This window comes from Rhizobium lusitanum, assembly GCF_014189535.1.
Classification (GTDB): domain Bacteria; phylum Pseudomonadota; class Alphaproteobacteria; order Rhizobiales; family Rhizobiaceae; genus Rhizobium; species Rhizobium lusitanum_C.
In genome coordinates, this window is record NZ_CP050307.1 from 1086456 (window position 1) to 1143385 (window position 56930).

The window sequence follows — 56930 nt, forward strand, 5'->3', positions numbered from 1 at the left end:
GAATAACAAGCAGAATGGCACCGCAAAGCGCGGTGACGCCGATCCAGAAATGGAACAGGAAGCACAGGGCCAGGTAAAACGGCATCCAGGGCAGATCAAACAGCGCCGCGCAGCCTGCTCCGGACAGGAACGAGCGGACCTGCTCCAGATCGCGAACGGACTGGAGCCCATCGTCGGACGTTTGCATTTTGGTCGGCAGAAGAACGAGCGAGCCGAAAACCTTCCGGTTCATCCGTTCATCAAGGGATGCGCCGACACGCGCAAGCAGCATCGAGCGTAGCAGCTCCAGCGCTCCCTGAAATATGAAGAGGGTCGCGGCGATAATCGCGAGGCCCGCCAGCGTCGGAAGACTACGGCCGGGAATGACCCGATCGTAGACCTGCAGCATGAAGAACGAGCCGGTAAGCGCCAGCACATTGATCGCCGCACTGGCGACCGCGATGCTGAAGAATGCCTTTCGAAGCGACGAAAGCATCAGGAAGACAAATGTTTGCGGTGGTTCTTTCGCAACAGCAAGCACGTTGCTTCTATCCTTAAGTTAGCCGTTGGACGGCAACAAAGGATCCGCATCATTGTCCCATCGTCCCCTGTCAAGCCGGGAGACCGGAATGACGCAAAAAGCCAACGACATTCCGATTGTAACGATGGAAACTGCCTGCGGCCCCTTGCCTGATCCGCAGCCTGAGAGCGGCTGCGCTATCTACAAGTATCGAATATTATTTGCATTTTATGAAGTCGAAATTTATGCCGAATCCAATTTCGGTGAACCCTACCTTAGGATTTCGGGCCATGTTCCATCATGGCACATTGTCCGGTTGCGACACACGATCGATCAAACATGTCATGGTGGAAATCATGATGGTCGGCTTGCTAGCACCCGATTTCAAGGCAACGTCGCCCCTCCGCTCCGTCATGCAAAAATCCCCCGGCAGATGGCCGGAGGATCAAATAGGCTTTCTTTGAGAAAACGCCGAAGCCTTGCTACTCGCCTGCCCGTAACCTGACCTCAGGCCGCCCGCACGGTTGCACTCAATGGGATCTCAACGTCGATTTCCAGCGTCGAGACATGCTCGTTGCAATCCATCGTCACCCGTACCTTGTCCCTGTCGAGCTGCACATGCTTTTCGATCACGGCAAGAATTTCCTCGCGCAGCAGAAACACCAGATCCGATCCCACTGAAGAGCGTTCGTGGGCCAGAAGCAGTTGCAAACGTTCTCGCGCTGCCGGCGCAGTCCTTTGCTTTCCAAAAAGACGAAAAATGTTCATGCCGCCCTCCGTCCGAAGATCTTGCCGAAAATGTTCCGCTTTTCGCCGGGAATCGTGATCGGTACAATCTCGCCGGCAAGCCGACGAGCAGCATCGAAATAAGCCATGGCAGGCGCGCTGCGGCTATCGGCAAGCGTGACGGGGGCGCCGATATTGGAGGCACGCAGAACGTCCATGCTTTCCGGAATGATGCCGAGAAGTGGGATGGACAGGATTTCGAGAACGTCGTCGACCTTGAGCATATCGCCGCGCTCGGCGCGATTGGCATCGTAGCGGGTGAGCAGCAGATGTTTTTCCATGCGCTCGCCGCGCTCGGCCTTGAGTGTCTTCGAGTCGAGCAGCCCGATGATGCGATCCGAATCGCGCACCGAGGAGACTTCCGGATTAGTGACGACCACCGCAGTATCGGCGTGACGCATTGCAAGCGTAGCGCCGCGCTCGATCCCAGCCGGGCTGTCGCAGATGATCCAGTCGAAATGCTGCCTCAGCTCGTTTATCACGCGCTCCACACCCTCGGGCGTCAGATTGTCCTTGTCGCGGGTCTGCGATGCGGGCAGCAGAAACAGAGTTTCCAGCCGCTTGTCGCGGATCAGCGCCTGCGGAAGCTTGGCATCGCCCTGAATGACATTGACGAGATCGTAGACGACCCTGCGTTCCGCGCCCATGACCAGATCGAGATTGCGCAGCCCGACGTCGAAATCGACGACGACCACTTTCTCATTTCTTTGCGCCAGGGCCGCTCCGAGCGCGGCAGTCGAGGTCGTCTTGCCAACCCCGCCCTTGCCTGACGTCACTACGATGACTTTCCCCATCTTGCTCTCCTGTTTCCTGACCGGTTTCCGGCTCAGATAAGTTTCTCTGCTTTGATCGCATCGTCTTCCAGCCAGAGCTGGACGGCCTGCCCGCGAAGGTTTGCGGGCATGTCTTCCGCCATCTTGTAGATGCCGTCGATGGCAACCAGCTCGGCCTCGAGCTTGCGGCAGAAGATATGCGCTGATGCCTTGCCCAACGATCCCGCCATGGCCCGGCCGCGCAAGGTTCCATAGATATGGATCGAACCGCCGGCGACGATCTCCGCTCCCGAAGCAACGGATCCGACGATAGTGACGTCACCTTCCGGGAAGATGATCGACTGACCAGAGCGCACGGGCTCCCTGATCGTGAGGGACTGAACCGACTGAACTGCCGGACGAGCCTCGGCTGACACCGGCCTCGCCTGAACTTCGACGGCCGGCTCCTTCTCGGGAACCTCGAAGTCGGAACCTGCCCGGCCACCCTTGAGAGCGGCAGGCATGCCTGGACCCAGGATCGACGGACGCGCACCCTCGATTCCCATGATACTGACGTTGCGCTGGCCAAGCTCCGCGATGAGCTCCTTTAGCTGCGAACGGTCGATCGGCAGATCCGTCACGTCGAGAACGACCGGTCTTCCAAGGAAAAATCCGGCCGAGCGCGCAGCAAGATCATCCAGTCTTATCAGCCAGTTATCGAACGGAAGGTCCGGAGAAAGCATGACCGCCAGAAAGGAGCGGCCCTTGATGCGAATGGAGCGAGGGTCTGTTATCACTTTGGTCATCTATGTAAATAAATCGTTGATATTGTGTACCAATGCCATGGTTAACAAATAGTTAATTTCGCACCATAAACCGTAAAGCGCAGCAGCCTCAAAACCCTAAAATGGCGCCTCGCCTACAGTCCATATTTTGGGCGATATGGCGACCTCCGCCATTGCATTTGCCATCGTGGAAAGGCACCAAGGCGGAACCGGTTCGGCTTCAGAGGGTTCCTTGGCCGTGACCATCAATGGCCTGAAAGGTATGAGTAGAATGGAAAATCAAGCCACCAACGCATTCATTGCCACGCAGACGGCGCTCAGTCAGGCAAGCGCCCTGATCGTTCACTACGGCTTTTCGACTTTGGGAGCGATTGTGCTGCTTGCCGGTGGCTGGATTCTTGCCAGGGTCATCAGTCGATGGGCTTACAAAGGCATCTCGAAAATTCACGGAATCGACGAAACACTGGCCCGATTCTTCGAGAAGGCGCTCCACTACGGGCTGCTGATTCTCGTCTTCGTCACGGTCCTTGGACAGTTCGGCGTCCAGACCACCTCGATCGTTGCGACATTGGGCGCCGCCGGCCTAGCCATCGGGCTCGCCCTTCAAGGGACGCTACAAAACATCGCGGCCGGAATCATGCTGCTCGCACTGCGTCCCTTTCGCGTCGGCGAGTACATAGAAGCCTCCGCCGTTAGCGGCAAAATCGTCGAAGTCGGGTTGTTCGCTACCCAACTGCGTACCGCCGATGGCCTCTATCTGCTGGCACCTAATTCGACGCTGTGGAATACGCCGATCATCAATCATAGCCGCGAACCCAATCGCCGGCAGGAATTGTCGGTCGCCATCAGTGACGATGCCAACCTAAGGCTCGCCTCGAAAACCATTCTTGACGTCATCACCGATGATCGCCGCGTGAGGAGCAGCCCTGCTGCCCGTGTCTATTCCGACGAACTGACGGCCGAAAAGACGACATTGAAGATAGAGTACTGGGTCAAGACCAGCGACTGGACAGAGACCCGCCACGATCTGATCGAGCGGATGAGAACCGCGCTTGCGGATAAGGAAATTACCGTCGCATAGGCTCGCGAGTCGCCACCTGTCATTGCAGGCAAATTCCGCTTAGATGCACGGCAACGGTTGAGTCGGAAGCAAGCGCCGGAACGGAAGAAGAAGGTATCCAGAAATGTCGCCAAGCAAATCAGTCTATCATTTCAATTCCGCCATTGTTCGCGAACCATCACGCTCGGTCGTTGACGGTCTGCGCGCCGAGGAGCGCGGCAGCCCGACCTATGAGGCCGTGAAGGCTGAGCATGATGCCTATATCGCGGTGTTGCGCACTGCTGGCGTTGAGGTGACCGTCCTGCCGGCGCTCGAATCCTTCCCCGACTCCATCTTCGTTGAAGACCCAGCACTCGTCTTTACCGAAGGCGCGATCCTGCTGCGTCCCGGCGCGGCTAGCCGCTCCGGTGAAGCAGCTGAGCTCGCCCCCACCTTGCGCGACATGTTTGGAACCGTGCTTGATCTGCCAGTGGGGTTTGCTGACGGCGGCGATATTCTGCCAACGCCGAAGGGCGTCATGATCGGCCTTTCGGCACGAACAGACAGAGCCGGCGCCGAAGCACTCATCGGCTGCCTCGACAAGCTTGGCCACAAGGCGGAATTGGTTGCCACGCCGGAAGGCGTGCTTCATTTCAAGACCGCCTGCTCGCTGCTCGACGACGAAACCATGCTTTCGACCGCCCGCCTCGCCCGCTCCGGCGTCTTCAAGGATTACAAGCAGATCATCATCCCGGAGGGCGAAGAGCCGGCGGCCAACGCGCTGCGGATCAACGACATCCTCATGGTCCCTTCCGCATATCCGCGCAGCCTCGAGTTTCTCGACAAGCACGGTTACAAGGTCATACCGGTGGCGACGACGCAGATCGAAATGATCGACGCAGGCCTTTCCTGCATGTCGCTCCGCTGGTATCGCGACGGCAACTAACGCCGGACGGAGCCCGCCAGGGTTAGGGACGGTCGCCGAAGGCCTGGGAGATCCGTTCGACCGGGCTTCGTGCGGCAATGAGCGTTGCGAGCAGGATGCGAGCTTGGCCGGGCCGAAGTGTGCGCGAGTGAATTGCGCCGGCAACGGCAAGATCATGCCCGCCTCCGCCGCCGCCATAACTCGACACCAGAAGACCTTCCGGCACCCGGCTCGAGACGACGACCGGAACGTCACTGTCCGTGCAGCGCCTTACGGCCTCGATGATGTCTGGATTGGCATTGCCGGAACCGAGTGCGGCAAGCACAATTCCATTGGCGCCCGCATTGAGACTAGCCTGGATATGGGTGGCGTCGCAGCCGGGATAGACCGCGACTATATCGACGCGGATGCCTGCGACCGACTTGGACAGATGCGGGCTTCCAACATGTCCGATCGGTCGCGCCGAGCGAAATGCGTCGGGCTCATCCGCGCTGCGCTTGTAAACACCCCATGCGGGTAGAAGCCTGCCGCCGAAGGATACGAGAGCGCCTTGACCGGCGTTGTCTTGCTCCGTGGCGGCTTTGATCGCCAATGCGAGATTAGCCGGCCCGTCTGCCTGCGGATGATCGGCGGTGAATTGCGCGCCGGTGAAAACGACAGGCTTGGTGATTGCGTGCTGCAGGTGCACAAGCAGCGCGGTCTCCTCCATCGCATCGGTACCATGGAGGATGACGACGCCGGCAATGGCCGGGTCATCAAGCTGCTGTCTTACGGCTTCGCTGATCTTCTGCATATCGACCAGCGTTAGACTGGCCGAGTCTTTCGACATCAGATCAATGGGTTGCAGCCGGGCGTTGACCTCCGGAACAAGCGCTAGAAGATCCTCGCCCGTCAAGCTGGGGGTGCTGGCGCCATCGGCGCCACGCTTGCTCGCGATGGTGCCACCGGTGGCGATGACTGCCACCAGTGGATTGATTTGTTGCCCGTTCAACGCGGCGCTTCCGCGCTGACTGTGCGTTCGCCGGCCAAGCGATGGATACGCTCGCGCAGCAGATACCATCCGGCAATCAGCGCCGGAATGATGACTATAAGCGAAGCGATGGTCCAGGTGCCGACCGGATAGTCGAAGGCCATGAGCACGAGCACGCCGAAGAGGAAGACGAGCGTGAGAATGCCGGTATAGGGCGCACCGAACATGCGGAAGTCAGGCCGGACCAGCTCGCCGCGACGCGACAGGTGCCATAGCTTGAGTTGGCAAAGCACGATGACGCCCCATGCGCAGATGATTCCGAGAGCGGACAGGCTGAGCGCGATCTCGAAGGCTGCGGCGGGCACGACAGCATTCAGTGCCACGCCAAGAACGGTTACGGCCGCGGTCACCGCAATGCCGCCATAAGGCACGCCAGCCTTGTTCATCTTCGCGAGTGCGGCGGGAGCGGAGCCCGACACGGCCATCGAGTGAAGAATGCGGCCCGTCGAATAAAGACCTGCATTGAGCGAGGAAAGCACAGCGGTCAAAACCACGAGGTTCATGATGACGTCGGCACCCTCTACCCCGATGGAGCCGAAGAAGGTCACGAAGGGGCTCTCGCCGGCTTTATAGGCCGTGTAGGGCAGGAGAAGCGAGAGCAGCAGTACCGAGCCGACATAGAAAATCAGAAGACGTGCGACAACGGTACGGATGGCGCCCGGGATGACCTTACGAGGATCGGCGGTTTCGCCTGCCGTGGTGCCGATCAGTTCGACCGAGGCGTATGCAAACACAACCCCCTGAATGATGACGAAGGCAGGCAAGATACCGTTGGGGAAGAAGCCGCCATTGTCAGTGATGATGCTGAAACCGACGGTGTGGCCCTCCAAAGGGGTTCCGAACACGACGAAGTAGATACCGACGACCAGGAAGGTCACAAGGGCCACAACCTTGATCAGGCTGAACCAGAATTCAAGCTCGCCAAACACCTTAACCGACAGCATGTTCATCGCCAGGACGACCAGAAGTGCCGTCAGGGCGAATACCCACTGATCCACCCCCGCCAGCCACGGAACGTAATGCTTGAAGAAGTTCATGTAGAGCGCGACGGCGGTCACGTCGGCAACCGACGTCATCGCCCAGTTCAGCCAGTACATCCAACCTGCTGCAAATGCCATCTTCTCGCCGTAGAACTCACGGGCATAGGAGACGAAGGAACCAGAACTCGGGCGGTACATGATCAACTCGCCGAGGGCGCGCAGCACCAGGAACGCGAAGAAGCCGCAGAGCGCGTAGACGAAGACCAGCGCGGGGCCGGCTTGGGCAAGTCGCCCGCCTGCGCCCAGGAACAGTCCAGTGCCGATCGCGCCTCCGATGGCGATCATCTGGATCTGCCTCGGCTTGAGGGCCTTATGGTATCCGAGGTCTTCCTCGACAAATACCTCGCGTTCGGCCGATGTGGTTTTCATTGATTCCATTGATATCTCTCCTCCCAATGAACTCGTTCTTCTGCTGGCGACCTCTGGCCGCATCGGGAGCAAAAGCGCACCCGGTTTGTCCGTTCGCTGCCCGGCGACTACAAATGCAGATCACCGACCTCAAGGCAGCACTGTAAACTGTAAAGCTGCATGACAGATTTTATTCCCTCATAGTCGCTTAGAAAGTCGCGCGTCAAGTGGCATCTACCCTTATTGACCTTAGGACATTGATTGATTACGGTCACAATATCTGTCAGACAGCTTGACAGATATAAGCGTCTCGCGCCATTGGAGGATAATGTGGTCATGACTCGCAGGGAGCACGATTTGCTGGGAACCAAAGAGATCCCGGCAGATGTCTATTGGGGCGTGCATACGGCACGGGCGGTGGAAAATTTTCAGGTCACCGGCATGACGATCGGGCGCAATCCCTATCTCGTCCGGGGTTTGACCTTCGTGAAAGAGGCTGCGGCAATCGCGAACCACGAGCTCGGGCTGCTCGATCGCGTGCGGATGGACGCAATCGTCCGGGCCTGCCGCGAAATCCGCGCCGGCGCGCTTCACGACCAGTTCGTCGTGGACGAAATCCAGGGCGGAGCCGGCACCTCGACGAACATGAACGCAAACGAGGTCATCGCCAATCGCGCTCTTGAACTGCTCGGCCATAGCAAGGGCGACTATGCCCACCTGCACCCGAACGACCACGTCAATCTCAGCCAATCGACCAACGACGCCTACCCGACGGCAATCAACATCGCGCTGATCGAGGCGATCGACGACCTCGCGGCCTCGATGACGATGCTGAAGACCGCCTTCGACCGCAAAACGCAGGAATTCGCCCGGTTCATCAAAATGGGGCGGACGCAGCTGCAGGATGCTGTCCCGATGACGCTCGGACAGGAGTTCCGGACTTTCGTCGTGATGCTCGGCGAGGACAAGGCTCGCCTTCTCGAGTCCGCCGCGCTGCTGCACGAGATCAATCTCGGCGCCACCGCCATTGGCACGGGGCTGAACGCCCCTCGCGGATATGCGGCACTGGCATGCGAGCATCTGTCGCGACTGACGGGCCGACCGCTCGTCACGGCGGAGGACCTGATCGAGGCGACGCAGGATCCAGGCGCATTCGTGCATTTGTCAGGAGTGCTCAAGCGCGTCGCCGTCAAACTGTCGAAGACCTGCAACGACCTTCGGCTGCTCTCCTCCGGCCCTCGCGCCGGCATCGGCGAAATCACCCTGCCCGCCGTGCAGGCTGGATCGAGCATCATGCCCGGCAAGATCAATCCGGTCATCCCGGAAATGGTCAATCAGGTCGCCTACGCGGTGATCGGTAACGACATCACCATCACCATGGCCGCCGAAGCCGGCCAGCTCCAGCTCAACGCCTTCGAGCCCATCATGGTGCGCGCCCTCTCCCAAAGCATCAGCCAGTTGAGCGCCGCCTGCCGCATCTTGGCGGAGCGTTGTGTCGATGGCATCCAGGCCAATCCCGCCATCATGGCCGAACGGGTGGAGCAATCGATCGGGCTTGCCACAGCACTCAATCCGCTGATCGGCTACTATGCAGCCACCGAAGTCGCGCAGGAAGCGCTCGCCAGCGGCCGTACCGTGTCACAAGTCGTCCTCGAACGCGGGCATCTTACCGTCGAGCAGCTGCAAAAGGCGCTAAGCCCAGAGCACCTCGCCAACCTGCCCGCTATCGTCAACGCGGAGCCTGATCTTCTCCAATGATGGTGGCAACCACCTGCTTCACCTGGCCCAGGTGAAGCTCCATTGCCTCTCGCGCCTCCTGCCCTGAGCCCGCCTTGATCGCGTCCACGATCCGGCGGTGCTCGAGGTTCGATGCCGAGCGTCGTCCGGCCATCATGTTCACCATCTCAGATTGCAGAGACAGGGCTTCACGGGCATCGGCCACGATTTTTGCAAACAGCGCGTTGCCCGAGGCATCAGCGATCACGCCGTGAAACTGCGAGTCGAGCAGCACCCACGGGTACGGCTCCTCTTCCCTCTCCATCTTGTCGCACAGCTCCAGCAATGCTGCCAGTTGCTGCTCCGTCCGGCGCAGCGCCGCCCAGCCGGCGGCGGGAACCTCGATGAACGGGCGGGCCTCGATCAGATCGCGAGCCGAGTAGGCGCCATAGTTGAGTTCCGGGCTCGGTACCGCAGTCATGACATAAGTACCGCTGCCGGTGCGCGTTTGCGTCAGACCGAGCGTTTGAAGAGAGCGCAGAGCCTCGCGGATGATGGGCCGACTCACGCCATACCTTTCCGCCAGTTGAGCCTCCGATGGCAGGCGTGTGCCGATGGTCAGCTGGCCCGAGCTGATAGCCGAACGCAAATCTTCAAAGACCGCCTCGGCGGCGTTCTTCCGACTGATCGGCTTTGTCTCGGATAACCAGTCAGCCAATTCGCTTATACTCCCGCTTGATAGACACCTCGGATCTGTCAAACAGCTAAGCTGAATCCCGGCGGGCATCAAGCGCTGACACGCGAGAGTTGCTCTTAGAGCCCAGATTTACGGAAGCCTATCGGTGTGTTCGCGGGTAAGGATTGCGCTCCGGGAAGCTCCAGCCGGCGATGATCTCGGGATCGGCCTGCCACACTTCCACCTTCAGCGGATAGCATGCAGCCTCGTCGCTCGAATGGCCGCTGCCGCAATCACCCCCGGGGCATGCGGAAAGTGCGCCTAGAAGATCGATCTCGGCGAAGAATTCGAGGAAATCACCGGGCCGCACGGGGCTGGCCTTCATGAAATACTGGTGGGTGTCGCGCGTGAAGCCGGTGCACATGAAGACGTTCAGGACGTCGTGCACATGCGTTTCCGCCGCCTCAAGCGATATGTTCTTTTCCTCGGCGAGCGCGCGCGTCAGGTTCGAATGGCAGCAATGATGATAGTCGTTCCCCTTCAGCAACCGGTTGGTATAGGGATCGCAGCGTGTACCGATAACGTCGTGGATGCCGGCGCCGTCATCATCCCAGCCATACCAGCCGAGCGTGTCATGGGTAATCGTCGCCATCGGCCGCAGAGATGGCAAGCTGCTCCACAATCGATCGCCGACGCCGACATGCGTGGCATGCAAGGCGCGCGTCTTGCCGCTGAAGAAGCGCTCCGAAAGATCGTGCGCATTCCAGAGATTTAGGTCACCGACCTGCGACCCCTCTATGCTGACGATCCGGAAAAAATGCCCCTTGGGAACATGAAAGCTGCGGGCCTCCCTCGGCGGGACGATAGTTTCGCTGACCTTCGTCAGACTTTGTCTCGCTCCATTCAAAAGACCGATATCCGCAGCCGGAAGCGTCTCGATCGGATAGACCACGACCGGCGGCTTGCTGCGGCGGTCGTGCGCGTCGGAAGGGATCGGCGGCATGGGTGAATTCTGCATTACGATCAATATCCCCTGGCGACTTGTGTGATGGATACCTGAGCGCTTGTCGAACGCGCATAGCCAGCACCGATTTCGGCGGCACTTTAGCGAAGTTGCACGGCCTGACAACGCAGTTTGTTCTTGCTCTTTGGCTAAGTCTTACTTAGTCATTCTCCATGAGAAACCTACCCCTCGCCTCCCTACGCGCCTTCGAGGCAGCAGCGCGTCACGAGAGCTTCGTCAAGGCCGCTACCGAGCTCAATCTGACTGCGGCCGGCGTCAGCCAGCATGTGCGAACGGTGGAAAATTGGCTAAACGTCCCGCTCTTCGTGCGACAGACGCGTGGCGTCGCGCTGACCGCTGCTGGCCGCGAGTTCGGCGGGGCTGTGACACAGGGGCTCGGACATATCGAAACCGCCGCCAGTCAACTGCGGCTTGAGATCCACAGCCGCCCGATCGGCATTGCCTGCATCGCGTCGATGGCAACGCGATGGCTCATTCCGCAATTGCCGAGGTTCCGGGCGGCTTATCCAGACATTCGCATCAACATCGTCTATGCGCTTGAGGCAAAGACGCCCGAGGCAGCCGGTGTCGATCTGCTGATACGCCACGGACCGCGTCCAAGCCCAAGCGCAGTGGAGCTTCTGCGTGCAGAAACGCGCCCCACCTGCTCGGCGGAATTCCGGGCTCGCCACGGCGAGCTTGAAATGCCGCATGATCTGGCCAACGTCGAACTCCTTCATGACGAGACCACCGATGCCTGGGCACGCTGGTTCGCCATCGCCGGCCTCCAGAAGACGCCCAAGGCCGGCCCCATCTTCGCCGATTTCAACTTGATGATTGGATCGATCATCGGCGGCCAGGGCATCGGCCTTTGCCCTACCGCGCTGATCGTAGATGAGCTGGCGCAAGGATCATTGGTGACGCTGTCCGACACAGCCTCGGATAAGGACAAAGCCTATTGGCTCATCGAGGCAAAGAGCCTTTCCAATGAGGCCAAAACGTTTCGTGACTGGCTGGTTGTGGCAAGCCGGGAACGTTCCATCCACGGCTAGTGAGGACTGGCGGTCGGTCGAATGATGATTTCGCTGACATCGACATCTTCGGGCTGGCTGAGTGCGTAAAGGATCGAATTCGCCACGGCTTCCGGACTGATGGCGGTCGCCCGCCAGATTCGCATCGCCTCTCGCGCGCTGTCGTCACTGATGGTGTCGGCAAGTTCCGACGTGGTGACACCGGGCGATATGATCGTGACGCGGATGCGGTCTTCCTCCTGCCGAAGGCCATCGGAGATTGCCCGAACCGCGAACTTTGTGGCGCAATAAACGGCGGCTGTAGGCGAGACGCTGTGGCCGCCGATCGACGAGACGTTGACGATGTGGCCCGTGCCCTGCGCCTTCATGATCGGTAGGGCAGCGGCAATTCCGTAAAGCACACCTTTGATATTGACATCCACCATCCGGTCCCATTCATCGACCTTCAGTGCCTCCATCGGCGATAGCGGCATGACGCCCGCATTGTTGACGATGGCGTCGAGCCGGCCGAATTCCGCGACGGCATAGTTCGCGAAGGCCCTAACGTCTTCTACCGATGTCACATCAAGCCTCCGCGTCCGGACCAAACCACCGGCCGCGCCAATCTCATCAGCCAGTTCTTCCAGACGATCCTCGCGGCGCGCACCGATGACAACGCGGGCTCCTGCTGCAACCAAAACCCGCGCGGTCGCTGCGCCGATGCCGCTGCTTGCGCCAGTTATGGCGACGACTCTACCATCTATATTGGACATGTTTGCTCCTTGCATATTTGGCTGTTAGGCGGGGAAATCGGCGCTGAGCGTGGTTTCCGCCCAGGCGTCAAAGTTGGCCCTGAGGGCATCAAGGCGTTCACGCGCGATCTTCAGCGCGGGAGCGCCGAGCAGAAGCCGTAACGGCGGCTCTTTCGCCTCATAGGCGGTGATGATCGCGGCTGCGGCCCGGACGGGATCGCCCGGCTGGTTGCCGGAGACGGCCCGAGTCGCCTGGCGGCGCTTGCCGGCCGTTTCCGCGTAATCGTCAATCACCGTCCCGGATTCGATCATCGAGCGGCCTGCCCAATTGGTACGGAAGGCCCCGGGTTCCACGATGGTCAGCTTGATCCCGAGCAGGGCAACCTCATGGGAGAGCGATTCCGACAAGGCTTCGACCGCAAACTTCGTGGCGTGGTAGTAGCCGGTCGCTGCGAAGGCGACGAGGCCACCGAGCGACGATATGTTGAAGATGTGACCATGGCGTTGGGCCCGCATACCCGGCAAAACTCGCTTCGTAACGGAGATTAGGCCAAAAACATTTGTCTCGAACTGATCGCGGATTTCCCTATCGTCGCCTTCCTCAATCGCAGCGAGATAGCCGTAGCCCGCATTGTTGACGAGGACGTCAATCGTTCCGAAATGTCCTTGCGCAGCCGCAACAGCCGTGTCGATCGAGGCCTTGTCGGTCACGTCGAGCCGCAGTGCCAGCGCGCGGTCGCCATAGCGCGAAGTCAGTTCCGCCAGCGCCTCGGTATTGCGCGCCGTGATGGCCGCGCGCCAGCCGCGTTCGAGAACAGCTTCGGCCAAAGCACGGCCGAGCCCGGAAGAAGCACCTGTGATGAACCAGGCGGGATTTGTCGTTGTCATGTCTCATCCTTTCGGCCGGAAACCGGCCTGTCTTTTTCTGCGCAGCAAGATCCGGCGTCACTGACGACGAAGGATCATGCCCGCATGATGGAGGGTATTGTCGTCAACGAAGTCGCCGTCGGCGGTAAATCCGGTGTCGTCCCAATAGTCGATATGGGTGCCGGCAACCTCGTATCGTCCACGATAGGCACTCCCGCGATTGCCGCGTGCCTCGTCGTAACGGCCATTGGCAAGAAGTTCATGCCGGATATGGCCGTCGTCGGTAATCCACATGCCGACATAAGAATGGTCTGCCATGTCTTTCTCCTTCGTACCACGTGCGTCGTTGAGCGATGCGTGGAACATAAGACGATGCTTTGGCGTGATCCAGTTGCCAATCGAATGCAAGCTGGTTAGTGTAACTAACCAATGACCGACGACTTTGAAGGTATTTCTGTATTCCTGGCGATCGCGGAAGCACGCAATTTTCGCGTGGCTGGCGAGCGCCTTGGCGTCACCCGATCGGCGATCAGCCAATCGCTGCAGCGACTTGAGGACAGAATTGGAGCAGCCCTTGTTCAAAGGACGACCCGTAGCGTCCGCCTCACCGAGGCCGGGGAGCTGTTCCATGATCTCGTCCGCCCGTCAGCCGATCAGGTGTCTCACGCCATCCAGGCAATCCGAGAAGTGCAGGCGCGACCGAGCGGCCTTCTGAGGATCGCCACATCGTCGATCGCTGAGCGTTTCATATCGGGGTCGTTGCTCGCAGGCTTTCTCGAAGCCTACCCGAACGTCAAACTCGATATCACCGTCACCGATGACGAATTCGACATTGTTGCGGCCGGATTTGACGCCGGTGTCCGACTTGGGGAGGTGATCGCGCAGGATATGATCGCCGTGCCTGTCTCAGCGCCACAGCGGCAATGCGCCGTGGCATCGCCAGCCTATCTTGAACGCCGCGGGGCGCCTCGAAACCCGCGCGAACTCGTCGAACATATCTGCATCGGCTGGCGTCCAAGACCGGATGCCGCCCCCTATCGCTGGGAGTTCACGGAAGGAGGACGGGATTACGATGTCGCCGTCAATCCAGCGCTCACGACCAACGACATGGGAATGATGATCCGCATGGCCCGCGCCGGCGCCGGTCTCACCTTCGGCATGATCGAGACGTTCGAGCCCTATTTTGCCCGCAACGAACTCGTGCCTCTCTTGGAAGACTACTGCCCTGCCTTTGCAGGCTTCTACCTCTACTACCCAAAGAGGCACCGGCAGCCGCTCAAACTGCGCGCGCTGGTGGAGCATGTCCGCACGTTTGAAGCTCGGGCTGCGGACTAGTCGTTTCCATATCGACTGCCCGCGCAAACGACCGGCCCGATTTCCTGAAATAGCTGGTTCAGAAGCCCATGAAGCCCGGTTGCTCAGCAAGCTTGGGCGCCTTTTCCAAAGCCGTCAGATCAACCCTGGGAACACCGAATTCGGTGTCGCCGGCGAGAATTTCCTCGATCTCGGCCGCCACCTGCAATACGCCGGCGTCATCGTTCCGCCGGCCGACGATCTGCAGGCCGAAGGGCATGCCGAGTGTGTCGCGGCCGACCGGAATGGTGATCGAGGGATGGCCGGCAAGGGTCGAGGCATAGGCCATGGCCAGCCAGTGATAGTAGCTTTTGGTCGGTTTTCCGTCGATTTCTTCCGGATAGAGTTCGTGCCAGTCACGCGGGCTGATCGTTACCGCCGGGCAAAGCACATAGTCATGGGTCTCAAAGAACGTCTGCCAGTCGCGATAGAAGCGACCCTGCTTGACCAGCGCATCGGCGATATCGAGCGGACCATAGCTCAGGCCCTCCTCGACATTGGCGCGGACGAGTGCCCCGACCTTGTCCGGATGGGACAGAATCAGCTTGTGATGTGTGCCCAAGAACATCACGCCGCGCAGAACCGAAAAGATGCGATCCGCATCGGCGCAATCCGGATGTGTCTCCTCGACCATGCCAAGATGGCTCGACAGTCGCTTTGTCACCCGCCTGAAACTATCACGAATAATCCGTTCGGTCGGCGCAAAGCCGAAATCCTCGGTAACGGCGATGCGCAAGGAGGCGAGGTCGGGGCGGCGACCGGCTCCAAACCGATCCGCCTGCCAGGCGGTCTTGCCATCGACGACAACCGTGTAGGGATCGAGCCTGTCCGGCCGCGCCAATACGGACAGCATCAGAGCGACATCGGCAACGTTGCGGCCCATCGGCCCACTGGTCGGCAGTGGCATCAGAGCCATAGCGCGGGTATCACCCGGAACGACGCCCGGCGACGGGCGAAAGCCGACGACACCGCAAAAGGCTGCGGGATTGCGCAGGCTGCCACCCGTATCCGATCCGGTCGCCAGTGGCGCCATTCGGGTCGCCAGGAGCACAGCCGAGCCACCGGAAGAGCCGGCGGCACTCTTCGTCGTGTCATGCGGATTGGCGGTGGCGCCATAGACGGCGTTACGGGTATTGCCGCCGGCGCTCCATTCCGGATTATTGGTCTTGCCGAACGGGATCGCCCCTGCTTCCCGCATGGCAGCCACGATAGCATCATCCTTGGCGGCGATATTGTCGCGATAAATTTCCGAACCAAAGGTGGTGGGCAAGCCGGCAACGTCGATCATGTCCTTGACGCCGAAAGGCAGGCCATGCAGCGGGCCGAGCGCTTCGTTGCGCGACACCTTTTCTTCGGCCAGTCTCGCCTCTTCCAGAACCCTGTCGAAATTATACGCCACTAGAGCGTTCACCGCTGGGTTGAGCGCCTCGACCCGCTCGATACAGGCCTCCGCCAGTTCAACCGGCGAAAGGCTCTTGCGTCCGATCAGCCGGCGTGCCTCCAGCGCACCGAGATCCGCGGGGTTGGACTTGCTCATGACAACACCTTTCTGAAGGATAGAATGAAATGTCAGCAAGCCGTCAGGCATTTGCCCTCAGGCTGGCTGCATTGTCGGCGATATCGAGGAACAGCGCCGTCATCACCTGCATGCCTTCGCGCGCGATCGGGATCAGAACATGCTCGTTCGGCCCGTGCTGGCCGCACTCGGCATGGGAATGGGGAATCCAGATCGTCGGTAGCCCGAGAATTTCGGTAAAGGCATCGTTCGGCAGCGATCCGGCGAGATTGGGCAAGACATGTGGGCGGCGACCCGCACTGCGCGTAAGGGAGTCCTCGACGAACCGCACCCATGGATGGTCCGGTGAAAAGCGCGTCGCCCGGAATGCCTCGCCGCGAGCGGCGCGCACCTCGACCATCGGAAAGCCATTGGCGTCGAGATGGCGGCGCAGAGCCGGAATGATATTGTCGATGTCCGTGCCGACCACGAAGCGCAGCTGACAGGCGGCCCGCGCCGAACCCGATATGGCGTTCTGCGGCGCATCGATATTGCCGGAGGACAAGGCGAGAACGGCGAAGGAGTTCCAGCCGAAGACCCGTTCGCTCGGCGTCAGATCGCGCTCGCCCCAATCGGCATCGTGTCTCCGTGGCGGCAGGTCGCGAAGGACGGCGCGGATATCGGGCGTGAGGCTCGTCGGTCGCCATTCGGCAATCTTGATCTGGCCGCGCGCATCGGTGATCGTCGCGATTGCCTGGGCGAGAATAATGGCCGGATCGGCAAGCAGGCCGCCGAAATTGCCGGAATGATGATCTCCGTCGCGCAGGTTGACGATGAGATTGATGGACATGCCGCCACGCGATCCCATGAACATGGTCGGCGTGTCCACCGCCAAACGCGGACCGTCGGAGGCGATCAGCACATCCGCCGCAAGGCGTTCCCGGTTGGCTTTGAAGAATTCTCGCAGGCCGAAGGAGCCGGTTTCCTCGGCCATCTCCAGAATGATCTTCGCGTTGAAACCGAGACGGCCGGTCTTTCGGATCAGCAGTTCAAGCGCCTTGATGTTGATGAGATGTTGGATCTTGTTGTCCGCCGTGCCCCGGCCGTAAAGCTTGTCGTCTTCGCGAGTAAGCTTGAACGGCTCAAGGCCCTCGCGCCAGCGATGCGCTTCGCCATTGCACACATCGCCATGGCCATAGACCAGCACGGTCGGCAATTCCTCGCCCTCGATGCGGCTGGCGATCAAGAGCGGCGCTCCCCCCTCCCGCGGATTATCGAAGATCTCGACGGAAAAACCCATGGAAAGCAGCAGCGGCTGCATTTCCTTCTCCAGATAGGCCTGAAGCTCCTCACGTCGACCTTCGGACTGGCTGACGGAACGTCGCGCCACGAGCCTCGCGAGGTCCGCCTCGAGCCCGCCGCTGTCGACATAATTGCGGGCGGCCTCGATCACTTGCACTCTGTCCATGGAACTGCCTACCTCGTTGCGTCGGCAGCGGACAACGCTGCCATATTGGGCGCTTCCCAGCCGCGACCGGGCATGGCCGCAAGCAGTTGGCGCGTATAGGAATGTTGGGGATTACCGAAGATGTCGTTGACGGCACCGTACTCGACCACCTCCCCCTTCGACATGACAAGAATATGGTCCGAAATCTCGGCGGCAACCCTAAGATCATGGGTGATGAAAATCACCGTCAGGCCGACGCTCTTCCGGATGTCGTCGAGGAGTTTCAGCACATCTTTCTGCACCGAAACGTCGAGGGCCGAGACCGCTTCATCGGCAATCAGGATCTTCGGCTCGACCATGAGCGCGCGGGCAATCGAGATGCGCTGGCGCTGCCCTCCGGAAAACTGCACCGGATAGCGGTCAAGCGCATCCTCTTCGAGACGGACGATCTTCATCAGTTCCCGCGCCTTTTCCATCGCCTGCTTGCGCGGCACGCCGAAATTGACGGGGCCTTCGACGAGGAGATCGCCGATGGTCCGGCGTGGATTGAGCGAGCCGTAGGGATCCTGGAAGACGATCTGGATATGCTTGCGGAAATTGCGCCGTCCAGCCGCTGTTCTCATATCCAGCCGGTTATTGCCAATCCAAATAGAACCCTCGTCTGGCTCTACGAGACCCATCAGGCAGCGCACCAGCGTCGTCTTGCCGGAACCCGATTCACCGACGATACCGAGCGTCTGGCCCTCGAGCACGGTGAAATCTGTCGGCTTAACGGCTTGAACCTTGCGGGCCGGTCTGAACAATGTGCGGGCGGTTGAAAACGTCTTCTCGATGCCGGCGACACGCAGCGCGATCGGTGCGGACATCTCGGGATTTCCCTTACCGCCGTGGCGTTTCGGGACGGCATCAATCAGCATGCGCGTATAGGGATGACTGGGGCTGTTGAGCACCTGCTCGACGGTTCCCTGCTCGACCACCACGCCTTTCTGCATGACGACAACGCGGTCGGCGATCTCCGCCACCACGTCGAAGTCATGGGTGACGAACAGGATACCGGCCCTGCGGCTTTCCTTCAGCACCTTGAACATGTCGAGGATCTGCGCCTGCGTCGTCACGTCGAGCGCCGTGGTCGGCTCGTCTGCGATCAGCAGGCGTGGCTCCATGGCAAGCGCGATGGCGATGACGATCCGCTGGCGCTGGCCGCCGGACAATTGGTGCGGATAGGCATGGTAGAGCCGCTCCGGTTCGGGAAGCCGCACTTCCGTGAGAAGCGCCATGGTGCGCTCGCGCCGCTCAGCCTTCGAGAGCTTGGTATGAGCCTTGAAAACCTCTTCGATCTGATCGCCGACCGTGTAGCATGGGTTGAGAGCGCTCATCGGCTCCTGGAAGATCATGCCCATGCGGTTGCCGCGCAGGCCGAAATGTTCGGTCTCGGAGAGTTTGAGCACGTCACGCCCCTCGAACAGGATTTCTCCGGCGGACGGCTTCAGCACCTTCGGTAGGAGACCCATCGCGGCAAAGGAAGTGATCGACTTTCCGGAGCCGGATTCCCCGACGATGCAGAGGATTTCCTTCTCGCGGATATCGAGCGACAGATTGCTGACGGCGTGCGGACGATCGCCTCCCCTTGGGAGATCGATGGTCAGGTTACGGATCGAAAGGACGGGTTCGACGGCGTTCGTCATCAGTTTCTGCCCTCCGGCGCGGTGATGTCGCGGATGCCATCCCCCAGCATGTTGATCGCAAAGACCAGTACGAACAGCGCGATACCTGGAATGGTGATCAACCAGCTCTCGAACAGCAGCATTTCCTTGCCCTCGGAAATCATCAGGCCCCAGGATGGGGTCGGCGGCTGCACGCCAAGGCCGAGGAAGGACAGGGCTGCTTCCAGAATAATGGCGTGCGCCATTTCCAGCGTGACGATCACGATCAGTGCATTCATGACATTGGGCAGCACATCCTTGAAGAGGATGCGCGGAAGGCTTGCCCCGAGCACTTCCGCCGCCGCGATGTAGTCCGCCTGGCGTACCTGCATGGTCGCGCTTCGCAGCACCACCGCGAACCGATCCCAGAGCAGCAGGCCCAATATCGAAACCACGACCGTCAGCGAACCGCCGAAAAGTGCAACGACCGCGAGAGAGACCAGCGTCGCCGGCAGGGCAAGCCGCACCGACACAATGAACATCACGACGGCGTCCACCTTGCCGCCGAAATAGCCGCCGAGAATGCCGAGCGTGGTGCCGATTACAGCGGAGATCATCGCCGCCGGTAAAGCCGATCATCAGGGAGACGCGGGCGCCATAGATCAGTCGCGAAAGATAGTCGCGACCAAGCGCATCCGTTCCGAGCAAATGCTTCCAATCCCCCCAAGGAAGACCGGCGGAGCAAGCCGTGCCAGAAGATCCTGCTTGTAGGGATTATGAGGTGCGATCAACGGTGCGAAAAGCGCAATCAGGGCGATGATCAGCAGGATGCCAAATCCCACCAAGAAGCCCCGATGCTTCAGCGCCCTGCGCGCGAACACCCTCGATGGTGCCGGAGTGGCTACTGCCTGGATGACGGTTGCGGTCTGGGACATGTCGTTCATCTCAGGCGGTCCTCAATCGGGGATCGAGCCATGCGTTCAAGACGTCGGCCAGAAAGGTGAAGACGATGTAGAACATCGCGAAAATCAGGATCAGTGCCTGCATGGTCGGCAGGTCGTTGCGTGAGATCGATTCCCAGGCAAGGAATCCCGCACCATGCAGCGCGAAGATCGTCTCCACCACGACCGAGCCGCCGAACATGAAGCCCAACTGCACGGCGCTCAGGCTGACGACCGGGATAATGGCGTTGCGCAAGGCATGCTTGAACAGTACCTGCCGTGGCTTCAGGCCCTTGGCCCGGGCGGTCCGAATATAGTCGGAAGACAGGACTTCCAGCATGCCGGCGCGGGTAAGCCGCATGATGGCGGGCGTCGCGTAGTAGCCAAGAACAATCGTGGGCAGGATATAGCCAGTCCAGCTGCCGGTTCCCGAAGCCGGCACCAGGCCGAGATTGACAGAGAAGATCACGATCAGGATCAAGCCGAACCAGAAGCTCGGGATCGCCTGCCCGACGACCGCGATGCCAAGTGCCAGCCGGTCGATGATGGTATTGGGAAAGGCGGCGGCAAGGACTCCCATCGGGATCGCCAGCAGCAGCGCGAAACTCATGCCGAGAAAGCCGATCATCATGGTCACCGGGAGCCTGTCGGCAATCATTCCGGAGACCGGCTGCTTGAAATAGTAGCTCATGCCGAAATCGCCGGAAAGCGCCCGCATCAGCCACTCGACATATTGGAGCATCAATGGCTGATCGAAGCCGTATTGGCTGCGGATAGCGGCGATTGTCTCCGCCGGGGCGCCCTCGCCGGCAATCGCGATAGCCGGATCGCCCGCCATGAACAGAAGAATGAAGCTGATGAAGGACACAGTCAGCGCCACCAGCGCCGCCATACCGATTTTGGTCAGGACAAATTTCAGCATCGTGTACCCTTAAGCGGGAGGCGCGACCGGACTAGTCGCCCTTGTCTTCTGGAACACGCCATTCGCTGGATCCAAGGATACAGCGAGTGGCGGATGCGCATGTCATTTCCAGCCTATTTCGTAGAAGCGAACCAGCTCATCGGGCGTCGGCGTGAAGGAGACGTCCTTGCTCATGATGTAGTTGGTGGAATAATTCCACAGCGGCACCCAATAGGCCTTGTCGGCAATCGTCGAGAGCGCCTGTTTGTAGAGCGTCTTGCGCTCGGCCGGATCGACGGAGGAATCGGCTTTCTCCAGAAGATCCGACAGGCTCTTGTCGCGCGCATCGTCTTCACCGCCCATCGTGAAGAACTCGCTGGTGATGGCCGAGGCATCGGCGATCGAGTTGGAGCCCCATGTCAGAAAGGACATGGGCACGCCTTCCTTGATACGCTTTTCGCGCAGCGCCGCATATTGCAGGTATTTGAGATTAGCCTTGATTCCGACTTCGGCCAGCATGCCGATCATAGCTTCCGCCAACGGACGATCGCGATAGGCGTAGAAATCGATCTCGAAGCCATTGGGATAACCGGCCTCCGCCAGAAGCGCCTTGGCCTTGTCCGGATCGTAGGAATAGGAAGCAACATCGGTGGCGCAGCCGAACTGGCTTGGCGAGCAGGCGCTGTTGATCACCTCGGTCGTGCCCTTCATCAGCGCCTTGACGATGCCGTCGCGGTTGATAGCGTGATAGACTGCCTGCCGGACCCGCACATCGGTCATCGGATTTTTCGTGCCGCTTCGGCCGGCTGCATCGAGCGACAGATAGCCGACGCGCATCGTCGGCGCATTGAGGACCTGGAAATTGCCGCGACCAGCCATCTTGTCGGCCTGATCGGAAGGCACTTGCCAGACGAGATCGATCGTCCCGTTGAAGAGTTCGGCCATCTGGGTGTTGATATCGGGGATCGTGCGGATATCGATCGTCTCGACCTTTGCCTTCGGCTTTGCGGCAGCAAAATAATCGTCGTTGCGCTTCAACACATAATGCTTGCCGGGCTCGACGCTGACGACCTTGTATGGGCCGGTTCCGATCGGCTTGGTTGCCACACCGGCCGGTCCGACCGCTGCGTAATATTCGTTCGGCTGTATGATGACAGGCCCCGCGAGATATTCGAGCGCTGCCGGAAAAGGCCCGTTGGTGATGATGCGGACCTTGAACTGATCGATCTTCACCGCCTGCTTGATCCAGCTGGTCGCCACCGTGTTCTTGGCGCCATTCTTCGGATCGATCATATAGTTCAGCGTATAGACTACGTCGTCCGCGTCGAAGGGCTCGCCATTGTGGAATTTGACCCCCTGGCGCAGGGTCAATTCCAGCGTTGTCGAATCCACCCACGACCAGCTGGTTGCGAGATTGCCGACATATTGTCCCGTCTTCGGATCACGATAGAGAAGACCATCCCAGACCGCGTTTCCAAGCAGGACGCCCTCGCGCGCGGTGTTGAAATAGGGATCGATATGCTCGAGCTCCTTTGAGAAGGCGATCGAGATGGTGTCGTCCGCTTTCCCGGCATTGGCGACCGGCGCCAGCAGGAGCGGCAAAAACAGGGCAGCGGCAATAACAGCTAGTCTCATTGAAGTCCCCTTTATTGCCTAGTTTCTAGGCGTTTTTATTTATGCCCACACGATATCCCATTTTTACTAATTGTATACAAAAAATAAGAACTGAACTACTAATTATATTTATGCATACAATCTCTTGTTATCATCACCTTTAGGCGGAATAATCGCAGCAGGAGAAACCATCATGATTCACAACAAACCATCCGCGGCGGACGCGCTTTACGAACGCATCGAAACCCTGATTGCCGAGGGGGTCTTCAAGGATGGCGAGCGCCTGGACGAGGTGCGCCTCGCCGGCGATTTCGGTGTGTCGCGCACGCCGCTTCGCGAAGCCCTGCGCCTGCTCTCGTCGACCGGACTGGTCGAGCTTATTCCCAACCGCGGCGCTTTCGTGCGGCAGCCGAGCTTCACGCGTCTCGTGGAAATGTTCGAGGTAATGGCGGAAGTCGAGGCCTGGTGCGCGCGGCTTGCTGCCAGCCGTATCACCAAGGCGCAGGTGTTGCTCCTGCGCCAGACGGCATCCGCCTGCGAGGCAGCCCTGCAGGTACAAGACTACCATCGCTACTACGCCGAGAACGCCGCGTTTCACAACATGATCTACGAAGCCTCCGGAAATGGTTTTCTCGCCGAAGAGGCGCGCAATCTGCAACGGCGCCTGAAGCCGTTTCGCAGGGCGCAACTGTCGTTTGGCGACCGGCTTTCCCAATCGATGAGCGAGCATCGCGAAATCCTGGTGGCGCTCGAGGCGGGCGATGTCGCACGGGCCGAAACAGTGATGCGCGACCATATCCAGGTGCAAAGCAGCACCTATGAGGAGTACCGCCTGTCGATAACCGACGCTTCGACGGCCGAGCGTTCCGCCTCCTAGATAAACAAGGACTGACGCAGAGACAGCAGCGGCCCGGACATCATCGCCCTCTCGCGAGGCCAAGATCCGTTCTGATGATGCTCGTCTCGTTGATCCCATGATGCCCATATGGGTCCTGAACCACCCTTGCCCGGTTACGCGATCCGGCAGGTATCTGCTCCGCCAGATCGCGCAATTGAACTTTAGCCGTTGCGGAACGTGTAGGCGTAGCCGTTGATCGCCGGAGCCCCGCCGAGATGCGCGTAGAGAACCTTCGACCCCACCGGGAAATACCCCTTCTTCACGAGGTCGATCATGCCCTGCATGGACTTACCCTCGTAGACCGGATCGGTGATCATGCCTTCCAGGCGCGCGCAGAGCCGGATGGCCTCCTTAGTCTCGTCCGACGGCACGCCGTAGACCGGATAGGCATAGTCCTCGATCAGGACGATATCGTCGGAAGAGAGTTCCCGGCCGAGTTCGACCAATTCGGCGGTGCGCTGGGCAATTTCCAGCACCTGCGCCTTGGTCTGCTCGGGCGTAAAGGATGCGTCGATGCCGATGACCTGGCGCTCGCGGCCATCCTTGGCAAAGCCGACGGTCATCCCCGCATGGGTGGAGCCCGTCACCGTGCAGACGACGATGTAATCGAACTTGAAACCAAGCTCTTCCTCCTGGACACGAACCTCCTCGGCAAAGCCGACATAGCCAAGCCCGCCATATTTGTGCACGGATGCACCGGCCGGGATCGGATAGGGCTTGCCGCCCTTGGCCTTGACGTCTTCGATGGCGTCTTCCCAGCTCTGCCGAATGCCGATGTCGAAGCCTTCGTCGACGATCTGCACATCCGCGCCCATGATGCGGCTGAGCAAAATGTTGCCGACGCGGTCATAGACCGCATCCTCATGCGGAACCCAGCTTTCCTGCACGAGCCGGCACTTGAAGCCGATCTTGGCGGCAACGGCGGCGATCATGCGCGTATGGTTGGATTGAACCCCGCCAATCGACACCAGTGTGTCCGCGTTCGAGGCAATCGCATCGGGAATGATATATTCCAGCTTGCGCAGCTTGTTGCCCCCGAATGCCAGTCCGGAATTGCAGTCCTCCCGCTTGGCATAGAGCTCTACCTTGCCGCCGAGATGTTCGGAAAGCCGTGCCAGCTTCTCGATATGGGTCGGACCAAATGTGAGCGGATAGCGCTCGAATTTCTCCAGCATGAATTCCCCTTCAGCTTGTCGTGCTACGGGGAAGACGCTAGCATCACTTCAATGAAAGGTGCTCTCGAAGATGAAGCTCAGATTTCTTCTTTAAAACGTCGAATTCTAAATTAAAGTTCTTTTCATCCATAGTATCCAATCTTTTCGGAAGATTCTTTCATGGCCTCTGAACTGGACCGTATCGACCTTAAAATGCTCCGCCTGCTGCAGAAGAACGGGCGGCTCAGCAATGCCGAACTCGCGCAATCGGTCGATGTCAGCCCGGCAACCTGCCATCGCCGCACGCAGCGTCTGTTCGAGGAGGGCTACATCAAGACCGTGCGGGCGATGATAGAGCCACAAAAGGTTGGCCGTGGTGCCCTGGTCATGGTTGGCGTGGTGCTTGACCGGTCGACGCCCGAGAGCTTTGGCGCATTCGAAAAAGCCGTTGCCAAATTGAGCTTCGTTCTCGACTGCAATCTCGTTGCCGGCGATTTCGATTATTTCCTGAAGATCCGCGTCGGCGACATGGCCGATTTCAACCGCATTCACGGCACACAATTGATTGCCCTGCCCGGCGTGCGCCAGACCCGCACCTTCTTCGTCATGAAGGAAGTCGTCGATAATGCATTGCTGGAGTTCTAGCTGGCCGCATATCGCACGCGACCAGCGTAAACCTCAGAAAGCCCCTCGCCTCACACAAGTCCCGGCACGATCAGGACAAGCCAGGCAACGATCGGGCCGATGATGGCAATCAGGGCGCTGTAGATCAGCAAGGTTTTCAGCACGCTCTCGCGCTCGCTTTCCTGTGCATTGGCGACGACCAGCGCGCCATTGGTCGAGAACGGGCTGGTATCGACGATGGTGGTGGAGATCGCGATGGCCGCGACGACGCCGACGGCGCTGATCTGCCCCTGCAACAGGAAAGGCACGGCAAGCGGGATGATGGCGCCGAGAAGCGCGGTCGATGAGGCGAAAGCGGAGACGATGGCGCCCGTGAAGCACAGAAGCAGCGCCACCAGCAGCGGCATCCCGAGGCTTGAAATGCCGTGCGCGACATAGTCGATCGTTCCGATCTTCTCCATGACGCCGACATAGGTGATGATGCCGGCGATCAGGAGCACAGTCGACCAGCTGACCTTATCGATCGCCGCCTTCTGGGTCTTCGGCGACAAGAGAGCAAGCACAACGGCGACGGTGATCGCCACCAGACCGACATTGAATTTGAAGACCAGCGCACCAAGCGCCAGTGCGGTCAGGCCGACCAGCGTCGTCAGCCGCTCCGCCGTCAGACCGGCAAGCGCCTTCTCTTCCTTCGTTTCTACCTCAAAGACATGATGGCTGATGGGGGCCGCGCGCGTGCCGCCATGGCCGACGATGGCTCGCGTCACGCCTTGAGGATGCAGGTCCGGCAAGGGACCGGACGCCGCCGGCTGCTTGCGCAGAATCTTCGGGCCACCGAAGATGAAGAAGACCAAGACCGCGATGGCGAGGTTGAAGAAGAAGCTCGACAGGAACAGCGATGTCGGCGCGTAAGGCAGCTCCGCCTTCTGGACGATCTGGTTGGTGATGCCGCCATAGACGCTTATGGGCGAGAAGCCGCCGGCCTGCGCGCCATGGATCACCATCAGCCCCATCATCACCGGGCTGATGCGATATTGGAATGCGAACCCAAGCGCGACCGGCGCAAGGATGGCGACGGCTGCCGGGCCAAGCGCGCCAAAGCCGGTGATGATCGCGGCAACGAGAAACATGACCCAAGGAATCCAGGCAACATGTCCGCGCACCAGCTTGACCGCGCCTTCGATTAGCCAATCGATCGTGCCGTTGATCTGCGCGATGGCAAAGAGATAGGTGACGCCGACCAGTGTCAGGAACAGGTCGCTTGGAAAGCCCGCGAAGATATCGGCGGCCTTCATGCTCATGACGAGCGATCCGATCAGGAAGGCGCAGGCGAAAGCGAGTGCGCCCATATTGATCGGCTGGATCGTGGCAATGACGAACATGCCGGCAAGCAGCACGATCGACAGGATCTGGATATTCATAGCTTCCTCCCTTCGGCAACCTCCTCAGGCGCCGGTCCCCATTTTCATGAATGCATGATCAACCCCGCCTCGGTGCTACTCCCAAGCACCAAGGCGGGGTAGGCGCCTCTCAGGAGGCCTTCTCGTAAAGATCCTTGAGCTGGTCGCGCAGCAAGTTCTTCTGGACCTTGCCCATCGTGTTGCGCGGCAGTTCCTCGGCAAAGATAACCCGCTTCGGCTGCTTGTAGCGCGCAAGGCGATCCTGCAGCGCGGCAAGCACGGCCTTCTCGTCTAGTGTCGCATCACGTTGCAACACCACCACCGCCGTCACGCCTTCGCCGAAATCCGGATGGGCGACACCGATCACCGCGCTTTCGACGACGCCGTCGAGCTGGTCGATCTCGTTTTCGACCTCTTTCGGATAGATGTTGTAGCCGCCGGAAATCACCAGGTCCTTGCCGCGACCGACGATATGGACATAGCCGTCCCTGTCGATCTTGCCGAGGTCGCCGCTGATGAAATAGCGATCTTGAGTGAATTCGGCCGCCGTCTTTTCCGGCATGCGCCAATAGCCCTTGAAAACATTCGGACCCTTGATCTCAATCATGCCGGTCTCGTCAGGCGACAGCGTCGCGCCTGTGGCCGGATCGGCAATCCTCACCGTGACACCTGGCAGCGGAAAGCCGACCGTCCCGGCCCGGCGCTCGCCATCATAGGGGTTGGAGGTGTTCATATTGGTCTCGGTCATGCCGTAGCGTTCGAGAATGGCGTGACCGGTGCGCTGCTGGAATGAGATATGCGTTTCCGTCAAAAGTGGCGCAGAGCCCGAGATGAAGAGCCGCATGCTGGCGACAGCGTCCCGGTTCAATCCCTCGTGCTGAAGCAATCTGACATAGAATGTCGGCACGCCCATCATCAGCGTTGCCTTAGGCATCAGCGACAGGATCTCGCCCGGCTCGAACTTCGGCAGCAGGAACATCGATGCGCCGGAAACCAGCGTGACATTGGTCGCGACGAAGAGGCCATGCGTGTGGAAGATCGGCAATGCGTGGATCAGCCGGTCCGCCGCCGTCACGCGCCAATATTCGCGCAGCGCAAGTGCATTCGACAGCAGATTGTCATGCGTGAGCATGGCGCCCTTGGAACGGCCGGTGGTGCCGGATGTGTAGAGGATCGCGGCGAGATCATCTGGAGCACGGGCGGCGTCGATAAAATCGGCGGGCTCCTCCCGGGCGAGATCCGTCAACGATCCCACGCCGTCCGCATCCAGCGTCTCGACGATCGCGCCATAGCGCTGCGCCAGCTTCTCGACCTCAGTCCGAGCCTTCGGGGAGACGACGACGAGCCTCGGCTCGGCATCGCCGATGAAATAGTCAAGTTCAACAAGCGTATAAGCGGTGTTCAGCGGCAGATAGACCGCTCCTGATCGAACGCAGGCGAGATAGAGCATCAAAGCCATCGGGCTCTTCTCGACCTGAACCGCAACGCGGTCACCGGGGCGAACGCCAAGCGCGTCGATGGCGCTGGCAAGCTGCCCCGAGAGGCGCAGCGCATCCCCATAGGTCCAGCGCTCACCGCTGGCGGTCTCGATGAAAATGGCATCCTCGGACGTAGCGGACGCCCTGATGGCGTCGAACAGATGATTGCCCATAACTCCCCCTCCTAAATCTGCTGCTCAGGTCTTTTGCATTTCGCCATGACGCCGACGGATCGGGCCGCCAGGACCAGCATCGGTCACGGCGGCCTCTGCCAATTTCTTCACTTCCGGCGAGGCCGCGACCTCGCCGTGTTGCGCAAGAGCCTCGTGGTTTTTCTCGATATCATCCAGCTTGTAAAGATAGTTGACCATCAGGCCGTGGGACTGGCGCATTGCCTTCTGGGAACGATCGGCAAGGAAGTTCAGCCGCTCCAGGCGGGCGCCGTTGCCCAGATGAAAACGAGCGACCGGATCGACCGGCCGCTTGCCGTGACCCTGCTCCTTGACGAAATAGCGCGCCGCGAGCGGCAAGAGCACAGCCTTGACGGCCTGCGATCGCTCGGGATCATCTGTCCAGTCCGGCTCATCGAGCAGGTCCAAGGTTTCCAGCGTCTGCTCGCTGAGGCCAGCATCCTCAGCCTTGCGCAACCGTGCCAGCCAGCCGGCAAACCCCGGAACGGGTGACAAAGTCACGAAAGTCTTCAGGCCGGGCAGATCCCGACGCAAATCTTCCACCACCTGCTTGATCAGGAAATTGCCGAACGAGATGCCGCGCAGCCCCTCCTGGCAATTGGAGATGGAGTAGAAGACCGCCGTCGTCGCATTCTGGGCAGCGATCGGAGACCGGCTTTCGTCAAGCACGTCCGTAATCGTGGAAGGGATCGCCGTGGTCAGCGCCACCTCGACGAAGATCAGCGGATCGTCGGCAAGACGCGGATGGAAGAAGGCGAAGCAGCGGCGATCAGGCGGCACCAGCCGTCGTCGCAGTTCATCCCAGCCGGCAATCTCGTGCACGGCCTCGTATTTGATAATCTTCTCCAGAAGATCGGCCGGCGTCGACCAGTCGATCGGACGAAGCGTCAGGAAGCCGCGATTGAACCAGGATCCGAAGAGATGAGCGAAATCGGCGTCCACGGCACGCATCTGCTCCGTCGCATCCTTCATGCCAAGCAGCCGTTCGCGCATCTCCACCAGCTTTGCCGTCCCCTTGGGCGCAAGATTGAGCCTGCGCACCAACTCCTGACGACGTGGCTCGGCCGCTTGGTGTAACTCAATGAGCGTGTTCGAATTCCTGTCGCTGCGGTAGCGATCGATCGCCTTGTCCAGTTTGCCGACATCGGGGCCGAATTGCTCATGCAGCATCAGCATGAAATCTCGCTGGCCAGTGGGACCGAGTTCAGCCCAGCGCTGAAGGATTTCGGCGGCCAGCGCCATGCCCGAGGCTTCGCCCCGGCTCGACAGAAGCATATTGCACAGGGTTTCGAGCGTCGTCTCCGCTTGAACCGGCTCGGCGCGTGTGCCCACCGCGAGCAGTCTGCGACCGCGATCCGTGATGCTTTGCATCATGTCGCTGAAGAAGGAGATGCCTGCCATGTCAGTATCCTCCGGACGAGACGGGATTGGATGGAAACAGCCCTCCCAAGCGTTTCCTGTCCGTCATGATGGCGCCGATAGGCCGCGCTCATTTGTGTGCGACATATCTATTGTGGTATCGTTGTTAAGTCATCTTGTGCGCAAAGTAAATAATATTGCATACAAGAATTTGATTTTTGCATTGGAGAACGTGATAAGCATGTCCGAGAATGTCGTTCAACGCCTGCGCGATGAGATCGAAAACGGCATCATTTCAAACGATTTCGCCCCGGGCGAGCGGTTGGACGAGGTGCAACTGGCCACGCGCTTCGGCGTATCGCGAACGCCGATACGCGAGGCGTTGATGCAGCTGAATGCGATCGGACTGGTGGAAATCCGTCCACGACGCGGCGCAATCGTCATCGATCCGGGGCCGCATCGCATTTTCGAGATGTTCGAGGTGATGGCCGAGATCGAGGGCATGGCCGGCTCGCTGGCGGCGCGGCGGCTGACGGACGCCGATCGCACGGCAATCCTGGCCGCTCATGCCGACTGCAAGCGCTCGTCTTCCGCCGGCGACAGCGACGCCTATTATTACGACAATGAGCGCTTTCACAGGGCGATCTATGCCGCCAGCCACAATGATTTCCTCTCGGAGCAATGCGTGGCGCTACACCGCCGCCTGCAGCCCTATCGGCGACTTCAACTGCGGGTCCGCAATCGTGTCGCCACGTCCTTTTCCGAACATGACACAGTCGTGGAAGCGCTCTTTGCCGGCGACGCGGAGCGTGCGCGCACGCTTCTGCGCCAGCATGTCAGTATCCAGGGCGAGCGCTTCAGCGATCTCGTATCGACCTTGTCGCGCAGGTAGTCACTCGCGGCGGATGCATCACTTCTTTGGCAGCGACACGGTGCCGGCTGTATCCTTAACTCGAACTGTGCCATGAAATGCAAAACCTACATGCAACATCTTTGAGTGGTACGGTCATGAAGAAAATCGGATTCCTCTCGTTCGGGCACTGGACGCCCTCGCCCCAATCACAGACGCGGTCGGCATCCGACGCGCTTCTGCAATCCATCGACCTTGCCGTCGCGGCTGAGGAACTGGGGGCGGACGGGGCCTATTTTCGCGTCCATCATTTCGCCCGACAGCTCGCTTCACCCTTCCCGCTGCTGGCAGCCGTCGGCGCCAAGACCAGCCGCATCGAGATCGGCACGGCTGTCATCGACATGCGCTATGAAAACCCGCTCTACATGGCAGAAGATGCAGGCTCGGCCGATCTCATCGCCGGCGGGCGTCTGCAGCTCGGCATCAGCCGTGGTTCTCCCGAGCAGGTCATCGACGGATGGCGCCACTTCGGCTATGCACCGCCCGAAGGCGAGAGCGAAGCCGACATGGCCCGGCGTCATGCGGAAGTCCTGCTCGATGTGCTGCAAGGCGAAGGCTTTGCCCAACCGAACCCACGGCCGATGTTCCCCAATCCTCCGGGCCCCCTGCGCCTCGAGCCACACTCAGAAGGTCTGCGCGAGCGGATCTGGTGGGGCGCAAGCTCGAATGCCACAGCGCTCTGGGCAGCCAAGCTCGGGATGAACCTGCAAAGCTCCACGCTCAAGGACGACGAGAGCGGGCTTCCGTTCCACGTCCAGCAAGCCGACCAGATCAGGGTGTATCGCGAAGCATGGAAGGCGGCCGGCCACAAGCGCGAGCCGCGCGTGTCGGTCAGCCGCAGCATCTTCGCGCTGGTGACGGATCGAGACCGCGCCTACTTCGGAAATGGCAACCAGGGTGAAGACAAAATCGGCTTCATCGACGACAAGACCCGGGCGATCTTCGGCCGCAGCTATGCGGCCGAACCCGAAGCTCTGATCAAGGAACTGGCAGAGGACGAAGCCATAGCGGAAGCCGACACGCTGCTCCTAACCGTCCCGAACCAGCTCGGCGTGGATTACAACGTGCATGTGATCGAGGCGATCCTGGCTCACGTCGCCCCCGCCCTCGGCTGGCGCTAGCGCCAGCCACGGACTGAGGCTCGCCGGCCGGCGCATCTCATTGGTCGAGATAACGCTCCGTCAGGCGAGCCCACATGGCGGCCCCAACCGTCAGGCTTTCGTCGGCAAAATCATATTTGGCACTGTGCAGGATTGCCGAATTGACGCCATTGCCGAGGCGGAGAAAACTACCCGGTCTGTGCTCGAGATAATGCGAAAAATCCTCGCTGCCGGGAATGAGCGCGCAGGTGCCGACCTTCTCGGCGCCGACAAGCTCCTCGGCGACAGCGCGGGCAAATTCCGTTTCCTTTTCGGAGTTCACGACGACGGGATGGCCATGCGCGTAGTCGATGGCAACCTGGGCTCCGTATCCTTCCGCCACCGCTTCCGACAATTTCCGGATCCGCGCCTCAAGGAGCTGGCGCACCTTCGGATCGAAGGAACGGATGCTGAGCAGCATCTTCGCGCTTTCCGGAATGACGTTTGCCGCTTCGCCCGCATGGATAGAACCAACGGTGATCACGGCCGTCTGCGTCGGGTCGATGCTGCGGGAAACGACCGACTGCAAGGCAACGACGAGATTGCAGGCAACGACGACCGGATCGATGGTCAGATGCGGACGCGAGGCATGCCCGCCCTTACCCGTAATCGTGATCTCCGCCGTGTCGGCCGCAGCCATTAGCGGGCCGGAGCGCATCAGCCATGTGCCCTCGGGAGCGCCCGGATGATTATGCAGGCCGAAGATCGCGTCACACGGAAAGCGCGCGAAAAGACCATCATCGATCATCGCCTGGGCGCCGCTCCTCGCACCGGCCTCTTCGGCGGGCTGGAAGATAAAGTTCACCGTGCCGTTGAAGCGGCGGGTGCGCGCCAGATATTCGGCCGCGCCAAGCAACATCGTCGTGTGGCCATCATGACCGCAGGCATGCATCTTTCCCGGAACGCGGCTAGCATAGGGCTTGCCGGTCTGCTCGTTGATCGGCAGCGCATCCATGTCGGCGCGGATGGCGATGCTCTTCGTCCCTGCACCGGCCTTCAGGCGGGCGACGACGCCGTGCCCTCCGACATTGCGGTGAACTTCGTAGCCCCAGGCCTCCAGCTTCTCAGCCACGAAACGGGCGGTCTCGGCTTCCTCGAAAGACAGTTCGGGATTGGCGTGAAGATGCTGCCGGATACCGGTGAGCTCAGCTTTCATCGGTTCGAAATCCGAGAGGCGGGCGAAGTCGTTGTCGAGGGTCATGGCTGTTCCAGTGGTTTGCATGAGCGCTACGCCAGCCCCAATGAGGCCGACGGTCTTGCATCTGATCGAGAGCCGCCGCGCTAGATGAAGCGCGACAGGAAGCTTCTGGTTCGTGGATGCTGAGGGTTGCCGAGCACATCGTCCGGCTTGCCTTGCTCGACGACCTTGCCGCCATCCATGAAGACGACGCGGTCGGCCGCTTCGCGGGCAAAGCCGATCTCATGGGTGACGACGATCATCGTCAGCCCCTGCTTGGCGAGATCCCGCATGGTGGCAAGCACCTCGCCGACGAGTTCCGGATCGAGCGCGGATGTCGGCTCATCGAAGAGCATCAGCGTCGGCTTGATTGCCAGCGCCCGGGCAATCGCCACCCGCTGCTGCTGGCCGCCTGAGAGCTGGCGCGGGTAATTATCGGCCTTGGCGGAAAGTCCGACCCGCTCCAGGAGGACGCGCGCGTTCTCGATCGCCTTGGCGCGGCTTTCTCCGTGGATGCCGACCGGCGCCTCGATGATGTTCTGCAGCACCGTCATGTGCGGATAGAGATTGAACTGCTGGAACACCATACCGATCTTGCGCCGCTGCAGGGTGATCGCATGGTTGGACAGGCGCTCCAGCCGGCCCTTTCGAAAGCGATAGCCGATCTGCTCCCCATCCACCTCGATCGATCCGCGATCGATGGCTTCCAGATGGTTGATGCAACGCAGGAATGTCGACTTTCCGGATCCGGACGGTCCGAGAATAACCACCACTTCCCCCGGCGCGACATCGAGATCGATGCCTTTCAGCACTTCGAGATGATCGAAAGACTTGTGGACGTTGCGCGCGCGGACAAGCGGCGCCCCGGTCGCGATCGCACTCATTGGCCTGCCTCCTGCGCTACAATCTGGGACGGGGTCGGTGCAGCCAGCGCGATTTCCTTCACAGGCTTGGCACCGCCGGAACGGCGCTCACCACGGCCGTAATAACGCTCGATATAACTCTGGCCGACATTCAGCACCGAGGTGATCAGCAGATACCAGATGACGGCGACCAGCAGCATCGGCACGACTTCGAACGTGCGATTATAGATCGACTGGACCGAATAGAGCAGATCCGCCATGGCGATGACGCTGACGAGCGAGGTCGCCTTGATCATGCTGATCAGCTGATTGCCAGTGGGAGGCACGATCGAACGCATGGCCTGCGGGATGATGATGCGGCTCAGCGCTCGGGCGCGTGTCATTCCGAAGGCCTCCGCAGTCTCGAATTGCCCCCTGTCGACGGAGAGCAGGCCGCCGCGAATGATCTCCGCCATATAGGCCGCCTCATTCAGGGCCAAACCGGCGATTGCCGCGGTCATCGGGCTGATGACCGAGTTCGTATCCCAGCTCACGAAGGTGGGGCCGAAGGGAATGCCGATCGAAAGCGTCGGGAACAGCGTTGAAAGATTGTACCAGAAGATCAGCTGCACAAGCAGCGGCGTGCCCCGGAAGAACCAGATAAAGAGGGAGGCCAGCGTATTTGCCAGCCGGTCCTTCGATAGTCTGGCGATTGCCAGCAGCAGGCCAAGCACGATGCCGAACGCCATGGCAACGACCGTCAGGCCAAGCGACACATAGAGGCCACTGATGACGGTCGGATCGAAGAAATAATGCGCCACGACCGGCCAGCCGAAATTCTCGTTGCCGGCAACCGACCAGGCGAAATAGGCCGCTATCGCCAGCGTGACGACCCAGGCCGCCAGACGGCCCAACGGAAAAGGGCTATGGGCGTTGGCCACATCCAGGGCATTCGCATCACCCACTGATGATGCGATCTTGTCGGTCGCCGTGCTCATTTCGGTAACGTCCCGCCGAGGTTGATACCCGGCTCCTTGATCATATTGTTCTCAAGGCCCCACTTCTTCATGATCGCGGCATAGGCGCCATTGTCCATCAGAAGCTTGACGGCATCCCGCAGGACTGGACCGAGCGGCGAACCCTTCGGTACGACAGCGCCTTGGTAGAGATCCTCGAAGCCATTCTTCTGGCCGACGCCCGTCAGTTCAAGCTGGCCATTTGCCTGCGAGACGAAATAGGTGAGCGGCGCCTGCGACGAGAAGAAGGCATCCGACCGCTTGGAGCGTACCGCAAGGATGGAGCTGGGCTGATCGGTAAAGGACTGAACCTCGATCGCATCCTTGCCGTCGGTCTTGCACTTCTCGGCCTGGACCTGGATGACCCTCTCGGCGGAACCGCCCGCCATGACGGCGATACGCTTGCCGCAGGCCGTATCGAGCGAGGTGATGCCTTTCGGATTGCCCTTCTGGACAGAGAAAACGACGAATTCCTGAACCCAGTCGACAAAATCATTCGCCTCTTCGCGGCTCTTGAAATCGCCCACCGGGCCGAAGGCAAACTGATAGCGGCCGGAATTGATGCCGGCGAGCAAAGCGGGCAAACCGCCGACCGTCTCATGCGCGATCTTCAAGCCGAGCACTTCGCCGATGGCATCGGTCAGATCGGCGCTTGCGCCGGTCAATTCAGTGCCGGTGACGATCTCATAGGGAGGAAACGAGCCGTTGTTGACGGAAATCATCTTGCCGGCGGTACGGATGCTCTCGGGCAGCTTGGCCCGCAGCTCCTCGTTCACCGATAGCTTTGGAAGGCCGGCATCCTGCGCGAACGCAGAGCCCGAGATCATCAGGCTTGCCAGGGCAAGGTAAGTTACTTTCTTCAACGACATGCTCGTTCCCCTTTTTTGGTTTGTATTCCTTAAGCGTCAGCCGGCAGCCTTGGCGTCGATGCGGCTGCCATCGGTGTCGAACTGAAAGAGCTCCTCCGGCGTCAATCGCCGGGGCAGGATACCCTGCACATGCAGCTCATTGGCAAAATCATGGATCATGGTGCGATTGACCGCAAAGCCGCTCGCATCCCAGCCCTGCGGCAGCTCGACCGACGACTTCAGAAGTTCATCGAACATCCAGGGCGTTGTCTCGGCATACTTGCGCCGTTTGCTGAGCCAGACGCGCTGGGATTCGTCGATCAGCGCGCTGAGCTCAGCGATCACCCAGGGATGCTCGGCAACGAAGCCAGCCTTCAGGCCAATGAGATGCATGCCGGGGACATAGCCCACGTCGTCGAAATATCGACGTTCGGCACCGCGAAAGTCGGAAAGAACCTGCCGGAAGGGCGAGTCCTCTGCAAAATAGCCGTCCGGCATGAATGGCGTAAAAATCGCGTCCAGTTCGCCATCCCTCAGAAGGTCGATCATGGGCCGCTCGCCGGGTGCGGCCTCGATGCGGCCGGGACGGCCGAAGCCATCGAGACGATCGACTATCGGATGCGCCTCGGTCAGCCGGCCCGCATACCACATCGCATCCTCGACACCGACGCCCTCGCGGCGAAGTGCTGCCCGGGTCCAGGTATTACCGGAATCGCGCCAGCCGGTAACGCCGATACGCTTGCCCGCCAGATGACCCAGCTCGGTGATCGGGCTGTCCTTGGTCGTGATGACACAACGGTGGCGAAAGCCGCGCATGATGAAATTCGGAATACCCACGACGCTCTCGTCGCCATCGATGCAAAGCTGCGTATAGCGGCTGAACGACATTTCCGCCGCATCATAGGCATCGCTCTTTCCGACGTGCGAAACCAGGGTACCGATCCTGTCCACCTTGATGTCGAGCTTTGGAGAGGAGACGTCGCCGAGGACGAGCGGCGTCATGTAGTCCCAGTCACGAAGGGCAAGGCGGAGAGTCAGAGGCATGGACATTCACTCGCTGAAATCTTGTTTTCGAAGTGAATAAATGTTCAAATTAAGCTGATCAAATGTTATTACGTTATTGAACATTAAATATGGCGCGAAAATGAGCGAAGACAAAACCGCAGGCTGGTTTGCCGAAAAATTGAGCGACAGAACCATTCGGGGAATCGCCATTGGAACCAGTGCCTTGATCCGAGCAGGCGCCCTGCCGGTCGGCACGAAGCTGCCACCCATCCGCGATCTCGCCTTCGCGCTCGGCATCAGCCCCGCCACCATCTCGGAAGCCTGGAGCGAACTCAGGCGCCAGAAGATCATCAGCGGACGGGGTCGCAACGGCACCTGGGTCAGCGGCGATCGCTTCGTTGCCAAACCAGCACGACTGGCAAGCAACGGACATTACGGCGAGGATGTCCTCGACCTCACCGCTGCCGTACCGGACGTCAGGCTGCTCCCGAAGCTGGCGGAGGCAATGGCCTACGGCGCCTCGGCGGAAAACCTCAACAGCTATGAGCGCAACCGCATCCTGCCGGAGCTGGAAGCGGCGATGCGCAAGACCTGGCCCTATGAGCCTGAGGCGTTTCTCGCGACGAATGGCGGCTACAACGCCGTCTATACGCTGGCGCACGCTCTGATCGCGCCGGGAGAAACGGTCGCGATCGAAGACCCGACAGGCATGCGCCTTCTGGACATTTTCGAAGATCGCGGCGCGCGCATCATCCCGGTACAATGCGATGCCGAGGGGCCCCTGCCTTCATCATTACAAGCGGCGATGGAACATCGGCCTGTAGCCTTCATCTTCCAGCCGCGCCTGCATTCAGTCACCGGTCAGACCGTCAGCCGGCAGCGCATGGACGCTCTGGAGAACATCCTCAGAGACACCGATACGCTGATCGTCGAGGATGACGGCATGGGCGACATCTCCGCCGCACCGCGCCATTCGCTCGGGCACCGTTTTCCCGAACGGGTAATCCACATATTCTCGTTTTCGAAGACGCATGGGCCGGATTTGCGTCTCGCCGTACTCTCAAGCTCGCGGGCAATCGTCGAGCAGATCCAGTCCTACCGAAGCTTCAGCGCCGGCTGGACGAGCCGCATCCTGCAAGCCGCGACCGCCTGGCTGCTACGTGACGAGGCAACGCAGGATACGCTGCAGCACGCACGCGCCATCTATCAGACCCGACGCGACAATCTCATCGACGCGCTCCGGGACAAGGGCATCGATGCGGTGCATGGACACGGTCTTTGCGCCTGGATTCCCGTCTCCTCCGAACCCTTCGCAATGGTAACCTTGGCTGCGCGCGGCATTGCCGTTCATCCCGGCGCGAAATTCTCCAACCTGCCGAGCAATCATCTGCGGGTCGCGACCGCCACCCTCACAGACCGCTGCGAGGAGGTTGCAAACTCGATTGCGCTGTCCGCTGTTTATGACTGAGGCAATTTATCAGTGCGCTTAGCATCGCTATTTTGCACATCGGATACTTCATGAGGCCGCTTGCAACAAAGAACGAAACGCCGATAAAGCAGGGTCCGCAACCGGTTCCTCAGATCGGCGGTCTGCCGCTGGGCAGCGGCGATCGACTGATGGGAGCCGATCTCTATACTCTCGAAACCTGCGGCTTCGATCAGTGGCGCAAGCCTTTCCACGGTGAGGCCGGCGCCAAACGGCAGCCGTCCCATGATGCTCTGATGCCGGTCGCTCATCGCACCATCGTAATGCGGATCGATCCCGGCCACGCGGTCGATCAAGCCGATGGCGAAAGAGGCGAGCTTTCCGATAGACGTGGGTTTTGCCCAATCACCGTCGAAGATCAGCAGTTTTCCGCCCGGCTTCAAAACGCGATACCAGTCCGCCAATGCCTGATCCGGCGTCGTCAGCGTCCAGACGAGATGGCGGCAGACGACCGCATCATAGCGACCATCCGGCTCCATAGTCTGCTCCGCATCAGCTAGGATGAAGCGCACACCTTCCCGCGTGGCATGTTTATGGCGAGCAACCGCAAGCATCGCTTCGGAGAAATCAAGCGCCGTCACCTGATGTCCGAGAGAAAGCAGCACGTTGGTCACCTCGCCGGTGCCGCAAGCAAGCTCCAGCACCTTCAGCGGTTTGCTGCCAAGGCCACGTTCAACCGCCGCAGCCCAGGCAGTCAGTTCCGGCCCAGGGGGAATGCGATGGCCGAAAGCAAGATCGAAGGTTTTCGACCGCTCCGACCAGTATTCGCGGATATCTTCCTTGAGATGATAATTACGGCCCTGCATGTTTACGACGCCTTGGCCTTGATTCCTTTGAGCTCAGCGTCATCGATGATCCGCAATGGCCCGCACGGAACCGCTGTCGCCCGATAGCGGATGAAGCAACCGCCGTCGCTATCGTGCTCCACCTCGACATCCACGCCGAACACATCGCGGATGCATTCGCCCGTCAGCACCTCACGCGGCGTCCCGAGTGCCACCAACCGTCCACTGTTCATGACAGCAAGGCGATCGCAGAACATGGCGGCGTGATTGAGATCATGCAGGGCCGCGACCACGGTCAGATCCTGACGGCGCACGAGATCCAGCAAGCCGATCTGGTGTCCGATGTCGAGATGGTTCGTTGGCTCATCAAGAAGCAGGATTTTCGGCTGCTGCGCAAGCGCACGGCCGATATGCAGCCGTTGGCGCTCGCCGCCCGAAAGCGTGTGCCACAGCCGGCCGGAAAGATGGAGCATGTCGACATTGGCAAGGGCGGCCTCGACGATCGCGTCATCCGTCGCCGACCAGGGCGATAGCGCGCCCAGATAGGGCGTGCGGCCGAGTTCAACGGCCTGTCTGGCCGTGATCCGCTCGCCGGTCTCGGCCTGTTGTTCCACCAGGGCCAGACGCCGGGAGAGTTCGCGCCGACCGAGAGCGCGGATCGGCGTGCCGTCCACAAAAATCTCCCCGGTCTTTGGCTTGCGGATACCGGAGAGCATCATCATCAGGCTGGTCTTGCCCGAACCGTTCGGCCCGATGATCCCAAGAAACTCGCCTGTGCGGACATCCAGCGATATGTCCCGAACGATAGCTTGCCCACCGGCATTCCACGAAACATTCCTTGCCGACAGGGTCATGCGCGCGCCCTTTTCTGGCTCAAAATCAAGGCGAAAGCGGGCGCGCCGACAAGAGCGGTGATCACCCCGATCGGCAGGACCTGGCCGTGGATCAGGGTGCGCGACAGGATGTCGGCCGCGATCATGAAGATGGCACCGATCAGGGCTGCTGCCGGCAGAAGTACACCGTGGCGGACGCCTACCAGCATCCGCGCAGCATGCGGAATGACCAGGCCGACGAAGCCGATGGAGCCGACGATCGACACCATCACGGCGGTCATCATGGCGGATGTGCCGACGAGCACGAGATAGGTGCGGCGCACCGAAATTCCGAGCGAGGCCGCCGATTCCGCACCGAAGGTAAAGGCATCGAGCGACCGCGCATGCCAGAGGCAAATGACGAGCCCGAACAACGCGGCCGGAATTGCCAGCCAGGCATCCGGCCAACGCACGCCGGAGAGATTGCCAAGCAGCCAGAACATGATGCCGCGCGCCTGTTCGGCCGTCGCTGCCTTGGTGACGATGAAGGAGGTGAGCGCGTTGAAGAGCTGCGAGCCCACGACTCCGGCAAGAATGATCGCGGCCGTCCCCCCTTCCCGCCCTGACGGCCAGCAAGGCAACGAGCGCGAAGGCGACGAGCGCGCCGAGGAAAGCCCCCATCGGCATCGTCAGGACGCCCGCGCCCAGACCGAGGATCGCGACACCGACGGCGCCGGTGGAGGCGCCAGCGGAAATGCCGAGAATATAGGGATCGGCCAGCGGATTGCGCAGAAGCGATTGCAGCACAACGCCGGACAGGGCGAGTGCTGCCCCGCAAGACGCTCCAACGACCGCGCGGCTCAGCCGATAGCTCCACACGATGCCCTCATCGATCGGCTCGAGCGGATATCCGGCACCCCAAAGCCGATTGGCGACGGTCTTGGCGACAGTTTCAAACGGGATCGAGGTCTCGCCGATCGCCGCGCCCAACCAGAGCGCGGCAACGAGAACGGCGAGCGCCAAGGCGATTGTACCCGTTCGACCGATCGATGAAAGGGCGTGGTTCACTGCGTCAGGCCAGCTGCAGCGATGGCGTCAGCAAGCGCCTCAATGCCTTCGATCGTACGGATGGTCGGGTTCATCGCCTGCGCATCCATCTCGAAGACATGGCCGCTTTTAACGGCGGGCATCAGGCTTGCAACAGGATCCTTTTCCAGGAATTTACGCTTGGCCTCCGCGCTATCCAGCGGATAGCGGCGACGCTCCATCGCAGCCGCGACGATCATGCTTGGATTGGCCTTGGCAATGGTCTCCCAGCCGACGGTCGGCCATTCATCATCGGTCTCGATGATATTCTTGATGCCGAGCGCCGACATGATGTAGCCCGGTGCACCATTGCGGCCCGCCACATAGGGATCGGCGTCCTTGGCACTGGAAAACCAGAAGACTGCGGAAAGCTTGCCCTGTGCGGAAGCGACCTTGGCGCGGGCTGCCGCTTCGCGCTGTTTGAGATCCGCGACCACTTCCTCGCCTTTGTCCTGCACATTGTAGATCTTCGCGAGATCACGGATTTCCTGATAGACGAGATCCATGGTGAAGACCTGATGACGGACGCCATCGCTGGAGCCGGAGTTTTCCTTGCCGACGCAATCGGACGGCGAGGTATAGACAGGGATGCCCAGCTCCTCGAACTGTTCCGGCTTAGCGACCACGCCTTCGGGGCCTACCTGCCACTGGAACTGAACCGTGACGATATCCGGCTTCTTTCCGACGACGCTTTCGAAACTTGGATCGTTGTCGGCAAGGCGTTCGATCTTGGCATTGATGTCTTCATAGCCCTTGAGGACCGGCCCGACCCAGAGCGCGGTGCCGACCACCTTGTCGGCAAGGCCCAGACGATAGAGGATTTCAGTCGTGCTCTGTCCGATAGAGACCGTGCGCGACGGCGCTTTCTGGATGGTGATCTGCCGGCCGCAGTTCTGGAGCGTGAGAGGGTAGCTGGTTTCCGCCGCCCCCGCCTGCCCGGGCAGGCTGGCTGCGATCAAGGACATAGCGCACAGGGCAGCGCGCAATGGCCGCTTGAAAATGGTCTTCATCATAATTCCCCGAAGTGATGTGAACGCCGCCCGGAAAGGGCGGTGGTGAAGGTCAGAATGCCCAACAGGCATTCCGAACAGTCGAATGATCGTCAAAATTCGGGGAAGGCAGCGCACCAAGGCGCTGCGAAGCGTAAAGGATAGTCATGTCCTGCTCCTGTTTCGGGCATCCCCGCCCGTGACAATGGATAGATCTTCGACGGCAGGTCTCCTGGCTCACGGATATCAGTCGTCCATCTGCCTTCCCGCGCCCGATTGGCGCAGTGGCACGGCACCTTTCGGTGCCACGAGGATGGACGGTAATCCGCTTACAGTTGCGGGGGCAGCCACGGTCTTGGTCCCTTTTGGGTCGTCCGCACCGTGTTCCCTATTAATCCCCTCGGAGTCATCGTCGGGGAACCGTCGCGTCCAGTTATGCCAAGGTCCGTGGTTGCGTCAAGCCGTGAAGACGCCCACTTGAAAATACCCCTCGCGGCAAAGCCTCCGACCGTCGTCGATCTCACTATCATGGCAGATCCAGTTAGTAATGTAATAACGTTACGTTTGCTATCAAACTTTCTGACGCCTGTCCAGTTCGCACGATCCAATCTGTGAAACGCTGGGAATTATTAGCAGATACCAGCACTATTAAGCAGTGCCATATCAAGCAGTGCCATGCCTGACGGCCGGCTGAAGGCTCCGCACGGAAACTATAATCCGGCTACGGATCACATTCATTCTCTTGGCAGGCCTTCCGGCCGGAGATGCTTCTTGAGTGCGGCGATGCGGAAGATGGCATTTGGGGCGCCATACCCTCGGTAACCACCGCGCTGAACGATCTCGAAGAAGAAGCCCTCTCCGAAGGTGCCGCTATAGAGCTGAAAGAATTCACCTTGCTCGTCACAGTCGTACAGAATGTTCTCTGCCTTCAGCCGCTCGGTCAGTTCCGGATCGAGACCAAAGCGAGCTTCGACGTCGTCGTAATAATTTGGCGAAATGGGCAGAGGCTGAAAACCGTTCTTCCTCAGCGCCTCGGCGGTCTTGAATATGTCGTCGGTCTGGAAGGCAAGGTGCTGCACGCCGGAGCCGAACTTTTCCGCGATGAAGTGACCGGCGAGCGTGCGGCGGTTCTCCGCGCCGTTCAGCGTGATCCGCAGCGTGCCAGCGTCATTCTCCACCACCTGACTGCGCACGACACCTGCCGGATCGATGATATCGACCATCGGCGTCTTCCGTGTCTCGAAGATCGACGTATAGAACAGCAACCAGGTCAGCATTTCCTCATAGGCGACTGTCTGGGCAATATGGTCGACGGTGCGTAGCCCAGCGGGCTGGACTGCGGCTTTGTCGTCAAAGGGAATGAAGTCGATCTCGGAAAAATGCCCGAGATCGGTCTTATCGTCGAGGAAATAGATGAGACCGCCGCCAACCCCACGGATCGCCGGTACGTCGAGTTCGCCCTCTGCGACTGGCTGGCTGAACGGCTCCGCATCGAGCGCCCTGGCACGCGCCAAAGCTGCTTCCGCGTCATCAACAACAAGTGCCACCGCATAGGCCAAAGTGCCGTGCACGGCGAAGGAGGAATTGGCAAAACCCCCATCGTCGGTATTGACGAGAATCCGGATATCACCCTGTTGAAAGAGGCTCACCGTTTTCGTCCGGTGCATGGCAACCTTGCGGAAACCCAGCGTGCGCAGAATGCCGATGAGATCGTCCGCGTCCTCCTCGTCGGCGGAAAACTCCACGAAACCAACACCTTTGACGGAAACCCGATCAGGCATGGAGGCAACGGTGAGACCGCCGGCGTTGGGGTTGCGGCGCGCCTGGTCGCCGAGATAGATGAGGGATCGATGACCATCTGCGGCGATCGCCCGCGACGAGCCGCCACGAAACTGGTCGTTGAAGATCTCCAGCGAGAAATAACCGTCATAGCCGGTCTCGGCGACAGCCGTCGCAAAGGCCGTCACCGGCAGATCGCCCTCGCCCGGCATATTGCGGAAATGCCGGCTCCAATAAAGCAGGTCCATGTCGATGAGCGGCGCATCCGCAAGCTGAACGATGAAGATCTTGTCCTTCGGAATGGAACGGATCGAGTTGATGTCGATCTTGCGCGACAGTGTGTGAAAGCTATCGAGGATCAGGCCAATGTTCGGATGATCGGCCCGGCGCACGATCTCCCAGGCGTCGCGGTGGTCGTTGATGTGCCGGCCCCAGGCCAGCGCCTCATAACCGACCTTCAGGCCGCGTTTGGCGGCGCGCTCACCGAGCTCATGAAAATCGGCCGCCGCCCGGTCGATGCCGCCGAGCGAGGCCGGAGAGACATTGGAGCAGACCAGCACAAGATCGGTGCCGAGTTCCTGCATGACATCGAACTTACGTTCCGCCCGGTCGAAGGTCCGAGACCGAAGCGGCTCCGGCATGCCCTCAAAATCGCGGAACGGCTGGAAGAGCGTGATCTCCACCCCGTGGTCCCGCACCATACGCCCGACATCGGCCGGACTGCCGTCGAAGGCCAGGAAATCGTTCTCGAAGATTTCCACCCCGTCGAAACCCGCCCGCGCGATCGCTTCAAGCTTCTCCGGCAATTCCCCACTGATCGATACAGTCGCAATCGACGTCTTCATTGTGGTCAAACCTCCGTGTCGAGCTGGATGCGGATACCGCACGCCTCGTGCCGGTCGTCGACAATCATTGGTCGATGTCAATGATAACTGCAAATACCAAAATATATGACATACATAACTTGATGTTAATTTTCAGCCGCCGCCATCTCCGTGCGCAGCAGTTCGATGAACTCTTCTGCAAAGACGGAAAGTACGACATCGTTGCGGTATGCGGCATAGGTCCGAAAGGTGGTATCGGCCTCGATCTCAAGGCATTTGACTCCGCGCACGCTACCGCCAGCGACCGTGAACTGATCGATGATGGCAATGCCCAATTCCTCCGCCACGAGCGCGCAAACAGTCGTGCCGAACCGAGCCTTGATCTTCATCTTGTAGTTCAAGTCACGGCGTCGGAAAATTTCAGTCATCACGCGCCCATACGGATCGTTCGGATCTATCCCGATCAGCGTATGCTTGACGATCTCCTCGGGAGAAATGCTCTCCTTCTTGGCCAGCTCGCTATTTTCCGGCACGACACAGAGCAGCCGTCCGGTCGCCAGCGGCGCAAAATGGACGATCGCATGCTCGATGAACGAGCTGATCGCCACCACCTCGCCTCGCCCGACAAGGAGATAGTCGATGGCCTCCTCCATCCTCAGGATATTGATGTCGACATCGAGCTCCGGATAACGATGCCGAATACCGGCAATCGATTTCGGCACCATGACATTGGCGATGCTCGGAACCGAGCCGACGCTGAGAAGCCGGTTGCCTCCCTTGCCGAGCCGTTCGACCGCGAACTGGAGATCCTCAACTTGGCGGTAGACGGTGTCGAGAAGACCGAAAATATGCCGCGCCTCGGGCGTCGGCACATAGCGCCCATGGCTGCGGTTGAAGAGGCGCACATTCAGCGAATCCTCAGTGTATTTCATCGACCGGCTGATGCCGGGAGCAGAGACACCAAGCAGGTTGGCCGCACCGGCAATGGTGCCGGTAATCATGATCGCGCGGATCACTTCGATCTGGCGGAGCGTCAACATCGTCGCGGTCTTCTCCCGAGTCAGACACTGAGATTTCCGGCACGATCCTATGGGCATTCCGTTAAATCAATGGTTTCGCGCAGCTCTAACAGCTCCGCGATGCCGCTTTCCCCTATTCCGCAGCCTCCGTCCAATTCAGCACCCGGCGGCATGCTTCGATCGAGGCCTGTTCGATACCGGCATAGTGATCGAATTCATTGAGCACGCTCGCCCCGAGATCCGCCTCGAAATGCAGCTGATTGGGGCTGGCGGCAAATTCATGTTGCGCGTCGTCACCGAGATTCGACTGGAAGATACCCGCCGCACTCACCGGCAGGAAGTCCTCGTAGACGATAGGATCGAACTGTACCAAACCATCGGCGATCCAGCGTTCAAGACCATTACCCGTCCGGCCGCCTGCCTCACGACCCTTTTCCGTCAGCGAATAGCTGAAATAGCCGAGCTCTTGGGCGCGGATCTCCACCCAATTGTCCGGGAATCTCTCGAAGGCCTTGGCGAGTGCCGCCTCATATTCCCTGACATTCGAACCATCGGCAGCCGGCCGAACGATCCCACGGGAATCGGTGAGGAGCGCGTCATAGAGCGCGCGGCCCTTGGGGGTCAGCGCGATGCCGCGCTGCTCGATCTCGCCGAAGCGGGCAGTGTGCGAACCGGCCTGCCAGGAACCATCCTCCGCGCGAAAAGACACCGGCTCTTCGAGAGCCTTGAACGAGGTCTGGCGCAACAGGATCGGGCATTCGCGGGTCGGCGGCCCCTCGACCACCGCCTTCGGCACGATGCCATGCGCCGGCATGCGGGCCTGGACGCGATCGATGTCAAGCGTGCGTGGCGTCAGGTGATTGATATGCGGCCCCTTGAAGGAGACGACGTCGGCGATCAGGCGGTGAGCATCGTGCAGGCGATGATAAAGCTCGGGGCTGACATTGGCGCGGTCATGCCAACGGAAGGTTTCGAGAACTTCGGAAACGAACCTGTCGGCATCGTTCGTGACGAGGCCCCCGTCCTTCTCGGCTTTTTCGGCAAGCGCGATCGCGCCTTCCGTGAAAATCCGCCGGCTGGCAAGGACAGCCTCGGCCTCGGCGCGCAGCGTCTCGTCCGCGATCAGATCAAGCCGGAGAAGCGATGTGAAGACACGGAAGGGGTTGCGCTTGAGGGCGGCCTCGCCAACGGGGCGAAAGGCGGTCGAATGCACCGGCACGCCCGCGGTCGACAAATCATAATAGCCGACCGGATACATGCCCATCACAGCGAAAATCCGCCGCATCATGGCAAGCTCGGCGGCAGTGCCGAGGCGGATGGCGCCATGCCGCTCCTCGGAGATCCGCGCCAGCGAGTCCGTTTCGTCGAGGCGTCCCTGAAGCGCCGGGTTTGCGGCCAGCGTTTCCGCATTGACCTCCGACACCAGCTCCATCAGCGTGCCATAGGCTGGCACTTCCTTGCGATACATGTCCGACATGGCAGCGGAAAATGCGTGGCGGATTTCATCGGGGGAAACATATGGCGCGGTCACGGACATTCTTTCTTGCGAGCGAGTTCATTCCTTTTCCGCACAATATTGCTTGTTGGAAAGGTTGTCTCATGACATTTTGAGCTAAATTGATGCGTTATAGGAATGAACATGCGCCGCAGCCTGGTTCCGGACATCGCCAATCTTCAGGCTTTCGAATGTGCCGCACGGCATGGCAATTTCACCCGGGCGGCCGAAGAACTGAACCTCACTCAAAGTGCCGTCAGCCGGCAGATCCATGCGCTGGAAGAGCAAACCGGCCTGCTGCTCTTCGAGCGCGTACGCCGACGCGTCATTCTTTCCGAGCCAGGAAAACGCCTGCTATCCGAGGTGCGGCGCCTGCTTGCTCAGTCGGAACAGCTGATGATGCGGGCAGTCGCCTCGGCGGACAAGGACGAGTCGCTCAACATCGCAACGCTTCCGACCTTCGGCGCGCGCTGGCTTATGCCGCGCTTGCCCGATTTCCTGACCAGCCATCCCTCGCTGGCATTGACGGTGGGTTCGCGCTCAGAACCCTTCGATTTCGATCAGGAGGATTTCGACCTCGCCATCCATTATGGCCAACCGAGTTGGGCGAAGGCGACATCGACCTTCCTCTACAGCGAACTCGTACTGCCCGTCGCAAGCCGGAAAGTGGTCGAAAAATTGCAAGCGCAAACCCCGGCGGATCTTGCCGATGCGCCGCTGCTCCATCTTACCACTCGCCCGCGTCTCTGGTCGCAATGGCTTGAAGCCAATGGGGTGACGCCAGACAACGGCTTTCGCGGTAACCGCTTCGACCAGTTTTCGATGATCATCGGCGCGGCACTCGCCGACATAGGGGTCGCACTCCTTCCCTCCCACCTGATTGAGGAAGAGGTTCGCGCGGACGCGCTAGTGCCGGTCTTCGATCTGCCGATGGCCACCGAATTCAGCTACTACGTTGTGCTGCCCGAAGGCCGCCAGAGCAATGGAGTGGCGAACGCCTTCAAGGATTGGCTGATCAGCCAAGCCAACACTGCTACAGAAGCGCTTACTGGTTGAGCAGAACTCCCGATCAAACAGCCTTGCGGCGCGGCGAGCGGGCCATCAGCCGGGCATAGGCAATCGCCGAAAGCATATTCACATGATTGGCCTTGCCGGTTCCGGCTATGTCAAACGCCGTGCCATGATCGACAGATACGCGATCGATCGGCAGGCCCAACGATACGTTGACGGCGGTCTCGAAGGCGACGAGCTTGATCGGGATATGGCCCTGATCATGATACTGCGCGATAACGAGGTCGAAAGCGCCATTATAGGCGCGGGCAAATACCGTATCGGCCGAAATCGGACCTACGACATCGATCCCCTTCGCCCTCGCCCGCTCGACGGCCGGCGCCAAAAACTCAATGTCCTCGGTTCCGAACAGGCCGTTTTCGCCGCAATGCGGATTGAGGCCGGCAACGGCGATGCGCGCCGTCTTGCCGAGCCGCAGGAAGTGATTGTGCCCGGCCTCGATGGTCGCCAACACGCGCTCCGTTCTCGCCCGCTCGATTGCGCCCTTGAGAGAGACGTGCGTCGAGACATGAATGGTGTTCAGCCGCTCCGAGGCCAGCAGCATGAACGAGCTTTTCGAACCCGTCAGATGCGCCAGCAAGCCTGTGTGGCCGTCGAAATGATGGCCGGCGAGGTTCATCGCTTCCTTGTTGATCGGTGCCGTGACGATGACGTCGGCCGCGCCCGACATGGCGAGATCGACGGCACGGCTGATATAGCGCACCGAGGCGTCGCCGGCGACCGGACTGACCTTGCCGATTTCGGGCAAAGGCGCGCCGAGCTCCACCTCATCAACAGCGATCCGGCCTGGGCCCGCGATATCGGCGGGCGCAAACACCAGCCCTGTCGCAGCAACGCGATCGGCGCGCTCAAGCGCTTCGATATTGCCGACGATCACGAAATCGCGGCGTTCTTCCTCCGGCATCGCCGCCAGCGCCTTGACGATCACTTCCGGGCCGACGCCTGCGGGATCGCCCAAGGTCACCGCGACTTTCGCATTCCTGTCCATCAGTCCCATTCCCTTTCGGCGGCGCGCTCAGAAAGCGGCTTCGTAGATCGCGCGAATATCGGCGCGCGACAGATCACGCGGATTATTATCGAGCAGCCGACGGATGGCAAAGGCATCATCCGCCATGGCATCGAGATCATCTTTCGGGACGCCGAGGCCAGAGAGCGTCATGTCTATGCCAAGCTCGGCGCAGAAGGCATAGGCGGCATCAAAGACCGACTGAATGCTGTCCGAAGCCCCGCGACCGAGCGCATCCATGACCACCTTCGTCTTCTCCGGAACGGACGGCGTATTGAAGGCGAACACATGCGGAAAGATCAGCGCATTCGCCGCCCCATGGGCGACATGCCAGCGCGTGCCGAGCGGATAGGCCAGCGCATGACCGCCGGCGGTATTGACCGGACCTAGGCAGAAGCCGCCGTAGAGGGATGCCAGCGACAGGCCGGCGCGCGCCTCGGCATCGGAACCATCCTTGACCGCCCGCGCCAGATATTTGCCGACGAGCCGGGTTCCCTCGATCGCGTAGAGATCGACCATCGGATGCGCCTTGCGATTGGTGAAGGCCTCGACGCAATGGGCCATGGCATCGACGCCGGTCGCCGCGGTGATGCGCGCCGGAACCGTAAAGGTCAGAGCCGGATCGATGACGGCGATATCAGCCAGCATATGCAGGCTCTCGACAGCGAGCTTGGCCTTGGTGTTGGGGTCTGTGACCAGCGCACGAATGCCGGCCTCGCTGCCGGTGCCGGAGGTCGTCGGCACCTGCGCCAGCGCGACACGGCGCGGGCCTTTAACCTTGTTCGGACCAACAACCTCCTGCAGGGTCTGCGACGAGCCAGCGAGAACAGCGGCGAGCTTGGCGAGATCCATGGCGCTACCGCCACCGAAACCCACCACGAGATCGGCATCGGCCGCATTTGCCGCAGCAAGTACCTTGTCGAGATTGGCGGTGTCCGGCTCCGGCGTCACATCGGCAAAGATGGTGACGTCGCCTTGCAAAGCGAGAACATCGACGCGCTGCGCATTGAACGCATCGGAGATAACGAGAATGCGGCCATAGCCTTTTTCGCTCGCCCATTTGCCAAGGCGCTCCGCCGTCCCCACACCGAACTCGATCAGATGCGGCCGGACGATTGTTATAGGCGAATCCAAGCTGACCACCGGACTGCTCCTCCCTGTGGATGCCTCGGCATCCAGCTGTCGCGTAGATGTAAATTTGTTATACAATACGGCTTTACTTGGCAAGCACCCGCTCCCGGCAAGCCGATCGGCATTCATCCGATCGCCTCGGGCGACAGCCGCGCATATTTGATGGTCCGGCGATAATAGGTGTAGGCGATATGCACCACGCCATCCGCCCCCTGCACGATCGACGGATAGGAAAATTCGCGGTTGAGCGAATCCTTCGAATTGTTGCTGAGGCAATAACCATCGCCAGTATCGAGATCGATCCGGCGCGGGAAGCTCGCTCCGCCATCACTCGAAAAGGCAAGGCTGAGCGGTGCGCGCGGCACACCCCAGACCGCCTTTCGCCGTTCAGGCGTCCGCTCTGGCGCGACTCCGACTTCCTCATCGCCCTCGATCTCATCATAGAGCGACAGGCGCCTGGCATCCGACATCAGCGCGTTGGAATGGTTATAAACCATTGCTATGTCATTATTTTTCAGCTTTACGGCCTGGATGGAAGAATTGTTGTTCGGCAGGTCTACCGGTTGCGGCACGCTCCAGCTCTCCCCACCATCCGTCGAGCGGCTGGCAAGCACGGACTGGGCAAAGCGGTTGCGATAGAAGGCAACGAGATTGTTGCCCTCGAGCGGAACGATGTTCATGTGAACAGCTCCGAGACTGTCCGGCACCGGCGTCATAGCCCAACTCTTACCCTGGTCATGCGAGATCAGCACGCCGGCCGTATCCGCATCGCCGGTCCAGCGCTCGCCGGGCAATCCGACGCAGCGAAAGACCGGGAGCAACCACGCGCCGCGGCCGTTCACGACAATTGGCTGACGGACAAACGTGCCCGGGAGATCGCAGAGCACACGGACCTCGCCGAACGTCTTGCCGCCATCCGCCGAGATCCGGCATTTGACAACAGACCCATCCTGATTTCCCGAGGTCTGCGAGGTATAGAGAAGCCAGACATGCCCGTTAGGAGCATTGAAAATCAACGGGTTCTGCTCTGATTTGGCTGGATCGTCGGACATTTTCTCCGGTGCCGACCAGCGCGTTGCACCGGGGGAAAGGTGCGACATGTAAATAGAGATGTCGCCCATGCCCTCCATCGTACCTCCAAACCACACGCAGGTGAGCGTCCCATCGGGAAGAAAAGCGAGATTGGCGGCGTGATTTTGAATGCAGGGAGAGGGCAGATAGGCATCCCCTCGTCCCTTCTCCAAGGAGTTGGCAAGGATCTCGCCCGTCATCAGCGCCGGTACGGCATCCGGTTGCAAACCCGAGAAGGTCATGATCGCTCTCCTTATGGCAGCTTGGCGTAGGCGTCGGAAAGTGCTGCATGATCCGCATCGCTGAGCGGCATCAGCGGCGCGCGCGTTCGCCTCCAGGCTGGATTGCCGGTCTTCAGCCCGATCATGGCCTTGATTGTCGGGATCTGCACATAGGAGTTGGACAGTGTGCGATAGGCGTTGATGCGCGCCTGCGCCGCATCGACATCGGCGGCACGCGTCTCGTCATGGACCTTATCGTAAACAATACGCAGCGAATCCGCGACCAGATTGGACGTGGCGGTGATGCAGCCGGCACCTCCGGCTTTCAGCAGCGGCAGCAACAACGGGTCGGCGCCTGCAAGGACGGAGAAGCCGGGATAGGCAGCTATGATCGCCTGCATATTATTGAAATCGCCCGCAGATTCCTTGATGCCGACGACGGTGTCGCCAAACGCCTCGATCAGGCGGCCGATCAGTGGCACGGAGAGCGGGACGCCGGAGACCTGGGGTATATGATAGAGGATGACCTGCAAGCGAGGATCCGCGACCGTCTCAAGCACCTGCGTATAGGCAGCAAAAAGCCCTTCGTCGGAAACGCCTTTGTAGTAGAATGGCGGCAGCATCACCACCTTGGTGACGCCGAGCGAAAGCGCATGCCTGGTCAGTTCCACCGTTTCCGGAATGGCCGTCACGCCGGTGCCCGGAAGCAGCCGATCGGCCGGAATTCCTGCCTTCAGCGCCGCTTCAAGGATTGCACGGCGCTCGCTTGACGAGAAGGAATTCGCCTCGCCGGTCGTGCCGAGAAGCGCCACGCCATGACAGCCCTCATCAAGGAGACGCTGGCAATGTTCGGTGAATAATCCCAGATCCGGACTGCCATCGGCATTCAACGGCGTTGCGGCCGCGCTGAATACGCCTGTAATCTTGTGATTGCTCATATCGTCCTCCCCGGATGAGCACAGCAGACGGCAAAGCGGTCCGCAGAATGCTGTTTAAATCGGCCCAGCTCATATTGTTGTCAATATGATAATACGCACAAGATCTGGCTTCATTTTTCAAGCATCTGAAAAATAACGATAAAATTTTTCCATCGACTGAAGATGCTTCTTTGAAATTAATTTTTATTGACATATTTACATTATCGGTTGAGTGTTTGCGTCTGTCGCGACGCTCTTCGGGAGAGAGACATTAGAGGCGTCACGGGTTCTGTTTTTGGGAGGAACGGATGACTGAGCGGAATACTGCGCCAAAGACGCAGGTGTCGCGCCGCGACGCATTGAAGCTAGGCCTTGCAGCCGGGGTCGGACTCACGATTTTCGGGATGAATGCGCGCATCGTGCTTGCCGATGAAGGTCAAGTGCTGAAGGTCGCCAATCCCGCCTTCGACCAGGATTGGTCGCCGTTGCGCGGCGGCGGCAGAACCTTCCGCTGGAACTCGATTTGGTGGGCGTCGCCGATGTATTTCGACAGCGACGGCAAGATCCAGCCATACGTCTTCACCAATTGGGAGACGTCCGACAACAAGGTCTGGACCTTCAAGATCGATGCCAAGGCTGTCTTCTCCGATGGCAACAAGATCACCTCGGCCGATATCAAGGGCTCATGGGAAGTGGCCTCCATGCCGAACACCAAAAGCCAACGAGCAGATCAGGTACTGAGCAAGGTTCAGGGCTACAAGGATATCAGCAATGGCACGGGCACGGAACTGACCGGTGTCGCGACGCCTGACGAGGGCACCGTCGTGGTCACGCTGACCGAGGTCGATCCAATCTTCTTCATGCGCCTTGCCAATCATATTGCGCCGATCACCAAGGCGGCCCAGTCGCGCGGCAGCGATGGCGAAGAAATCATCGATTGGTACAAGCCTGAAAACAAACCTGTCTTCTCTGGCCCGTTCAAGCTCACCAGTATCGACATCGATGCCGGCAAGCTCGCCTTCGAGCCAAACGAAAATTTCTTCGGCCCGAAGCCGAAACTGGCGCGCATCGAAATTACCTCGATCGAGGATAACGTCACCGCGACCTCGCTCATCAAATCAGGCGAATTCAATGCCCATACCGAGCTGATTACCTCGACGATCATCCAGGATCTCGGCCCCGAATTCTCCGCCGGCCCGCTTATCCCGACCAGCCAGCATTTCTGGTTCAATACGTCTCGCGCGCCGATGGACGATCCGAAGGTTCGCCAGGCGCTGATCATGGCGGTTGACCGAGACGGCCTGTTCAAGGCCTCCTATCCGGATGGCCCACACCAAAAGGCCGAACAAATCCTCAACGCCGTGCCCGGCGCCGAAACCTCGGGCTTCGAGCCCTACCCCTACGATCCCGCCGCCGCCAAGAAGCTGCTGGCCGAATCAAGCTATGGCGGCCCCGAGCGCCTGCCCAAGATCCTGTTCGTCGGCATTTCCGCGCCAGCCATCCAGGCGGCCGCCCAGTTCATCGCCGAGCAGTGGCGCCAAAACCTCGGCATCACCGCCGTCGACATGAAGCCGCAGCAGGACTCCTATGCCGGCCCGGACCAGAACTCCGTGCAGATCTTCCGCGACGATGTCGGTACCCGCGTTCCGGATGCCGTCTCCTATCTCGCCGGCTGTATCGCCTCGACATCGTCGAACGCGTTGAACAAGCTTGGCGGATACAAGAACGACAAGGTCGATGCGGCCCTTGCCGAAGCGGCGACCAAGGCCGTTGACGATCCACAGCGCATCAAGCTTGCACAGGATGCCCAGAAGGCGTTCCGCGACGATTGGGCCTTCATTCCGTGGTATTCTCAAGCGATGTCGCGCTGGGCCACCAAGGAGGTCAAGGGCATGGACAAGAACCTCGACTGGCAGGTCGTGGCGCCCTGGGACATTTCGATCGGCTAGTCCGTGCTGATCGCGGACCTCTTCGACCAACAACTGGGAGGTGACCTTGCTACGCTACGTGCTGACCCGGTTTGCCATCTGGATTCCGTCGGTGCTGATCGTGATGCTGGCCGTCTATGCGCTGGCCTTCTACGGCGCTGGCGATCCGATCAAGCTGATCTTTCTGCGCGCACCCGGCGATGTCGCGTATAATCCGCAGCGCATCGAGGCCATCCGCGAAAGCGCCGGCCTCAACAAGCCATTCATCGTCCAGTTCGGGCTTTACATCTGGAACCTGCTACACGGCCAATTCGGTAATTCGCTAAGCTCGGGCCGCTCCGTCTGGGCGATGGTATCGGCCGCCGCACCAGTATCCTTTCAGCTAGCGCTCTGTTCCATCATCCTGACGACGATCGTGGCCATCCCGCTCGGCATGATCGCCGCCCTCAATCAGAATACACGCATCGACTATGCGATCCTCGGCTCGGCCCTGTTTCTCTGGGCGATCCCGGCCTATGTTGCCGGCCCGCTTCTGATGGTTGGGCTGATCGTTCTTCTGCCAGGTGCCAGCGTGCCTTACGGCTGGGGCGGCATTTTCGACGTGCGCATCCTTCTGCCGCTCATCGTGCTTTCCTTCCAGCCGGTCGCCCTGATCGTGCGCCAGACGCGCGCCGCCGTCATCGAGGTCCTGTCGGAAGATTTCGTCCGCACGGCCCGCGCCAAGGGCGTGCCCGAGATCATCGTAGCACTTCGCCACATCCTGCGGCCCGTGCTGACGCCCGTTGTCACCCAGCTCGGGCTGATCATGATCACCATCGTCAACGGCGCGATCTTCGTCGAACTGGTCTTCGGCCTGCCCGGCCTCGGCCGGCTGACGGTGCAGGCGCTGATTAATTCGGATTATCCCGTCATTCTGGCGATCACGCTCATCGGATCCTTCCTGGTGATGTTCTCGAACCTTCTAGTCGACGTGCTCTATCCGCTGCTTGATCCGCGCGCCAACGATGCAAGAAGGAGCCGCTGACCATGTCCGCCGTCCCCCTCTCCCCAATCGTGAGCGAAGAAGAGCCGCCTGTCAGCCTGTGGCGCGATGCGTGGTATCGCCTGAAGCGCAACAAGCTCGCCATTTTCGGGCTGATCGTCGTTACCATCCTCACCTTCGCCGCGATCTTCGGCCCGTATCTGACGCCCTATGACTATCTAAGCCAGGACCTCCAGGCGCGAAATGCGGCCCCATCACTGCACCATCTCTTCGGCACTGACGATCTCGGCCGTGATGTCTTCAGCCGCGTCGTCTTCGGCACGCGCACAGCCTTTCTGGTTGCGATCGTCGTCACCTTCATCGCCGTGCTGATCGGGCTGGTGCTTGGCGCCATCGCCGGCTTCTTTGGCAATCCGTTCGACCGCGCCATCATGTGGCTGACGGACATGACCATGTCGGTTCCGAACCTGCTGCTCGTCGTCGTCATCAACGCATCGCTGAAGTCGCCGATTTCGAAATGGATGGAGGCGCGCTACATGGCGACGCTCAATCCTTTCTATCGCGAGACCATATGGGTCGATTTCATGCTGGTCTTCGGCTCAATGGCGCTGATCTCCTGGCCGCCCTATGCGCGTCTCGTTCGCGCCCAGGTGCTGTCGATCCGCAGCCGGCCCTATATTACCGCGGCGCAGGCGCTCGGTCTTTCCAACTGGATCATCATGAAGCGCTATGTCGTTCCGAACGCGCTTGGGCCCCTCATCGTTTCCGTCAGCGCCGGGCTCGGAACCGCCATGGTGCTCGAAAGCGCCTTCAGCTTCCTCGGCATCGGTGTCAATCCGCCGACGCCAAGCTGGGGCAACATGATTTCGGACGGCCTGCGCGTCTGGCAGCACTATCCCCATCTGCTTGCCGCTCCGGCGGCCGTCCTCGGCCTTGCCTCAGTCGCCTTCAGCTTCCTCGGCGACGGCCTCAACGACGCGCTCAATCCGCGAGGCAGCAAGTGATGGACACGAACACATCCAACGAACGCCTGCTCGATGTCCGTGGCCTGACCGTTGAAATCGCTGGCCGCAACGGTCAGGCCGTCGTGGTCGATGGTATCGATCTTCATGTCAACAAGGGTGAGACGCTCGGCGTCGTCGGCGAATCCGGCTGCGGCAAGAGCCTGACGATGCTGAGCCTGATGCGGCTGCTGCCGAACAAGATCAGGGTGACCAAAGGGTCCGCCCATTTCGATGGTCGTGATCTGCAAACAATGTCGAACCGCGAACTGCGCAAGGTGCGGGGCGGCGATATCGGCTTCGTCTTCCAGGATCCGATGACCTCGCTGAACCCGGTGATGCGCGTCGGCGATCAGATTTGCGAGCCGCTGATCTATCATCGCGGGATGCGCAAGGCGGAGGCTCGCGAGCGTGCCGTCGAACTGCTGCGCCTCGTCGGCATTCCCGGCCCCGAAGAGCGGCTGCAAGCCTATCCGCACGAGCTCTCCGGCGGCATGCGCCAGCGCGTGATGATCGCGATCGGCCTCGCCTGCAATCCGAAACTGCTGATCGCGGATGAGCCGACCACGGCGCTTGATGTGACGATCCAGGCCCAGATCGTCGATCTGGTGAAGGACTTGCGCCACAAGCTCGGCATGTCGGTCGTCTGGATTACCCACGATCT

Annotated in this window: 50 protein-coding genes, 3 pseudogenes and 1 riboswitch (2 of these 54 cut by a window edge); of the genes and pseudogenes, 16 read left to right on the forward strand and 37 right to left on the reverse strand. The window is 60.2% G+C overall.

Translation table 11 applies throughout. The features are described from left to right. Positions 1 to 520, reverse strand: the beginning of a protein-coding gene (locus HB780_RS08040; RefSeq protein ID WP_183689494.1) for a type I secretion system permease/ATPase. The gene continues 1226 nt to the left of window position 1, outside the view; 520 of the gene's 1746 nt are visible here — the first part of the coding sequence; the start codon lies at positions 518 to 520; its stop codon lies off the left edge, out of view. 88 nt (positions 521 to 608) lie between these two features. Between HB780_RS08040 and HB780_RS08045 the strand changes: the two genes are divergently transcribed. Then, entirely contained in the window at positions 609 to 1004 is a 396-nt protein-coding gene (locus HB780_RS08045) for a hypothetical protein (protein WP_183689495.1), read from the forward strand. A 2-nt stretch (positions 1005 to 1006) separates the two neighbouring features. Here HB780_RS08045 and minE read toward each other — a convergent pair whose 3' ends face one another. From minE to minC, 3 genes are read right to left on the reverse strand one after another with little or no spacing between them, the layout of a single operon-like run. Continuing rightward, positions 1007 to 1267, reverse strand: a complete 261-nt coding sequence (minE, locus tag HB780_RS08050) for a cell division topological specificity factor MinE (RefSeq protein ID WP_183689496.1) — start codon at positions 1265 to 1267, stop codon at positions 1007 to 1009. Beyond that, entirely contained in the window at positions 1264 to 2079 is an 816-nt protein-coding gene (gene minD, locus HB780_RS08055; protein WP_183689497.1) for a septum site-determining protein MinD, read from the reverse strand. Before minD ends, minE begins: the two co-directional genes overlap by 4 nt. A 32-nt stretch (positions 2080 to 2111) precedes the next feature. Beyond that, positions 2112 to 2843, reverse strand: a complete 732-nt coding sequence (gene minC, locus HB780_RS08060; RefSeq protein ID WP_183689498.1) for a septum site-determining protein MinC — start codon at positions 2841 to 2843, stop codon at positions 2112 to 2114. A gap of 250 nt (positions 2844 to 3093) precedes the next feature. Between minC and HB780_RS08065 the strand changes: the two genes are divergently transcribed. Further along, positions 3094 to 3903, forward strand: coding sequence for a mechanosensitive ion channel family protein (locus HB780_RS08065; RefSeq protein ID WP_183689649.1), 810 nt, complete (start codon positions 3094 to 3096; stop codon positions 3901 to 3903). 103 nt (positions 3904 to 4006) lie between these two features. Next, positions 4007 to 4807 (forward strand): arginine deiminase family protein, encoded by an 801-nt coding sequence (locus tag HB780_RS08070; protein ID WP_183689499.1) that lies wholly within the window; start codon positions 4007 to 4009, stop codon positions 4805 to 4807. Between the two features lie 22 nt (positions 4808 to 4829). Here HB780_RS08070 and HB780_RS08075 read toward each other — a convergent pair whose 3' ends face one another. After that, positions 4830 to 5777, reverse strand: a complete 948-nt coding sequence (locus tag HB780_RS08075) for an asparaginase (RefSeq protein ID WP_183689500.1) — start codon at positions 5775 to 5777, stop codon at positions 4830 to 4832. Beyond that, positions 5774 to 7234, reverse strand: a complete 1461-nt coding sequence (locus tag HB780_RS08080) for an amino acid permease (protein ID WP_183689501.1) — start codon at positions 7232 to 7234, stop codon at positions 5774 to 5776. Before HB780_RS08080 ends, HB780_RS08075 begins: the two co-directional genes overlap by 4 nt. Positions 7235 to 7540: 306 nt before the next feature. Between HB780_RS08080 and HB780_RS08085 the strand changes: the two genes are divergently transcribed. Continuing rightward, positions 7541 to 8962, forward strand: coding sequence for an aspartate ammonia-lyase (locus HB780_RS08085; protein WP_183689502.1), 1422 nt, complete (start codon positions 7541 to 7543; stop codon positions 8960 to 8962). Here HB780_RS08085 and HB780_RS08090 read toward each other — a convergent pair. Beyond that, positions 8934 to 9647: a FadR/GntR family transcriptional regulator gene (locus HB780_RS08090; RefSeq protein ID WP_183689650.1), complete on the reverse strand. Its 714-nt coding sequence runs from the start codon at positions 9645 to 9647 to the stop codon at positions 8934 to 8936. The two genes, HB780_RS08085 and HB780_RS08090, sit on opposite strands and share 29 nt — an antisense overlap. Before the next feature lie 109 nt (positions 9648 to 9756). Beyond that, entirely contained in the window at positions 9757 to 10614 is an 858-nt protein-coding gene (locus HB780_RS08095) for an urea carboxylase-associated family protein (RefSeq protein WP_183689503.1), read from the reverse strand. 158 nt (positions 10615 to 10772) lie between these two features. Here HB780_RS08095 and HB780_RS08100 point away from each other — a divergent pair, with 158 nt between their 5' ends. Next, positions 10773 to 11651 (forward strand): LysR substrate-binding domain-containing protein, encoded by an 879-nt coding sequence (locus HB780_RS08100; protein WP_183689504.1) that lies wholly within the window; start codon positions 10773 to 10775, stop codon positions 11649 to 11651. Here the strand turns inward: HB780_RS08100 and HB780_RS08105 are convergent. From HB780_RS08105 to HB780_RS08115, 3 genes and pseudogenes are all read right to left on the reverse strand, one after another. Further along, positions 11648 to 12382 carry an SDR family oxidoreductase gene (locus HB780_RS08105; RefSeq protein WP_183689505.1) on the reverse strand — a complete coding sequence of 245 codons (735 nt, stop codon included), beginning with the start codon at positions 12380 to 12382 and terminating at the stop codon, positions 11648 to 11650. The genes HB780_RS08100 and HB780_RS08105 overlap by 4 nt on opposite strands. A gap of 24 nt (positions 12383 to 12406) precedes the next feature. Next, positions 12407 to 13249: an oxidoreductase gene (locus HB780_RS08110; RefSeq protein ID WP_183689506.1), complete on the reverse strand. Its 843-nt coding sequence runs from the start codon at positions 13247 to 13249 to the stop codon at positions 12407 to 12409. A 57-nt stretch (positions 13250 to 13306) separates the two neighbouring features. After that, positions 13307 to 13540: pseudogene (locus tag HB780_RS08115) on the reverse strand (Atu4866 domain-containing protein); the annotation flags it as partial. A gap of 117 nt (positions 13541 to 13657) precedes the next feature. Between HB780_RS08115 and HB780_RS08120 the strand changes: the two are divergent. Further along, positions 13658 to 14563 (forward strand): LysR family transcriptional regulator, encoded by a 906-nt coding sequence (locus tag HB780_RS08120; RefSeq protein ID WP_183689508.1) that lies wholly within the window; start codon positions 13658 to 13660, stop codon positions 14561 to 14563. Between the two features lie 58 nt (positions 14564 to 14621). On the opposite strand, the gene HB780_RS08125 is transcribed toward HB780_RS08120, so the two are convergent. The 6 genes and pseudogenes from HB780_RS08125 to HB780_RS08150 all read right to left on the reverse strand — a co-directional run bounded on the left by HB780_RS08125 (position 14622) and on the right by HB780_RS08150 (position 22643). Further along, positions 14622 to 16118 (reverse strand): amidase, encoded by a 1497-nt coding sequence (locus HB780_RS08125; RefSeq protein WP_183689509.1) that lies wholly within the window; start codon positions 16116 to 16118, stop codon positions 14622 to 14624. Positions 16119 to 16161: 43 nt separating this feature from the next. Then, positions 16162 to 17544: a M20 family metallopeptidase gene (locus tag HB780_RS08130; RefSeq protein WP_183689510.1), complete on the reverse strand. Its 1383-nt coding sequence runs from the start codon at positions 17542 to 17544 to the stop codon at positions 16162 to 16164. Between the two features lie 8 nt (positions 17545 to 17552). Continuing rightward, positions 17553 to 19208 (reverse strand): dipeptide ABC transporter ATP-binding protein, encoded by a 1656-nt coding sequence (locus HB780_RS08135; RefSeq protein WP_183689511.1) that lies wholly within the window; start codon positions 19206 to 19208, stop codon positions 17553 to 17555. After that, positions 19208 to 20110: pseudogene (locus HB780_RS08140) on the reverse strand (ABC transporter permease). Before HB780_RS08140 ends, HB780_RS08135 begins: the two are co-directional and overlap by 1 nt. A gap of 1 nt (position 20111) precedes the next feature. Continuing rightward, a complete protein-coding gene (locus tag HB780_RS08145; protein ID WP_183689512.1) occupies positions 20112 to 21029 on the reverse strand; it encodes an ABC transporter permease in 918 nt (305 codons plus the stop codon). Between the two features lie 102 nt (positions 21030 to 21131). Next, positions 21132 to 22643, reverse strand: coding sequence for an ABC transporter substrate-binding protein (locus HB780_RS08150; protein ID WP_183689513.1), 1512 nt, complete (start codon positions 22641 to 22643; stop codon positions 21132 to 21134). Positions 22644 to 22815: 172 nt separating this feature from the next. Here HB780_RS08150 and HB780_RS08155 point away from each other — a divergent pair, with 172 nt between their 5' ends. Continuing rightward, positions 22816 to 23499 carry a GntR family transcriptional regulator gene (locus HB780_RS08155; protein WP_183689514.1) on the forward strand — a complete coding sequence of 228 codons (684 nt, stop codon included), beginning with the start codon at positions 22816 to 22818 and terminating at the stop codon, positions 23497 to 23499. 182 nt (positions 23500 to 23681) lie between these two features. Here the strand turns inward: HB780_RS08155 and HB780_RS08160 are convergent, their stop codons facing one another. Further along, on the reverse strand, positions 23682 to 24695 hold the full coding sequence (locus tag HB780_RS08160; RefSeq protein WP_183689515.1) for a 1-aminocyclopropane-1-carboxylate deaminase: 1014 nt from the start codon (positions 24693 to 24695) through the stop codon (positions 23682 to 23684). 159 nt (positions 24696 to 24854) lie between these two features. Between HB780_RS08160 and HB780_RS08165 the strand changes: the two genes are divergently transcribed. Beyond that, on the forward strand, positions 24855 to 25319 hold the full coding sequence (locus tag HB780_RS08165) for an Lrp/AsnC family transcriptional regulator (protein WP_183689516.1): 465 nt from the start codon (positions 24855 to 24857) through the stop codon (positions 25317 to 25319). A 50-nt stretch (positions 25320 to 25369) separates the two neighbouring features. On the opposite strand, the gene HB780_RS08170 is transcribed toward HB780_RS08165, so the two are convergent. The 3 genes from HB780_RS08170 to HB780_RS08180 all read right to left on the reverse strand — a co-directional run bounded on the left by HB780_RS08170 (position 25370) and on the right by HB780_RS08180 (position 29768). Next, a complete protein-coding gene (locus tag HB780_RS08170; protein WP_183689517.1) occupies positions 25370 to 26719 on the reverse strand; it encodes an SLC13 family permease in 1350 nt (449 codons plus the stop codon). A gap of 109 nt (positions 26720 to 26828) precedes the next feature. Next, the gene (locus HB780_RS08175; protein ID WP_183689518.1) at positions 26829 to 28349 is read right to left on the reverse strand and encodes a malonate--CoA ligase; all 1521 of its coding nucleotides are present in this window, start codon (positions 28347 to 28349) and stop codon (positions 26829 to 26831) included. Between the two features lie 24 nt (positions 28350 to 28373). Then, positions 28374 to 29768, reverse strand: coding sequence for a malonyl-CoA decarboxylase (locus HB780_RS08180; protein ID WP_183689519.1), 1395 nt, complete (start codon positions 29766 to 29768; stop codon positions 28374 to 28376). A gap of 199 nt (positions 29769 to 29967) precedes the next feature. Between HB780_RS08180 and HB780_RS08185 the strand changes: the two genes are divergently transcribed. Further along, positions 29968 to 30618 (forward strand): GntR family transcriptional regulator, encoded by a 651-nt coding sequence (locus tag HB780_RS08185; RefSeq protein WP_183689520.1) that lies wholly within the window; start codon positions 29968 to 29970, stop codon positions 30616 to 30618. Positions 30619 to 30734: 116 nt separating this feature from the next. Next, entirely contained in the window at positions 30735 to 31757 is a 1023-nt protein-coding gene (locus tag HB780_RS08190; RefSeq protein WP_183689521.1) for an LLM class flavin-dependent oxidoreductase, read from the forward strand. A gap of 37 nt (positions 31758 to 31794) precedes the next feature. Here the strand turns inward: HB780_RS08190 and HB780_RS08195 are convergent, their stop codons facing one another. The 5 genes from HB780_RS08195 to HB780_RS08215 all read right to left on the reverse strand — a co-directional run bounded on the left by HB780_RS08195 (position 31795) and on the right by HB780_RS08215 (position 36702). Continuing rightward, entirely contained in the window at positions 31795 to 32976 is a 1182-nt protein-coding gene (locus HB780_RS08195) for a M20 aminoacylase family protein (RefSeq protein ID WP_183689522.1), read from the reverse strand. An 80-nt stretch (positions 32977 to 33056) separates the two neighbouring features. Further along, entirely contained in the window at positions 33057 to 33836 is a 780-nt protein-coding gene (locus HB780_RS08200) for an amino acid ABC transporter ATP-binding protein (RefSeq protein ID WP_183689523.1), read from the reverse strand. Next, positions 33833 to 34792 carry an amino acid ABC transporter permease gene (locus HB780_RS08205; protein ID WP_183689524.1) on the reverse strand — a complete coding sequence of 320 codons (960 nt, stop codon included), beginning with the start codon at positions 34790 to 34792 and terminating at the stop codon, positions 33833 to 33835. The genes HB780_RS08200 and HB780_RS08205 overlap by 4 nt, the downstream gene beginning before the upstream one ends. Next, the gene (locus HB780_RS08210) at positions 34789 to 35679 is read right to left on the reverse strand and encodes an ABC transporter substrate-binding protein (RefSeq protein WP_183689525.1); all 891 of its coding nucleotides are present in this window, start codon (positions 35677 to 35679) and stop codon (positions 34789 to 34791) included. The genes HB780_RS08205 and HB780_RS08210 overlap by 4 nt, the downstream gene beginning before the upstream one ends. A 36-nt stretch (positions 35680 to 35715) precedes the next feature. Continuing rightward, positions 35716 to 36702: a substrate-binding domain-containing protein gene (locus HB780_RS08215; protein WP_183689526.1), complete on the reverse strand. Its 987-nt coding sequence runs from the start codon at positions 36700 to 36702 to the stop codon at positions 35716 to 35718. Between the two features lie 100 nt (positions 36703 to 36802). Between HB780_RS08215 and HB780_RS08220 the strand changes: the two genes are divergently transcribed. Then, a complete protein-coding gene (locus HB780_RS08220) occupies positions 36803 to 38131 on the forward strand; it encodes an aminotransferase-like domain-containing protein (RefSeq protein WP_183689527.1) in 1329 nt (442 codons plus the stop codon). Here the strand turns inward: HB780_RS08220 and HB780_RS08225 are convergent. The 7 genes and pseudogenes from HB780_RS08225 to hglS form a co-directional block, all read right to left on the reverse strand. Continuing rightward, a complete protein-coding gene (locus tag HB780_RS08225) occupies positions 38122 to 38955 on the reverse strand; it encodes a class I SAM-dependent methyltransferase (RefSeq protein WP_286203012.1) in 834 nt (277 codons plus the stop codon). The genes HB780_RS08220 and HB780_RS08225 overlap by 10 nt on opposite strands. Before the next feature lie 2 nt (positions 38956 to 38957). Further along, complete coding sequence (locus tag HB780_RS08230; RefSeq protein ID WP_183689528.1) at positions 38958 to 39788, reverse strand: ABC transporter ATP-binding protein; 831 nt, start codon at positions 39786 to 39788, stop codon at positions 38958 to 38960. Further along, a pseudogene (locus HB780_RS08235) lies at positions 39785 to 40814 on the reverse strand (FecCD family ABC transporter permease). The gene HB780_RS08230 and the pseudogene HB780_RS08235 overlap by 4 nt, the downstream one beginning before the upstream one ends. Further along, entirely contained in the window at positions 40811 to 41842 is a 1032-nt protein-coding gene (locus HB780_RS08240; RefSeq protein WP_183689651.1) for an ABC transporter substrate-binding protein, read from the reverse strand. Before HB780_RS08240 ends, HB780_RS08235 begins: the two are co-directional and overlap by 4 nt. Before the next feature lie 184 nt (positions 41843 to 42026). Next, a riboswitch (cobalamin riboswitch) is annotated at positions 42027 to 42260 on the reverse strand. A 295-nt stretch (positions 42261 to 42555) separates the two neighbouring features. After that, positions 42556 to 44445, reverse strand: a complete 1890-nt coding sequence (locus HB780_RS08245) for a bifunctional sugar phosphate isomerase/epimerase/4-hydroxyphenylpyruvate dioxygenase family protein (RefSeq protein WP_183689529.1) — start codon at positions 44443 to 44445, stop codon at positions 42556 to 42558. A 125-nt stretch (positions 44446 to 44570) separates the two neighbouring features. Next, positions 44571 to 45464 carry a LysR family transcriptional regulator gene (locus HB780_RS08250; protein ID WP_183689530.1) on the reverse strand — a complete coding sequence of 298 codons (894 nt, stop codon included), beginning with the start codon at positions 45462 to 45464 and terminating at the stop codon, positions 44571 to 44573. 112 nt (positions 45465 to 45576) lie between these two features. Beyond that, entirely contained in the window at positions 45577 to 46980 is a 1404-nt protein-coding gene (gene hglS / locus HB780_RS08255) for a 2-oxoadipate dioxygenase/decarboxylase HglS (RefSeq protein WP_183689531.1), read from the reverse strand. A gap of 96 nt (positions 46981 to 47076) precedes the next feature. Here hglS and HB780_RS08260 point away from each other — a divergent pair, with 96 nt between their 5' ends. Continuing rightward, positions 47077 to 47994: a LysR family transcriptional regulator gene (locus tag HB780_RS08260; protein ID WP_183689532.1), complete on the forward strand. Its 918-nt coding sequence runs from the start codon at positions 47077 to 47079 to the stop codon at positions 47992 to 47994. A gap of 13 nt (positions 47995 to 48007) precedes the next feature. On the opposite strand, the gene pdxA is transcribed toward HB780_RS08260, so the two are convergent. The 4 genes from pdxA to HB780_RS08280 all read right to left on the reverse strand — a co-directional run bounded on the left by pdxA (position 48008) and on the right by HB780_RS08280 (position 52376). Continuing rightward, the gene (gene pdxA / locus HB780_RS08265; RefSeq protein ID WP_183689533.1) at positions 48008 to 48997 is read right to left on the reverse strand and encodes a 4-hydroxythreonine-4-phosphate dehydrogenase PdxA; all 990 of its coding nucleotides are present in this window, start codon (positions 48995 to 48997) and stop codon (positions 48008 to 48010) included. A 27-nt stretch (positions 48998 to 49024) separates the two neighbouring features. Continuing rightward, positions 49025 to 50158, reverse strand: a complete 1134-nt coding sequence (locus HB780_RS08270; RefSeq protein WP_183689534.1) for an iron-containing alcohol dehydrogenase — start codon at positions 50156 to 50158, stop codon at positions 49025 to 49027. A 113-nt stretch (positions 50159 to 50271) separates the two neighbouring features. Continuing rightward, on the reverse strand, positions 50272 to 51459 hold the full coding sequence (locus tag HB780_RS08275; RefSeq protein WP_183689535.1) for a sialidase family protein: 1188 nt from the start codon (positions 51457 to 51459) through the stop codon (positions 50272 to 50274). A gap of 11 nt (positions 51460 to 51470) precedes the next feature. After that, positions 51471 to 52376 (reverse strand): dihydrodipicolinate synthase family protein, encoded by a 906-nt coding sequence (locus HB780_RS08280; protein WP_183689536.1) that lies wholly within the window; start codon positions 52374 to 52376, stop codon positions 51471 to 51473. 287 nt (positions 52377 to 52663) lie between these two features. On the opposite strand from HB780_RS08280, the gene HB780_RS08285 reads away from it, so the two are divergent. The 4 genes in view from HB780_RS08285 to HB780_RS08300 are tightly spaced (at most 46 nt apart) and all read left to right on the forward strand, a layout consistent with a single transcriptional unit that may run on beyond the window. Continuing rightward, positions 52664 to 54304: an ABC transporter substrate-binding protein gene (locus HB780_RS08285; RefSeq protein ID WP_183689537.1), complete on the forward strand. Its 1641-nt coding sequence runs from the start codon at positions 52664 to 52666 to the stop codon at positions 54302 to 54304. 46 nt (positions 54305 to 54350) lie between these two features. After that, positions 54351 to 55307, forward strand: coding sequence for an ABC transporter permease (locus tag HB780_RS08290; protein ID WP_183689538.1), 957 nt, complete (start codon positions 54351 to 54353; stop codon positions 55305 to 55307). Positions 55308 to 55309: 2 nt separating this feature from the next. Further along, complete coding sequence (locus HB780_RS08295; RefSeq protein WP_183689539.1) at positions 55310 to 56269, forward strand: ABC transporter permease; 960 nt, start codon at positions 55310 to 55312, stop codon at positions 56267 to 56269. Further along, positions 56269 to 56930, forward strand: the 5' portion of a protein-coding gene (locus HB780_RS08300) for an ABC transporter ATP-binding protein (protein ID WP_183689540.1). It continues 346 nt past the right edge of the window; the window shows 662 of its 1008 coding nt (coding positions 1-662); the start codon lies at positions 56269 to 56271; the stop codon falls past the right edge of the window. Before HB780_RS08295 ends, HB780_RS08300 begins: the two co-directional genes overlap by 1 nt.

Bases quoted from the DNA above. Each gene is read 5' to 3' on its own strand.
- HB780_RS08165 (WP_183689516.1), top strand. From the start codon at position 24,855: ATGGCCTCTGAACTGGACCGTATCGACCTTAAAATGCTCCGCCTGCTG.
- HB780_RS08190 (WP_183689521.1), top strand. From the start codon at position 30,735: ATGAAGAAAATCGGATTCCTCTCGTTCGGGCACTGGACGCCCTCGCCC.
- minE (WP_183689496.1), bottom strand. From the start codon at position 1,267: ATGAACATTTTTCGTCTTTTTGGAAAGCAAAGGACTGCGCCGGCAGCG.
- HB780_RS08185 (WP_183689520.1), top strand. From the start codon at position 29,968: ATGTCCGAGAATGTCGTTCAACGCCTGCGCGATGAGATCGAAAACGGC.
- HB780_RS08085 (WP_183689502.1), top strand. From the start codon at position 7,541: ATGACTCGCAGGGAGCACGATTTGCTGGGAACCAAAGAGATCCCGGCA.
- HB780_RS08275 (WP_183689535.1), bottom strand. From the start codon at position 51,459: ATGACCTTCTCGGGTTTGCAACCGGATGCCGTACCGGCGCTGATGACG.
- HB780_RS08200 (WP_183689523.1), bottom strand. From the start codon at position 33,836: ATGAGTGCGATCGCGACCGGGGCGCCGCTTGTCCGCGCGCGCAACGTC.
- HB780_RS08065 (WP_183689649.1), top strand. From the start codon at position 3,094: ATGGAAAATCAAGCCACCAACGCATTCATTGCCACGCAGACGGCGCTC.
- HB780_RS08135 (WP_183689511.1), bottom strand. From the start codon at position 19,208: ATGACGAACGCCGTCGAACCCGTCCTTTCGATCCGTAACCTGACCATC.
- HB780_RS08285 (WP_183689537.1), top strand. From the start codon at position 52,664: ATGACTGAGCGGAATACTGCGCCAAAGACGCAGGTGTCGCGCCGCGAC.
- HB780_RS08215 (WP_183689526.1), bottom strand. From the start codon at position 36,702: ATGCCTCTGACTCTCCGCCTTGCCCTTCGTGACTGGGACTACATGACG.
- HB780_RS08225 (WP_286203012.1), bottom strand. From the start codon at position 38,955: ATGCAGGGCCGTAATTATCATCTCAAGGAAGATATCCGCGAATACTGG.
- HB780_RS08295 (WP_183689539.1), top strand. From the start codon at position 55,310: ATGTCCGCCGTCCCCCTCTCCCCAATCGTGAGCGAAGAAGAGCCGCCT.
- HB780_RS08145 (WP_183689512.1), bottom strand. From the start codon at position 21,029: ATGCTGAAATTTGTCCTGACCAAAATCGGTATGGCGGCGCTGGTGGCG.
- HB780_RS08245 (WP_183689529.1), bottom strand. From the start codon at position 44,445: ATGAAGACGTCGATTGCGACTGTATCGATCAGTGGGGAATTGCCGGAG.
- HB780_RS08130 (WP_183689510.1), bottom strand. From the start codon at position 17,544: ATGGACAGAGTGCAAGTGATCGAGGCCGCCCGCAATTATGTCGACAGC.
- minD (WP_183689497.1), bottom strand. From the start codon at position 2,079: ATGGGGAAAGTCATCGTAGTGACGTCAGGCAAGGGCGGGGTTGGCAAG.
- HB780_RS08095 (WP_183689503.1), bottom strand. From the start codon at position 10,614: ATGCAGAATTCACCCATGCCGCCGATCCCTTCCGACGCGCACGACCGC.
- HB780_RS08110 (WP_183689506.1), bottom strand. From the start codon at position 13,249: ATGACAACGACAAATCCCGCCTGGTTCATCACAGGTGCTTCTTCCGGG.
- HB780_RS08205 (WP_183689524.1), bottom strand. From the start codon at position 34,792: ATGAGCACGGCGACCGACAAGATCGCATCATCAGTGGGTGATGCGAAT.
- HB780_RS08220 (WP_183689527.1), top strand. From the start codon at position 36,803: ATGAGCGAAGACAAAACCGCAGGCTGGTTTGCCGAAAAATTGAGCGAC.
- HB780_RS08260 (WP_183689532.1), top strand. From the start codon at position 47,077: ATGAACATGCGCCGCAGCCTGGTTCCGGACATCGCCAATCTTCAGGCT.
- HB780_RS08120 (WP_183689508.1), top strand. From the start codon at position 13,658: ATGACCGACGACTTTGAAGGTATTTCTGTATTCCTGGCGATCGCGGAA.
- HB780_RS08150 (WP_183689513.1), bottom strand. From the start codon at position 22,643: ATGAGACTAGCTGTTATTGCCGCTGCCCTGTTTTTGCCGCTCCTGCTG.
- hglS (WP_183689531.1), bottom strand. From the start codon at position 46,980: ATGTCCGTGACCGCGCCATATGTTTCCCCCGATGAAATCCGCCACGCA.
- HB780_RS08160 (WP_183689515.1), bottom strand. From the start codon at position 24,695: ATGCTGGAGAAATTCGAGCGCTATCCGCTCACATTTGGTCCGACCCAT.
- HB780_RS08080 (WP_183689501.1), bottom strand. From the start codon at position 7,234: ATGGAATCAATGAAAACCACATCGGCCGAACGCGAGGTATTTGTCGAG.
- HB780_RS08180 (WP_183689519.1), bottom strand. From the start codon at position 29,768: ATGGCAGGCATCTCCTTCTTCAGCGACATGATGCAAAGCATCACGGAT.
- pdxA (WP_183689533.1), bottom strand. From the start codon at position 48,997: ATGGACAGGAATGCGAAAGTCGCGGTGACCTTGGGCGATCCCGCAGGC.
- HB780_RS08070 (WP_183689499.1), top strand. From the start codon at position 4,007: ATGTCGCCAAGCAAATCAGTCTATCATTTCAATTCCGCCATTGTTCGC.
- HB780_RS08105 (WP_183689505.1), bottom strand. From the start codon at position 12,382: ATGTCCAATATAGATGGTAGAGTCGTCGCCATAACTGGCGCAAGCAGC.
- HB780_RS08045 (WP_183689495.1), top strand. From the start codon at position 609: ATGACGCAAAAAGCCAACGACATTCCGATTGTAACGATGGAAACTGCC.
- HB780_RS08250 (WP_183689530.1), bottom strand. From the start codon at position 45,464: ATGTTGACGCTCCGCCAGATCGAAGTGATCCGCGCGATCATGATTACC.
- HB780_RS08155 (WP_183689514.1), top strand. From the start codon at position 22,816: ATGATTCACAACAAACCATCCGCGGCGGACGCGCTTTACGAACGCATC.
- HB780_RS08100 (WP_183689504.1), top strand. From the start codon at position 10,773: ATGAGAAACCTACCCCTCGCCTCCCTACGCGCCTTCGAGGCAGCAGCG.
- HB780_RS08210 (WP_183689525.1), bottom strand. From the start codon at position 35,679: ATGTCGTTGAAGAAAGTAACTTACCTTGCCCTGGCAAGCCTGATGATC.
- minC (WP_183689498.1), bottom strand. From the start codon at position 2,843: ATGACCAAAGTGATAACAGACCCTCGCTCCATTCGCATCAAGGGCCGC.
- HB780_RS08195 (WP_183689522.1), bottom strand. From the start codon at position 32,976: ATGACCCTCGACAACGACTTCGCCCGCCTCTCGGATTTCGAACCGATG.
- HB780_RS08125 (WP_183689509.1), bottom strand. From the start codon at position 16,118: ATGAGCAAGTCCAACCCCGCGGATCTCGGTGCGCTGGAGGCACGCCGG.
- HB780_RS08170 (WP_183689517.1), bottom strand. From the start codon at position 26,719: ATGAATATCCAGATCCTGTCGATCGTGCTGCTTGCCGGCATGTTCGTC.
- HB780_RS08240 (WP_183689651.1), bottom strand. From the start codon at position 41,842: ATGAAGACCATTTTCAAGCGGCCATTGCGCGCTGCCCTGTGCGCTATG.
- HB780_RS08280 (WP_183689536.1), bottom strand. From the start codon at position 52,376: ATGAGCAATCACAAGATTACAGGCGTATTCAGCGCGGCCGCAACGCCG.
- HB780_RS08230 (WP_183689528.1), bottom strand. From the start codon at position 39,788: ATGACCCTGTCGGCAAGGAATGTTTCGTGGAATGCCGGTGGGCAAGCT.
- HB780_RS08175 (WP_183689518.1), bottom strand. From the start codon at position 28,349: ATGGGCAATCATCTGTTCGACGCCATCAGGGCGTCCGCTACGTCCGAG.